The 57,171-nt window shown below is 70.9% G+C and carries 51 protein-coding genes (1 of these 51 only partly in view); 17 read left to right on the top strand and 34 right to left on the bottom strand.

Annotated elements, in window-relative coordinates:
- From ACFFQA_RS18805 to ACFFQA_RS18790, 4 genes are all read left to right on the top strand, one after another.
- Positions 1-200 carry the end of an FMN-dependent NADH-azoreductase gene (locus tag ACFFQA_RS18805; protein WP_377853532.1) on the top strand. It extends 433 nt beyond the left edge of the window, so only the last 200 of its 633 coding nucleotides appear in the window; the start codon falls outside the window, past its left edge; its stop codon occupies positions 198-200.
- Positions 197-508: a DMT family transporter gene (locus ACFFQA_RS18800; protein WP_377853529.1), complete on the top strand. Its 312-nt coding sequence runs from the start codon at positions 197-199 to the stop codon at positions 506-508. Before ACFFQA_RS18805 ends, ACFFQA_RS18800 begins: the two co-directional genes overlap by 4 nt.
- Positions 509-1,024: 516 nt before the next feature.
- Positions 1,025-2,185, top strand: coding sequence for a sensor histidine kinase (locus tag ACFFQA_RS18795; protein WP_377853526.1), 1,161 nt, complete (start codon positions 1,025-1,027; stop codon positions 2,183-2,185).
- A complete protein-coding gene (locus ACFFQA_RS18790; RefSeq protein ID WP_377853524.1) occupies positions 2,182-2,826 on the top strand; it encodes a response regulator in 645 nt (214 codons plus the stop codon). Before ACFFQA_RS18795 ends, ACFFQA_RS18790 begins: the two co-directional genes overlap by 4 nt.
- A 6-nt stretch (positions 2,827-2,832) precedes the next feature.
- Here the strand turns inward: ACFFQA_RS18790 and ACFFQA_RS18785 are convergent, their stop codons facing one another.
- The 8 genes from ACFFQA_RS18785 to ACFFQA_RS18750 form a co-directional block, all read right to left on the bottom strand.
- Positions 2,833-3,078 carry a PLD nuclease N-terminal domain-containing protein gene (locus ACFFQA_RS18785; RefSeq protein WP_377853521.1) on the bottom strand — a complete coding sequence of 82 codons (246 nt, stop codon included), beginning with the start codon at positions 3,076-3,078 and terminating at the stop codon, positions 2,833-2,835.
- Entirely contained in the window at positions 3,075-4,193 is a 1,119-nt protein-coding gene (locus ACFFQA_RS18780) for a VanZ family protein (protein WP_377853519.1), read from the bottom strand. The genes ACFFQA_RS18785 and ACFFQA_RS18780 overlap by 4 nt, the downstream gene beginning before the upstream one ends.
- A gap of 156 nt (positions 4,194-4,349) precedes the next feature.
- Positions 4,350-4,931, bottom strand: coding sequence for a carboxymuconolactone decarboxylase family protein (locus ACFFQA_RS18775; protein ID WP_377853516.1), 582 nt, complete (start codon positions 4,929-4,931; stop codon positions 4,350-4,352).
- Positions 4,932-5,004: 73 nt separating this feature from the next.
- Entirely contained in the window at positions 5,005-6,009 is a 1,005-nt protein-coding gene (locus ACFFQA_RS18770; protein ID WP_377853513.1) for a bile acid:sodium symporter, read from the bottom strand.
- On the bottom strand, positions 6,006-6,422 hold the full coding sequence (locus ACFFQA_RS18765) for a MerR family transcriptional regulator (RefSeq protein WP_377853510.1): 417 nt from the start codon (positions 6,420-6,422) through the stop codon (positions 6,006-6,008). Before ACFFQA_RS18765 ends, ACFFQA_RS18770 begins: the two co-directional genes overlap by 4 nt.
- 22 nt (positions 6,423-6,444) lie before the next feature.
- Entirely contained in the window at positions 6,445-7,128 is a 684-nt protein-coding gene (locus ACFFQA_RS18760; protein ID WP_377853507.1) for a thioredoxin family protein, read from the bottom strand.
- Positions 7,129-7,302: 174 nt separating this feature from the next.
- Positions 7,303-8,490, bottom strand: a complete 1,188-nt coding sequence (locus ACFFQA_RS18755; protein WP_377853505.1) for a DUF5005 domain-containing protein — start codon at positions 8,488-8,490, stop codon at positions 7,303-7,305.
- Positions 8,491-8,666: 176 nt separating this feature from the next.
- A complete protein-coding gene (locus tag ACFFQA_RS18750) occupies positions 8,667-8,885 on the bottom strand; it encodes an SDR family oxidoreductase (RefSeq protein WP_377853503.1) in 219 nt (72 codons plus the stop codon).
- Between the two features lie 511 nt (positions 8,886-9,396).
- On the opposite strand from ACFFQA_RS18750, the gene ACFFQA_RS18745 reads away from it, so the two are divergent.
- Positions 9,397-9,828 (top strand): Hsp20/alpha crystallin family protein, encoded by a 432-nt coding sequence (locus tag ACFFQA_RS18745; protein WP_377853501.1) that lies wholly within the window; start codon positions 9,397-9,399, stop codon positions 9,826-9,828.
- 121 nt (positions 9,829-9,949) lie between these two features.
- Here ACFFQA_RS18745 and ACFFQA_RS18740 read toward each other — a convergent pair whose 3' ends face one another.
- Genes ACFFQA_RS18740 through ACFFQA_RS18730 form a run of 3 tightly spaced genes read right to left on the bottom strand, consistent with a single transcriptional unit; the run spans position 9,950 to position 12,762 of the window.
- A complete protein-coding gene (locus ACFFQA_RS18740; RefSeq protein WP_377853499.1) occupies positions 9,950-10,783 on the bottom strand; it encodes a hypothetical protein in 834 nt (277 codons plus the stop codon).
- A 16-nt stretch (positions 10,784-10,799) separates the two neighbouring features.
- A complete protein-coding gene (locus tag ACFFQA_RS18735; protein ID WP_377853497.1) occupies positions 10,800-11,006 on the bottom strand; it encodes a hypothetical protein in 207 nt (68 codons plus the stop codon).
- Entirely contained in the window at positions 10,999-12,762 is a 1,764-nt protein-coding gene (locus ACFFQA_RS18730; RefSeq protein WP_377853495.1) for a SulP family inorganic anion transporter, read from the bottom strand. Before ACFFQA_RS18730 ends, ACFFQA_RS18735 begins: the two co-directional genes overlap by 8 nt.
- Positions 12,763-12,962: 200 nt before the next feature.
- Between ACFFQA_RS18730 and ACFFQA_RS18725 the strand changes: the two genes are divergently transcribed.
- Positions 12,963-13,361, top strand: coding sequence for an ArsR/SmtB family transcription factor (locus ACFFQA_RS18725; RefSeq protein ID WP_377853493.1), 399 nt, complete (start codon positions 12,963-12,965; stop codon positions 13,359-13,361).
- Positions 13,362-13,484: 123 nt separating this feature from the next.
- Positions 13,485-14,366, top strand: a complete 882-nt coding sequence (locus ACFFQA_RS18720) for an LLM class flavin-dependent oxidoreductase (RefSeq protein ID WP_377853491.1) — start codon at positions 13,485-13,487, stop codon at positions 14,364-14,366.
- Here the strand turns inward: ACFFQA_RS18720 and ACFFQA_RS18715 are convergent.
- The gene (locus tag ACFFQA_RS18715) at positions 14,348-16,024 is read right to left on the bottom strand and encodes a serine/threonine-protein kinase (RefSeq protein WP_377853490.1); all 1,677 of its coding nucleotides are present in this window, start codon (positions 16,022-16,024) and stop codon (positions 14,348-14,350) included. The genes ACFFQA_RS18720 and ACFFQA_RS18715 overlap by 19 nt on opposite strands.
- A gap of 85 nt (positions 16,025-16,109) precedes the next feature.
- Entirely contained in the window at positions 16,110-16,904 is a 795-nt protein-coding gene (locus tag ACFFQA_RS18710) for a PE-PPE domain-containing protein (protein WP_377853488.1), read from the bottom strand.
- A gap of 95 nt (positions 16,905-16,999) precedes the next feature.
- Between ACFFQA_RS18710 and ACFFQA_RS18705 the strand changes: the two genes are divergently transcribed.
- The 3 genes from ACFFQA_RS18705 (at position 17,000) to ACFFQA_RS18695 (ending at position 21,145) form a co-directional block, all read left to right on the top strand.
- On the top strand, positions 17,000-19,450 hold the full coding sequence (locus ACFFQA_RS18705; protein WP_377853487.1) for an ATP-binding protein: 2,451 nt from the start codon (positions 17,000-17,002) through the stop codon (positions 19,448-19,450).
- A 550-nt stretch (positions 19,451-20,000) separates the two neighbouring features.
- The gene (locus tag ACFFQA_RS18700) at positions 20,001-20,561 is read left to right on the top strand and encodes an RNA polymerase sigma factor (protein WP_377853485.1); all 561 of its coding nucleotides are present in this window, start codon (positions 20,001-20,003) and stop codon (positions 20,559-20,561) included.
- A 113-nt stretch (positions 20,562-20,674) separates the two neighbouring features.
- Positions 20,675-21,145, top strand: coding sequence for a peroxiredoxin family protein (locus tag ACFFQA_RS18695; RefSeq protein WP_377853483.1), 471 nt, complete (start codon positions 20,675-20,677; stop codon positions 21,143-21,145).
- Positions 21,146-21,868: 723 nt separating this feature from the next.
- Here the strand turns inward: ACFFQA_RS18695 and ACFFQA_RS18690 are convergent.
- From ACFFQA_RS18690 to hpnC, 8 genes are read right to left on the bottom strand one after another with little or no spacing between them, the layout of a single operon-like run.
- Positions 21,869-23,626 carry a 1-deoxy-D-xylulose-5-phosphate synthase gene (locus ACFFQA_RS18690; RefSeq protein WP_377853481.1) on the bottom strand — a complete coding sequence of 586 codons (1,758 nt, stop codon included), beginning with the start codon at positions 23,624-23,626 and terminating at the stop codon, positions 21,869-21,871.
- Between the two features lie 7 nt (positions 23,627-23,633).
- The gene (gene hpnH / locus ACFFQA_RS18685) at positions 23,634-24,638 is read right to left on the bottom strand and encodes an adenosyl-hopene transferase HpnH (RefSeq protein ID WP_377853479.1); all 1,005 of its coding nucleotides are present in this window, start codon (positions 24,636-24,638) and stop codon (positions 23,634-23,636) included.
- A 2-nt stretch (positions 24,639-24,640) separates the two neighbouring features.
- A complete protein-coding gene (locus ACFFQA_RS18680; protein ID WP_377853477.1) occupies positions 24,641-25,453 on the bottom strand; it encodes a phosphorylase family protein in 813 nt (270 codons plus the stop codon).
- Entirely contained in the window at positions 25,450-27,333 is a 1,884-nt protein-coding gene (shc, locus tag ACFFQA_RS18675; protein ID WP_377853475.1) for a squalene--hopene cyclase, read from the bottom strand. Before shc ends, ACFFQA_RS18680 begins: the two co-directional genes overlap by 4 nt.
- Positions 27,334-28,344, bottom strand: a complete 1,011-nt coding sequence (locus ACFFQA_RS18670) for a polyprenyl synthetase family protein (RefSeq protein ID WP_377853473.1) — start codon at positions 28,342-28,344, stop codon at positions 27,334-27,336.
- On the bottom strand, positions 28,341-29,690 hold the full coding sequence (hpnE, locus tag ACFFQA_RS18665) for a hydroxysqualene dehydroxylase HpnE (protein ID WP_377853471.1): 1,350 nt from the start codon (positions 29,688-29,690) through the stop codon (positions 28,341-28,343). Before hpnE ends, ACFFQA_RS18670 begins: the two co-directional genes overlap by 4 nt.
- Positions 29,687-30,565: a presqualene diphosphate synthase HpnD gene (gene hpnD, locus ACFFQA_RS18660; protein ID WP_377853469.1), complete on the bottom strand. Its 879-nt coding sequence runs from the start codon at positions 30,563-30,565 to the stop codon at positions 29,687-29,689. Before hpnD ends, hpnE begins: the two co-directional genes overlap by 4 nt.
- A complete protein-coding gene (gene hpnC, locus ACFFQA_RS18655) occupies positions 30,562-31,428 on the bottom strand; it encodes a squalene synthase HpnC (RefSeq protein ID WP_377853467.1) in 867 nt (288 codons plus the stop codon). Before hpnC ends, hpnD begins: the two co-directional genes overlap by 4 nt.
- 113 nt (positions 31,429-31,541) lie before the next feature.
- Here hpnC and ACFFQA_RS18650 point away from each other — a divergent pair, with 113 nt between their 5' ends.
- Entirely contained in the window at positions 31,542-32,750 is a 1,209-nt protein-coding gene (locus tag ACFFQA_RS18650; protein WP_377853466.1) for a helix-turn-helix domain-containing protein, read from the top strand.
- Here ACFFQA_RS18650 and ACFFQA_RS18645 read toward each other — a convergent pair.
- The 3 genes from ACFFQA_RS18645 to ACFFQA_RS18635 form a co-directional block, all read right to left on the bottom strand.
- Positions 32,714-33,472 (bottom strand): SDR family NAD(P)-dependent oxidoreductase, encoded by a 759-nt coding sequence (locus tag ACFFQA_RS18645; RefSeq protein ID WP_377853464.1) that lies wholly within the window; start codon positions 33,470-33,472, stop codon positions 32,714-32,716. The genes ACFFQA_RS18650 and ACFFQA_RS18645 overlap by 37 nt on opposite strands.
- Positions 33,473-33,477: 5 nt before the next feature.
- Positions 33,478-34,140, bottom strand: a complete 663-nt coding sequence (locus tag ACFFQA_RS18640; protein WP_377853463.1) for a VC0807 family protein — start codon at positions 34,138-34,140, stop codon at positions 33,478-33,480.
- Positions 34,141-34,351: 211 nt separating this feature from the next.
- The gene (locus tag ACFFQA_RS18635; RefSeq protein WP_377853461.1) at positions 34,352-35,425 is read right to left on the bottom strand and encodes an AI-2E family transporter; all 1,074 of its coding nucleotides are present in this window, start codon (positions 35,423-35,425) and stop codon (positions 34,352-34,354) included.
- Positions 35,426-35,560: 135 nt separating this feature from the next.
- Here ACFFQA_RS18635 and ACFFQA_RS38045 point away from each other — a divergent pair, with 135 nt between their 5' ends.
- Entirely contained in the window at positions 35,561-35,704 is a 144-nt protein-coding gene (locus tag ACFFQA_RS38045) for a hypothetical protein (RefSeq protein ID WP_446681685.1), read from the top strand.
- A gap of 169 nt (positions 35,705-35,873) precedes the next feature.
- Here the strand turns inward: ACFFQA_RS38045 and ACFFQA_RS18625 are convergent, their stop codons facing one another.
- Positions 35,874-36,791 carry a DMT family transporter gene (locus ACFFQA_RS18625; RefSeq protein WP_377853459.1) on the bottom strand — a complete coding sequence of 306 codons (918 nt, stop codon included), beginning with the start codon at positions 36,789-36,791 and terminating at the stop codon, positions 35,874-35,876.
- Positions 36,788-39,118 (bottom strand): WS/DGAT domain-containing protein, encoded by a 2,331-nt coding sequence (locus ACFFQA_RS18620; protein WP_377853457.1) that lies wholly within the window; start codon positions 39,116-39,118, stop codon positions 36,788-36,790. The genes ACFFQA_RS18625 and ACFFQA_RS18620 overlap by 4 nt, the downstream gene beginning before the upstream one ends.
- Positions 39,119-40,057: 939 nt before the next feature.
- Here ACFFQA_RS18620 and ACFFQA_RS18615 point away from each other — a divergent pair.
- Both ACFFQA_RS18615 and ACFFQA_RS18610 read left to right on the top strand, forming a co-directional pair.
- Complete coding sequence (locus ACFFQA_RS18615) at positions 40,058-40,606, top strand: GNAT family N-acetyltransferase (protein ID WP_377853454.1); 549 nt, start codon at positions 40,058-40,060, stop codon at positions 40,604-40,606.
- A 135-nt stretch (positions 40,607-40,741) separates the two neighbouring features.
- Entirely contained in the window at positions 40,742-41,218 is a 477-nt protein-coding gene (locus ACFFQA_RS18610; protein WP_377853452.1) for a YfbM family protein, read from the top strand.
- A 238-nt stretch (positions 41,219-41,456) separates the two neighbouring features.
- On the opposite strand, the gene ligA is transcribed toward ACFFQA_RS18610, so the two are convergent.
- The gene (ligA, locus tag ACFFQA_RS18605) at positions 41,457-43,448 is read right to left on the bottom strand and encodes an NAD-dependent DNA ligase LigA (protein WP_377853451.1); all 1,992 of its coding nucleotides are present in this window, start codon (positions 43,446-43,448) and stop codon (positions 41,457-41,459) included.
- 135 nt (positions 43,449-43,583) lie between these two features.
- On the bottom strand, positions 43,584-44,114 hold the full coding sequence (locus ACFFQA_RS18600) for a pyridoxamine 5'-phosphate oxidase family protein (protein ID WP_377853449.1): 531 nt from the start codon (positions 44,112-44,114) through the stop codon (positions 43,584-43,586).
- Positions 44,115-44,334: 220 nt separating this feature from the next.
- On the opposite strand from ACFFQA_RS18600, the gene ACFFQA_RS18595 reads away from it, so the two are divergent.
- Together ACFFQA_RS18595 and ACFFQA_RS18590 are read left to right on the top strand one after the other, a co-directional pair.
- Entirely contained in the window at positions 44,335-44,865 is a 531-nt protein-coding gene (locus tag ACFFQA_RS18595) for a GNAT family N-acetyltransferase (RefSeq protein WP_377853448.1), read from the top strand.
- A gap of 490 nt (positions 44,866-45,355) precedes the next feature.
- Positions 45,356-46,231, top strand: coding sequence for a DUF1259 domain-containing protein (locus ACFFQA_RS18590; protein ID WP_377853446.1), 876 nt, complete (start codon positions 45,356-45,358; stop codon positions 46,229-46,231).
- A gap of 146 nt (positions 46,232-46,377) precedes the next feature.
- Here ACFFQA_RS18590 and ACFFQA_RS18585 read toward each other — a convergent pair whose 3' ends face one another.
- From ACFFQA_RS18585 to ACFFQA_RS18560, 6 genes are all read right to left on the bottom strand, one after another.
- Positions 46,378-47,595, bottom strand: coding sequence for a cytochrome P450 (locus ACFFQA_RS18585; RefSeq protein ID WP_377853445.1), 1,218 nt, complete (start codon positions 47,593-47,595; stop codon positions 46,378-46,380).
- A 37-nt stretch (positions 47,596-47,632) separates the two neighbouring features.
- Positions 47,633-50,689 (bottom strand): amino acid adenylation domain-containing protein, encoded by a 3,057-nt coding sequence (locus tag ACFFQA_RS18580; protein ID WP_377853443.1) that lies wholly within the window; start codon positions 50,687-50,689, stop codon positions 47,633-47,635.
- A 15-nt stretch (positions 50,690-50,704) separates the two neighbouring features.
- Positions 50,705-51,148, bottom strand: a complete 444-nt coding sequence (locus tag ACFFQA_RS18575; protein ID WP_377853441.1) for a pyridoxamine 5'-phosphate oxidase family protein — start codon at positions 51,146-51,148, stop codon at positions 50,705-50,707.
- A gap of 474 nt (positions 51,149-51,622) precedes the next feature.
- A complete protein-coding gene (locus ACFFQA_RS18570; protein ID WP_377853439.1) occupies positions 51,623-53,194 on the bottom strand; it encodes an ABC transporter permease in 1,572 nt (523 codons plus the stop codon).
- On the bottom strand, positions 53,191-54,081 hold the full coding sequence (locus tag ACFFQA_RS18565; RefSeq protein ID WP_377853438.1) for an ABC transporter ATP-binding protein: 891 nt from the start codon (positions 54,079-54,081) through the stop codon (positions 53,191-53,193). The genes ACFFQA_RS18570 and ACFFQA_RS18565 overlap by 4 nt, the downstream gene beginning before the upstream one ends.
- Positions 54,078-54,704: a TetR/AcrR family transcriptional regulator gene (locus ACFFQA_RS18560; protein WP_377853436.1), complete on the bottom strand. Its 627-nt coding sequence runs from the start codon at positions 54,702-54,704 to the stop codon at positions 54,078-54,080. Before ACFFQA_RS18560 ends, ACFFQA_RS18565 begins: the two co-directional genes overlap by 4 nt.
- A gap of 1,207 nt (positions 54,705-55,911) precedes the next feature.
- On the opposite strand from ACFFQA_RS18560, the gene ACFFQA_RS18555 reads away from it, so the two are divergent.
- Positions 55,912-57,030: an epoxide hydrolase family protein gene (locus ACFFQA_RS18555; RefSeq protein ID WP_377853434.1), complete on the top strand. Its 1,119-nt coding sequence runs from the start codon at positions 55,912-55,914 to the stop codon at positions 57,028-57,030.
- The last annotated feature ends 141 nt before the right edge of the window (positions 57,031-57,171 follow it).

Below are 57,171 nucleotides of genomic sequence, written 5' to 3'. Positions count from 1 at the left end.
ACGGACCTGGCACCCCCAAGGAGCGGGTCGACCACCAAGAGCGCTACCTGCGGGACTTCTTCCAGGGGCACTTCGCTGTCGAGGACGTCAGGTTCATCCACGTCGAACTGGCCAACGCGGTGATCGACCCCGCGCTCGCCCACCTGAAGGACAGGCACGAGGAGTCCTACCGGACAGCGAGAGCGGAGGCGCTGCGGTGAGCTGGTTCGTGCTCGTCCTCGCGGGGCTCGTCGAGGTGGCCTGGTCCCAGAGCATCAAGCCCACCCAGAACTTCACCAAGCCCGTCCCGACGCTGATCTGCTTCGTGCTGATGGTGGCGGCGGTGTGGTTGTTGTCGGTGGCGATGAACTCGGTGCCGACCGGCACGGCCTACGCCGTCTTCACCGGCATCGGTGCCGTCGGCGCGATCACGCTGGGTGTCGTCCTGGACGGCGATGCCGTCTCGCCCGGCCGCCTCGCCGCGCTCGCCTTGATCGTCGGCGGAATCGTGCTGGCGAAGCTGACCTGAGCGCTTGGCGTACCCGGCTCGCCCCGCGCCGCTACCTCGACGCCGCGGTCTTCCTCGCCTCGCGCTGCCTCGTATCGCGTTTTGTAGCCTTAATGCGATTTGGGAGCGCTCTTTTGCGCAATAAGGCTACAAAACGCGAAAACTCGACCACGCCAGCCAGTGCACGCGGGCACGGGGGTACGGGGCGGGGGTATGGGGCGGCGGCATCGCGGGGCGCCGGGACGAGTTGCAGGACTGGCACTGGTGTCAGCCGGTGCAGTGGAAACGGTCGGGCTTGACGCAGGCGCGCCACGTTTAGTGCTAGCGCTTGTAGCCCTCGGTCCAGCCGAGCGCATCAGCTGTCCGGTGTGGACAGTGCGCACGGGGCGCGTCTGGTGTCGTGACCACCGCGATCGGCGGCTGCTCAAGGAGATGCGGTCGTTCCGGACCTGGCAAGCCGAGCCACGGCGTTGTCCACTACGGTGCAGCGCAGAGGGTGTTGCCCGAGACACCGACTGCCAAGGAAGTCTGAGAGTCATGACCGGCAAGCGCATGGAGATCGGCCGTGCGGATCGTGGCGAGCGGTGGCTCACCTGGTGGGAAGGCCGGATCACCCTGCTCCTGCTCGATGTCGCGGTGATGTCCGGGCTGCTCTTCTTCGATCTGTTCGGAGACCGTTCCGCGCAGCGCAATCCTTGGTACCCGGTCGCCGTGGGCGCGCTCGCGCTGGCTGCGCTGGTGCGCCGCAGGTTCCCCTTCGCCCTGCTGGCCGTGTCCCTGGCGGGCTTGTTCTGTGGCCTGACCCTGATGCCGTTGTTCGTGGCGGCGTACTCGGTCGCAGCGCGGTTCGGCGTGAGCCTGGTGTCCCTGGGTGCGGTGGTGCTGGCCTGTGGCACGGTGTCGGCGTGGCGAATCGGTGTCGGGGACTTCGACCTGAGCTCCACGCCAATCGTGTACTCCATGTTCGTCATCGGACCCACACTCGGCGGCTTGTGGATGCACCAGCGCGCAACGCTGCTCGCCGTCCTGCGGGAGCGCGCCGAGGAAGCCGAGCGCACCCGCACGCTGCTCGCAGAGCAGGCCGTCACCGCCGAGCGCCACCGCATCGCGCGGGAGATGCACGACGTGGTCGCCCACCGGGTCACCGCGATCGCGCTCCAGGCCGGAGCGCTGTCGGTCAACGCCACCGACGAGCGCACCGAACAGAGCGCGGAGGCGATCCGGCAGGTCAGCGTCACGGCGCTGGACGAGCTGCGCGACATCCTGAAGGTGCTCCGCGAGGACGGCGGCGCGCAGCTCACCGGGTTCGTGGGCAAGGACATGCTGGCCTCGGTGCGGAAGCTGGTCGAGGAAGCCGCCGTGACCGGGGCCAGGGTCGAGCTCGACCTGCCCGGCTCCGTGCCGACGGTGTCCGCACAGGTCGGCCGCGCGGTCTACCGGGTGGTGCAGGAGTCGCTGACCAACGCCGGGAAGCACGCCCCGCACGCCGCGGTCTCGGTCACCGTCACCGCGACCGGCACCGAGCTCGCCGTCGAGGTGACCAACCACCTCACACCGAGCAGGGCCGAGGTCCCCGGCTCCGGCTACGGAATCATCGGCATGAGGGAACGTGTCGAACTGGCCTCCGGTGAGCTGCGCGCGGGACGGACTGGCAGTGTGTTCCGGGTGCTGGCACGGTTTCCGCTGGAGGCGTCGTGAGTGTGAAGGTGGTGCTGCTGGAGGACGACGAGCTCGTCCGCAGCGGTATCCGGATGATCTTGGAGTCCACTGAGGACATCGAGGTCGTCGCGGAGAGCGCCGACGGTGCTCTTGCCGTCGAGCTGACCGACCGGTTCCGGCCCCACGTGGTGCTCACCGACATCGAGATGCCGAAGGTCGACGGCATCGAGGTCGCCAGGCTGCTCTCCCAACGGGACCCGGCGCCCGCGGTGGTCATGCTCACCACCTTCGACGTGGACGCCTACGTCTACGCCGCGCTGCGGCACGGGGCGGCGGGGTTCCTGCTCAAGGACAGCTCACCGAAGACGTTGATCGAGGCCGTCCGGGTGGTGGCCAAGGGGGAGGCGATGATCTCCCCGCGCATCACCAAACGCCTGCTGTCCCGCTTCGCCGAGGGCGCGGCGGAAGAGGCGGCCCGCTCCCGCCTGGACGCGCTCACCCCCCGGGAGCGCGAGGTGGCCCTCCACATCGGACAGGGGCTGAGCAACGCCGAGATCGCGTCCCTGCTCTACCTCAGCGACTCCACCGTGAAGGTCCACATCGGACGGATCAAGACGAAGCTGGGTGCGGCCAACCGCACCCAGGTCGCCATCGTCGTGCACGAGTCCAGGCTGGGCTGAGCGCACTCAGAGCCGCGCCTGGGCGATCCTCCTGCCGATCACGAACCACAGCAGCGGTCCGAGGAACGGCGCGCTGAACGACAACACCACCCACAACAGCTTGATCACACCGCTCTCATCGCTGCGCAGAATGCCGACCAGCGCGGCGACGAAGAACGCCATGGCGGCGAGGACGCCCATCGCGAGCACCGCGGCGAGACTGAGGCCCAGTACCTGGGTCGAGCCGCCGACGAGGTTGTCGAAGAAGGTCATCGGGAAGCCTCCTGTGGTTGCTCGACGGACCTGGCGTCGACAACGACCAGCCCGGAGACCAGTCCGGACAAGCCAGGGTGGGAACGCGGACGCCACGCGCACACCAGCGCACCGAGCAGCAGAAGCTGAGCGAGGATGTCGGCCATCGGGACGTTCTGGCCCAGACTGCTGAACGCGAAGTAGCCGAAGGAACCGAACATCAGCGCGACCACGATCCGCGCCCCCGGTGCAGATCCGTCGGCTCCGATGCGGCGCAGACGAACCGCGCGCTGCCCGGTGGTCGCACCGCCCGCGAGGGCGGGGACGGCGAGCAACACCACAGCGGGAAGCCAGGTGCTCAGCACAGTGAGCAGCGACTGCCCCCAGGAGAGCTGGTTGAGCCAGACGTCGAACCCGAAGTGCGCCACCAGGTTCGCGGTGACGCCGAGCGCCCCGCCCAGCACGGTGACCGACACCAGGTCCACCAGCATCCCCAGCAGCCGCCGCGCGGTGGTGACCGGACGCGGCTCCTCTGCCGACACCGTGGTCTTGGGGCCGTCCAGGAACCGCAGCAGCGGCGCGAGCAACACACCGAACGCCGCGCCCACCGTGTTGGCGATGAGGTCGTCGACGTCGAAGATCCGGTACGGGCACTCGAAGGCGAACCAGTTCCCGGTCAGCTGCGTGAGCTCGATGAGCAGCGACACCCCGAACCCGGCGAGCACCACCCAGCCGACACCGCGTCGCAGGTAGTGCGTCAGGTAGGCGCCCAGCGGCACGAACAGGGCCACGTTGAACACCACCTGCTGCAACGCCGGATTGACCAGCAACCCGCGAAGCCCCGGTGCCTGCTGCTCCTTGGCGATATCGGCGAGGAAGCGCAGCGGGTCCAGCTGGGGCTGGGCCAGTGCTTGATGCGCCGAGCACCACGCCGCGTCGATGCTGGGCAGCGGCAGCAGCGTGTAGGTGACCAGGGCCAGGCCGTAGACCAGGAAGCCGAACGCGAGAATGGTCGGCCCCCAGCCGAGCTCCCCGCGCCTGCGGTAGCTCCGGAAGACGAACGGCACGAGCAGCACGAAGGCCAGGACCATCCCGCCGAGGACAGCGGCCACGGCGGGAAACACCTTGAGGGACAACACGTTCTCCGTTCGGCTGCGGCAGGTGCCCAGGATTCTCCGACCGGGGGCCGACGTCATCCGACCTGACGGCACGGCAGGTAGCACCAAAGTCGTACCTGTCTCGCCCGACCGGGCGGCCGCAGGAACGGCAGGCCACTCGTGGAAGCGCGCGGGCTACTCGCCGTCCGAGGCGACCAGTGTGAGCGCGTTGAGCGCGGCGGGGAAGCCCGCGTAGATCGCGAGGTGCAGGATCGCCTCCACCGCCGCCCGACCCTCGCCTGCCGCACGCAGCGCCCACGCGTGCTCACGGACTTGGGGCGCCACGCCGCCGAGGGCAGTGTGCGCGGAGAGCAGCACGAGATGCCGGTCAGTGCCGTCCAGAGCCGGGCCGTCGCCGTCGAGTTCTGCGGCGGCCGCCTCCGCCACGGAGGTCACGGTTGGCGAGCCGAGAGTGGCAGCCACCAGGTGGAGGGTGTCCCGGAGCTGGCGCACCGAGCAGCCGACGTTGCGGGCGGCGGTGAGGTGGAAGCGCAGCTGGGCGGCGGCGAAGCCCAGCGCGGTCAGCGCGCTGACCGTGATGAGCTGGCGTTGGGGGAGGGACAGGCCGGGTCGTTGGTAGACGCCGCCGTAGACGAACGCGACAGCCTCGGCGCCGAAGTCTTCGGCATTGACGCGGCGGAACAGCTCCAGCACGGCGGGCCGGTCCACGCCGCCCAGCTGGCGGAGCACGCCCAGGCCTCGATCGTAGTCACCCATGGGTGCGATCCTGCCGGACCGACGGGTGCACCGACACTATCTGTCCACAGTAGACGCAGTGTGTCGTCGAGACCTAGCGGTGAGCCGGTTCGGGGAGAAGCGTGGGTACCAGGCGGATGTAGACGACCATGCCGAGGACTTCGACCAGGGTTTGCGTGACGATCACCGCGGGGACGACGGCGAAGGCGTCGGGCAGGGCGAGCGCGAGGGGGAGGACGACGAGGGAGTTGCGGGTCGCCCCGGTGAACACGATCGCCCGCCCGTCGCGCGCGTTCAGCCGGAACAGCCGGGCGACGACGACCCCGAGGACGGCCATGACGACCAGGAAGCCGACGTAGAACGGGACCACGGCGAGAACGGCTCGGAGGTCGTCGCCGAGCTTGGGGAGCTGGGAGGCGGTGACGACGGCCAGGGTAGCGATCATGAGCGGGACCATCGTCGCGTTCGCCGCGGTCGTGAACGTCGCCCCGGCGGGCCGGCGCGCTGCCCAGGCCTGGGTGAGCCAGGCGAGGCCGAGCGGGATCACGATCAACACGAGGAAGGCGTGCACGAACGGGCCAGCCTCGACGATCGCCGCGAGGTCGCGGCCCAGGAACAACCACAGGAACACCGGCAGCAGCAGCATCTGCGCGAGGAGCAGCAGCGGGGTCGCCGCCAGCAGCCGTTGACCGCTGGCACCGGCGAGGCCGCTGAAGACGATCACGTAGTCCACGCACGGGGTGAGCAGCACCAGCAGCACCCCGACCCGGACCGCCTGGCCGTCGGGCAACGACCGGAACACGGCCGCGATGAGCAGTGGCACCACGACGAAGTTCACGGTCATCACGGCGCCGAGGAACCGGCCGGCCCGCAGGGACCGCCACAGCTGCCGCGCGGGGACCTGGAGGAAGGTCACGTAGAGCAGGGCGGCCAGCACCGGGTTGATCACGGGCTCGACCTCGGCGCCCACCGGCGGCGCGAGCAGCCCGGCCGCCGCGCCGAGGACGATCGCCGCGAGGTAGAGCGGGATCTGGTGGTGCTCCAGGCGTGCGGCCAGCCGGCTCACCCGTGCCGGCAGCCGGGGCTCCTGTGTCGTCACGTCGGGCGGTCCTCGGTCTCGGTCAGGTCGGTGGACGACAGCGGGCAGTCCGGGCAGGTGCAGTGGGTGAGACTGGCACAGCGCGCGTCGAGGACCTGGACCAGCCCCTGCCGGATGCGGGTGAGGTCCCGCAGGCGTTGGTCCACCTCGGCGAGTTTCGCCCGCGCCCGCTGCCGCAGGTCCGGCGTGGGGTGGCGGCGTCGGCCGGCGTCGAGGAGCTCTGCGACCTCCTCCAAGGTGAACCCGAGCCGCTGCGCGGACTTGATCACCCGCAGCAGCGCCACCGCGTTCTCGTCGTAGTCGCGGTACCCGCCAGGCGACCGCCGCGGTCGCGGGAGCAGGCCGCGGCGCTCGTAGTAGCGCAGCGTCTGCACGTTCACTCCGGCCGCCGCCGCCAGCTCGCCCGACCTCATCGCCACCACTCCGTTCTCCGCATCAGGCCGCGGCGCGCGCCGCCTGAGCCTGGGCCGTCAACCCGTCCAGCACCACGGCCCTGTCGGCGGGCACCCGCACATCGACGATGACCTCACTGCCTTCGCGAGCCACCGCGAAGGCGAAGAACGAGCAGCACGCTGCCTCCTTCGCCGTCAGCTCCCGAGCCAGCCCGGCCACGCGATCCGCCGCCTCGCCCCCGTCAAGGCGCAGTCTCAACCATCCCGGCTCCTCGCGCCGCACACCGCTCAGAGAACGGAACAGCACATCGAACTCCGCCAGCCGCAACGGCTGCTCTGCCGTCGGCAACGTGCACGCGTCCGTCGGTACCCACGACTCCGCGGCTGACGCTGCCAGCACGGTCCCTGCCGCGGCGGCGGTCTCGAACAGGTTCCGCAGCACCGGTTCTGGCTGCGCGCCCACCACCTGCGCCACTTGCTCGTCGCCGTTGAGCACGATCAACGTCGGTGTCGAGGACACCGCGAACCGCGCCACCAGGCTGGGAGCGCGGTCGGCGTTGACCTTCACGAAGCGCACCGTCTCCGCGAACTCGCCCGCGAGCCCTTCCACCGTGGCGGCGATGCGACGGCAGTTGCCGCACCAGGTCGCGTAGAACTCCAGGACCACCGGCACCGGCGATGCCTCGACCTGCTGCGCGAATGTTGTTTCGGTGACCTCCACCGACATGCTGCCCACCCCTTCCTGCGGCAAGCGATCCGCTGCCTCAACGCTAAGGCTGTACCTCGGTACAACCTTCAACGAGATGCCCGTCACATCTCCGATGAACGCGCAGACCACAAACGGGATCGGCAAGCGCCGCGCGTGGTTGCCGTTCGAGGCGGTGCAGGCCGGACGTCAGCCTCATCGAGCCCGGTTGAAGGTCATCGGGACGTCGATGAACCGTGGCCGGTAGATGGTCGTATCCCGGTAGTTGTCGGCGTCGGCGGTCGAGTTCACGTTGTAGGAGATCACCAGTTGGCGGTCCGAGCTCAAGGTCGGGTGGACGTGGGCGTTGTAGCTCCACACCGTTGTGCTGCTGTGGCTGCTGGCCGGGCTGCGGTAGCGGGTGCCGAGCGGCCCCTCCGGCGTCTGGTACAGCACTGTCCTCCCGGTGAACGGACCATCCGGCGAGCAGCTGGTGTACGCGACGATCTGGTTGGCGAAGGGAGTGGAGGTGTCGTGGGTGACCAGCACGTAGGTGTCACCGTGCTTGGTGACGCTGTACTCGTTGGACACGCCCTCCAGCAGTGGTGCGGAGTCGTGCTCGTCGGCGGACCACCCGGTGGCGGTGCGGAACTCCCAGCGGCCGCGCAGGTCGGTGCCGGTGACACGCGCCAGCACAAGGCTCTTGGTGGTGCTGTCCCGCACTCCGTAGACGTAGGTGTAGCTGCCGTCGGCCAGCAACCACGACCCGCGCTCCACACGGTCCACTGCGGACGGAAGGTCGTCGGTGCCGAGCAGGCGCAGCTCGGGCAGCGAGTACCTGGCGGCGATGTTCTTCCGCCATTGCACGTCACCGAGCGGATCGTCGCTGGCCGGAGGCAGGTGCCACTGGGTGTACAGCACCGTCAGCACATCGCCGGTCACCGCGCCACCACCGACCCAGTACCAGTCCGTCCGCGGATTCGAACGCGGCGGGCGCAGCAGCGCCTCCGGCGCGTCCGGGGCGTCCGAGTTGTACAAAGTGGACAGTGAGTCGCCCTGCTGGACGACGAACGAGTTGTGGATGAACGGCGACCCCGGTGAGCGGGAGTGGTCGCTGTTCACCGGACCGAGGAAGGTGTCCGAGAACATCCACACCAACCGCCCGTCCGGCAACCGCACCGAGTAGGTGCTGTCCGCCCCGGACCAGTGGCGTCCCTTCTGGTCGTCGCCGTAGGCGGCGAACTGCCCGGTGAGCGCGGCGTTCGGCGTGGCCGTTTCGAACAGGGGACGCGCACACACTTCCTCGGGCTGTCCTCCGCTCGCCGTTTCGACGATGGCCAGCGGAGCGCCCACGCTCACGATCACACCGGCGATTCCGCCCAGTGCCAACGAGAACCGGCCCACTGCCGACTCCTCTCATGACGGACATCCCAGCGCTCCAAGGAATCCGAGCGCCCTGCCGAAGCTCGATCACCACCCTAGTGCGGCGGTGCCGTTCGCACTGGACACCAACGCGGAACGTGCCGCGCAAAGCTCGTGCTGACGTGCGTCGGTTCATCGCTCTGCTCGATGAAGACGGCTCACTCACTGAGCGGTCCACCCACCGTCGACGGCGATGAGCGCTCCGGTGCCGCCTCGGAGCAGAGGAACGCTACGGCTTCAGCCACTTCCCTGGGGTGTCCGATGCGGCCGATCGGGTGGGCGCTGCCGAAGGATGCGAGCATCTCCCGCCCGTTGTCGACGACGCCCTTGGACGCGGCGTAGGCGGTCTGGGTCTGGCCTGTACGTGGTAACCCCACCCCACCCGTCCTTGGCGCCCCACCCCATCCGCCTTTGGCGCCCCACCCCGCGTGCCCCTCATTTCGCGTTTTGTCACCTTGATGCGAAATGGGAGCGCTCTTTTGCGCAATATGCCTACAAAACGCGAAAAGCCCGGCCACGCCAGCCAGCTGACGCGCGCACGGGGGCACCGGCGGCGCGGGGGTGCCGGCGGAGCGGGGGCACGGGGGGGCACGGGGGGTACCGGCGGCGCGGGGGTGCCGGCGGTGCGGGGGTGCCGGCGGTGCGGGGGCGCCGGCGGTGCGGGGGCGCGGTCATGTCGAAGCGACGAGCCGGACACGGGACGGCAAGCGGTTAAGGCCCGAGCCGGCGGTTACCCCGACGGTGATGAGCCTCGCTCGGCTCGTCCCCGATGTGGGCAACGTTGAACAGACGAGCGGGAACGAGGGGCGAGTCACCTGTTGTCCGCATCGGGAGGTGTGGGGCAGCCGCACCGAGAACCACCACCGACAACCCAGGAGGCAGCACGCCATGCTGATGCGCACCGACCCCTTCCGCCAACTTGAGCGGATGACCCAGAACCTCTTCGGCGGCGAAGGAACCCTCTCGCGGCCCGCAGCCATGCCGATGGACGCCTACCGCAAGGGCGACGAGTTCGTCATCAGCTTCGACCTGCCGGGCATCCCGGCCGACTCGATCGACCTCAACGTCGAGCGCAACATGCTCACCGTGCGCGCCCAGCGCGCCGCCGAAACCGACGACCAGATCCAGTGGCAGATCGCAGAACGCCCCCGTGGGGTGTTCTCCCGCCAGATCTTCCTCGGCGAGTCCCTCGACAGCGAACGCATCCAGGCCACCTATGACGCCGGGGTCCTGACCGTCCGCGTCCCGGTCGCCGAGACGGCCCAGCCCCGCAAGATCACCGTGAGCGGCGGCGACCAGCCCCAGCAGATCGACGCCTGACCGCGCCACCCGGTCGACATCAGGCTTCCGCGCCGCCCCGGTCGTGACGGCCTCCATGTCGACCGGGTCCATCAGGCGTTCGGCCCAGGCCCGGGGCGGTCTCCACGCGGAGCACCGGTGGCTACTCGGCCAGGTGATCGGTGCTCGTGGGGTGGGGACGATGTGCCGGTTGGGAAAAAGCCCCGGCCGCGGCGGCGGCGACCTGGTCGGCCAGGGCGTTGTCCGGTTCCTGGGGTAGCTGCTCCTCGGGTGGGGTGGCCATCACCAGGGCGAGCGCGCATGCGTGGCGGACAGCGACATCCAGCCTCGCGCCGGGCACTCGGGCGAGCGCCCGGAGCAAGCCAGGCAGTGCCACCAGCGCGTCGCGCCCGTCCTCGGGAGTGATCACGACGGCCTCCGGGGGCATCGCGGCGTTCTCGGTTCCCGAGCACGTGCCGAGCAGATCGATGACCACGTCCGCGCCCACCGCGATGCGCCGCAAGGGAAAGCTGACAGCGTCCTCCTGGTTCCAGGCGGTGATGTCGCCGACCCCGGCCGCCAACAACACGGGGAACAGCACCGGCAAGGTGTCCGCGCCCGCGACCACGACACGACCCGCCTGCGGCGCACGGCCGTGCTGGACCAGGGCGGTCAGCACCCTGGCGGTGAGCGCGATCGCGGTGGTGTCCTGATCGGTGAGGACGGGCACGTCCACCAGGTCCCGCACCGTGCGCGCGTGTTCGGGTCGCGCGTTCGCGACGACGACAGCACCGGCACCAGCGAGGGCGTCTTCCCCGCTGGTGTGGAGGTGGTGCAGATAGCCGAGGGGGAACGGGACAACGCGGGCGGACAGCCCCGCGATGTCTTCGATGACGGCCACGATGCCCCGCGTTGCCTCACAGGCGGTGGGGTCGCCGCCGCCGAGGCTGTCGGGGACCACCACCGCGATGGTCTCGGGTCGCGCGGATTCGGTCATGAGACGTGCTCCACCGTCAGTCCTCAAGAGTCGCGGAGTCGAGCACGGCCGGGTCCACCCAGCCGCCGGTGTTGACGCCGTGCCGGGCCGCCATGTCGAGCAGGTCCCGGATGCGGGCGCTGTGGAGGTGGGCCTCGTAGTCGTGGCCGGCTTCCTGAGCCGCTGCCAACGCCTTCAGCCGCTCGTCGACCTGGCTGCGCAAGGTCGCTTCGAACTCACTCATCGTTCCCCGCTCTCGGGTGCTCGGCCAACGCATGATCTTCACGACGCGGGTCGCCTCCTGAGGGGACCGCTGTCCCGTCAGCGGGGAGCAGGCCTGAGCCACGCAGGTGCTCACGGGCGAAGGCGACGGCCTCGGGGGTGGCCGGGTGGACCCGCCCGAGATCACGAAGCCTGGCGAGGACGTCCACGGCGTCCAGGGCGCGTTCGTGACCGCTGCGGACCCCGGAGACCAGGACCACCTTTCCCCGGTGCTCCAAGCGTTTGATGGCGTCGCGCAGGGCCAGGGCGCCGGTTCCGTCGACAGCGGTCACCCGGGACATCCGCAGAATCACCACCCGCGCGTCGGCCACGTCTGTCAACTGCAGCAGGAAGCGGTGGGCAGCCGCGAACAGCAGCGGCCCGTCGAGCCGGTAGGCCACGACGTGCTGGGCCAGCAGAGCCCGCTCCTCCTGACCGTGGTCGCCCTCGTCGAGGGCGACCACCGCCACCCGCGCGGAGCGGGCGACCGCGCGCAACGCCAGTCCACCCGCCACCAGGATGCCCACGATGACCGCGGTGACCAGGTCCAGTGCGAGCGTGGCAACGGTGGTGAGCGTCAGCACGAGCGCGTCCCCGCGCCCCGCTCGGGCCAGCGCGCGCACCGACCCGATCTCGACCATCCGGATGGCCGTCGCCAGCAGGACGCCCGCCAGCGCGGCCAGCGGGATGCGCGCCACCAGTGGCGCAGCGGCAAAGGCGATACCGGCGAGCACGACCGCGTGGGTGAGTGCTGCCAGCCGGGAGGTCGCACCTGAGCGGACGTTGACCGCCGTGCGGGCGATGGCGGCCGTGGCCGGGACGCCTCCGAACAGCGGCGTGACGATGTTGGCCAGCCCTTGGCCGAAGAGCTCGCGGTCGGGGTCGTGCCGCTGGTTGACGCTCATCGCGTCGGCGACCGTGGCCGACAGCAGGCTTTCCAACGCTGCCAACGCGGCGACGGCGACCGCCGCCGGTACCAGCGCACCGAGGTCGTCCAGGCGCAGGAAGGCCACCTCTGGACTGGGCAAGCCCGCGGGCAGGGCGCCGATCCGGGCGACGGGGAGCGACCACGCCTCTGACGCCGCCGTGGCGAGTGCGACCGCGACCAGGGAGAACGGGATCGCGGGCCGCCACCGCGCTCCCAACAGCACCACCACGGCCACCCCGACGGCCAGGCAGACGGCGGGCCATGCGGGTTGGGCGAGGAAGTCAGCGACCGCGCGGGCGGCGACCAGCGGCACGTGCTCCCCGGCCGGGGTCCGCACGCCCAGGGCGGCGGGCACTTGCTGCAACGCGATCACACCCGCGATCCCCAGGGTGAAGCCCTCGATGACCGGTGCGGGCACATAGCGGGCGTAGCGTCCCGCGCCCGCGGCGGACAGCAGCAGAAGAAGCACCCCGGCGAGCAATCCGACGGTGAGCACCCCATCCGCGCCGTGGGTGTGCGCGATCGGCACCAGCACCACGGTCATCGCCCCGGTCGGCCCGGAAACCTGCAGGTTCGAGCCGCCGAACACCGCGGCGACCGCGCCCGCGACGATGGCGGTCACCAGACCCGCCGTGGCACCGAGTCCCGACGAGACGCCAAAGCCCAACGCCAGCGGGAGGGCGACCACCGCCACCGTCGCACCCGCCACCAGGTCCTGGGGGCGGGCCGGGCGCCAGTCGGCACGCGCGGGCAGCAGACCGGCGAGCCTGCGTGCCCACCCGCCGCTCCCGTGGTGATCGGACCCGTTCACCAACGCCTCCCTCGCAGCCACCCCGTGAACATATACTTCTGTTAAATTGCAAAAAACTGCAACTCTGCAAGTCGGTGGTGCTGCTCACACCGCGCGCGAAGGGCGGCAGCAGTCCCGGAGCAGATGGGCGAGTCCCCTGACGACAGCGTCGTCAGAGTCCAGAGGAGCAGCGGCGACATCGACAGTGGAGGATGGGCGCCATGACAGGGTCGCGAGTCCAGCGAACGGATGACGGCACGCGCGGAGAGGCCGCACCCACCCGTAGGCCGCTCTACCAGCTCAAAGCGGAGTTCTTCAAAACCCTGGGGCACCCGGTGCGCATCCGCGTGCTCGAACTGCTCAGCCAACGTGAGCACTCGGTCGCCGAGATGCTCCCGGAAGTCGGCGTCGAACCGGCCAACCTGTCCCAGCAGCTGGCCGTGCTGCGCCGCGCGGGCCTTGTCACCAACCGCAAGACCGGCTCAACGGTCCACTACACCCTCACCAGTCCCGAAGTGGCGGAGCTCCTCGCGGTCGCCAGGAAGATCCTCGGCGGAGTTCTGGCAGGCCAAGCGGAACTCCTCGCCGACCTCAGCGCCTCCGCCCCGAACACCGAGTAGCTCGTCGGTCGACCCCGACCAGCCGTTTCCGCCGCTGCGCGGGGTGAGAAGCACGAGGATCGCGAGCACCTCCCGCCCGCTTGTCCGGTTGCCCTGCTCGCAGTGCCGGAAGATCCTGCGGAGATGCGCTATTCGGTCAACATCCCGAACTTCGGTGACTTCGCCGATCCCAGGGCGGTCGCGAGGGTGGCTTCAGCGGCCGAGCAGGCGGGCTGGGACGCGTTGTTCCTCTGGGACCACGTGGTGCACGACAAGCACCAGCGCAGGGGAAAGCCTTTCGGCGACCCGTGGATGCTGTTGACGGTGGCGGCGTTGGCGACCTCTCGGCTCCGGCTGGGCACGTTGGTCACCCCGGTCGCCCGGCGGCGGCCGGAGCAGCTCGCCCGCCAGGTCGCCACCCTGGACTCCCTCAGCGCCGGGCGGGTGATCTTCGGCGCGGGCCTCGGCGGTCCGATCGAGGACGAGTTCGGCAGCTTCGGGGAGCCCACCGACCCGGTCGTGTTGGCCGAACGCCTCGACGAGGGCCTGGACCTGCTGGACCGCTACTGGTCGGGCGAGGCCGTGAACCACCACGGACGGCACCACCAGGTCCGCGACGTCACCTTGCTGCCCGCCACGGTGCAACGCCCGCGCCCGCCGGTCTGGATCGGCGGTTTCTGGCCGCACCGCAGGCCGATGCGCCGAGCCGCGCGCTGGGATGGCGTGGTCCCCTTGTTCACCACCGCAGGGCACGGGCGGGTTCCGTCCGCCGACGACGTCCGTGACCTTGTCGCCTACATCCGCGAGCACCGTGCGGACCGCGCGGGCGAGCCGTTCGAGGTCGTCCTCGGCGGCGTCAGCCCGAGCGACCCCGGCAAGGCGCGCGACCTGATCGCGCCCCTCGCCGAGGCCGGGGCCACCTGGTGGGACGAGCGGCAACTCCAGACCAGCGACGACCTGGACCGGCTCACGCCGGTGCTGCGGCGCGTCGACCAGGGCCCGCCCGGTCAGCGGTTGCCGGAGTAGTTGCTCGGACCGGCCGACTGGACGGCCTCTTTCGCGGCCGCGTCCAGCCAGGGCTTGGCACTGCTGTCGTGCGTCAGGTTGATGTAGAACGCCGACGACTTGATCAGGTACCGGTGGGTCTGGCGCCGCCAGCCGCTCTGCTGGGCGCGGCTGGTGTCCTTGTTGTTGTCACAGATCTCGGAGCCAGGACCGCTGCGGGGACAGATGATTCCCCACGACCCGGACCCGGCGCTGTTGTAGGCGGTCTCCGCGGTCGACTCGTCCGGCATCGGCACTACCCACACCATCACCAGGATCTGCTGGGAGTTGTCCACGTACGTCCCGGCGACGGCGTTGCCGCAACGGGAACGGAGCAGGAAGTTCCTGACCTGCTGGTCCATGTACTGGGTGACGCACTCGCGGACACCGCTGCTCTTCCGGTTGTAGTGCACGTTCTTGGAGTCGCGGAACGAGCTCGGCAACAGCGCCGCGACGCTCAACGGCGTCTTGTCGCTGGACTCCCTGTCGAGGTCGGCCGGGTTGAACGTCGTCGTGGTCGGCCTGGGCCGGGTCGACGTCGTGGTCCTGGCGGTCGTGGTGGTCGTTCTGGTCGTGGTGGGCGGCTTGCGCGTGGTGCTGGACGGGGTTGCCCGCGTCGTGGTGGGGGATGAGAAAGCCTGTTCCACCAACGGTCCCAGCTCACCGTTGACCGCGACCAACCCGATGATCACCGCGACGAACGCCCCCATCGCCCACAGGCCGCGGACGCGCGCCACGGGCGGAGGGGACTTCGGCTGCTGGGGCGTCTGCTCGACCTTCGTGGCCGGTTTGGACTCCTTCTCGAACTTCTTCGTCGGTTCCCGCGCCGCGTGGAGGAGTGCGCGCGCCTCGGCGAGGGGCGGGCGGTTGCCGGGGTTCTTGTCCAGCAGCCTGGTGATCAGCGTCGCGAGGCTTCCGGTGCTCGTCAGCGGGGGTGCCTCGTCGAGCAGGACCGCGGTGAGCGTCGCCGTCGGGGTCTCGCGGCGGAACGGCGACACGCCCTCCACCGCCTGGAAAAGCGTCACCCCAAGGGAGTACAGGTCGCCCTCGGCTCCTCCGTCCGCGCCGTTCAACCGCTCGGGCGCCATGTACTCCACCGAGCCGATCAGCATTCCGGTCGCGGTGAGCGCGGTGTCGGTGTGGTGCACGGCGATGCCGAAGTCGGCGAGCAGCGCGTCGCCGTTGTCGGCCAGCAACACGTTGGCGGGCTTGACGTCGCGGTGCACGACCCCGGCGTCGTGAGCCGCCTCAAGGGCGTTGAGCAGGTCGGCGGCGATCCTGGTCACCTGCTCGGCGGGCAGCGGACCCGGCTTGAGGTGCTCCTCCAGGGACTTCCCGGCGACCAGGCCCATGACGATCCAGGGCACGTCGTGCTCGATGACGACGTCGTGGACGGCGACGATGTTCGGGTGGTCGCGCAGCCGCGCGGCGTTGCGGGCCTCACGCGTGGCGCGGGCAAGCCGCTCGGCCTGCTCGGTGTCGGACAGGGCCGGGGGCAGCCACAGCTCCTTGACGGCGACGTCGATGTGCAGCATCTCGTCGCGGGCCTCCCAGACCCGCCCGAACCCTCCGGCCCCGACGCGCCTGACGAGCCGGTAGCGGCCGTCGACCACCTGGCCCGGCTGCGCCTCGTGTGTCATTACCACCACCTTTGTGCTTGTGGGACAGGGAAAAGCCGCGAGGGCGGGAGCGCGCACGCTGGCCGCGCTCCCGCCGACGCGGTGGTCAGGCGACGGGGTGCGGCGGCCGGCAGTTCTGCCGCGGCAGCTCGTGCGAACCGTTGATGTAGACACCGTCGGCGAGGGAGTCCGCCATGATCGGGCGCTCCTGGTAGCACCAGTGCTGCGCGAAGTACCCGCCCGGCGCCTCCAGGGTGTTGAAGTGGCAGACGCCGTCCGTCTGGATGCAGTACCGGATGAACGGGATGCCGCCGAAGTCCGTCCGGCCACGGCCGGGCGAGACGTACCCGCCGAACGGGACGCCGACGCCGGCCGGGATGACGGCTCCGATGCCCACTCCGGGCGGCCCGACGGGCGCCATCGGGTCGGCGTAGATCTTGGCCTCGAAGCGGGACTTGTCCACCCCGAGCCTGCCGTCGGCGATGTCGTTGAGCACGTGGTTCGCCACGATCGCGCCCTGCGAGTAGCCGACGATGATGAACCGCCCGCCCCGGTCGGCGTTGAAGCTGTCGATCACGACGCGCTTGGCGGCCTCGTGACCCTGCCGGACGCTGACGTCCATCGGGGTCTGGTTGCAGTTGGGCAGCCCGGTGCCACCGGCCGGGTAGTGCACGGTCTTGCGGACACCGCCGCGCAGCCACGCGTCGTTGTAGACGGTCGCGTCGCCGTCGCACGTGCCGCCGATGAGGATGTAGTAGCGCGTCTCGTCGGCCTGCTGGGCGTTGGCGCTCACCGGCACCGCACCCAGCAAGGTCGTGACCAGCGCCGTCAGCGCGATGCCGACGCCCCCGAGGCGTTTGGCCTTCTTCACGATGATGAGGTCCTTTCGCTTTGTTGCCACCGGGTCCCTGCTCGTCCCGGCATGCGGCAGCACACCACCTCGTGATCACCGCGGTGGGTAGACTCTGGAAACTCTGGAATCTACGACCGAGCCCCGTGAGCGAGGGGGACCTTCACGTGCTCGTGCCGGATGCCGCCGACCGCCCGTCGGCGTCCGCCCCCGTCGTCACGCCCGTCGACCTGGGCCGTGAGCTGAAGTCCTGGCTGCGGCGCGGGGAGAACCGCCGGATCAAGGTCGCCGCGCTCGCGAAGCGGCTGGAGGTCTCGCAGAGCACGCTCTACGCCTACCTTGCCGGGACCACGCTGCCCCCGAGCCACGTGCTCGACGACCTGCTGTGCGCGCTGGGCCTGCCCGCCACCGAGCACCGCCGCCTGGTGACCGCGCGCGACGCGCTCCAGCGCAGGCGGACCGCGAGCGAGCCCGCCCCGCGCGCGTCGACCGCGCGCGAGCACCCGGTTCCCCGCGAGCTGCCCGCCGATCCCGGACCGCTGACCGGCCGCTCGGCCGAGCTCGGCGCGCTGGACCGGGTGCTGTCGAGCGGTGGCGCGCTCGCCGTGATCTCCGGTCCCGCCGGTGTCGGCAAGACCGCGCTGGCCGTGCACTGGGGCCACCGCGTCGCCGAGGAGTTCCGCGACGGGTGCCTGTACACCGACCTGCTCGGCTACGCGCCCTACGAGCCGCGAGACCCGGGCGATGTGCTCGCGGGATTCCTGCGCGGCCTCGGCCTGGCCGACGCCGACATCCCGGTCGACGGCGATGAGCGCGCGGCCAGGTTCCGCAGTGTGCTGGCGCAGCGGCGCGTGCTGGTTGTGATCGACAACGCCCGCGACGCCGGTCAGGTCCGGCCGTTGCTGCCGGGCAGCCGCGGTTCCTTCGTCGTGGTGACCAGCCGGACCGACCTGCCCGCGTTGCAGCTGAGGCCGGGTGCGCACCCCGTCGGCCTGGCCCCGCTCGTCCAGCGGGACGGCGTGGACCTCCTGCGGCTGCACATGATCGGCAGGGACAGCCCGCCGGAGGACGCCGTCCTGGCGCTCACCGAGCGTTGTGGCGGACTTCCGTTGGCGCTGCGCATCGTGGCCGCGTTGGCGTCCACCCGGCGGCAGCAGCCGTTGGCGGAGCTGGTGGCCGAGCTGATCGACGGGAGCCTGGGCCAGCTCGACGTCGGCGAGCCGGACGGTTCGGTCCGCGCGGTGTTCTCCTGGTCCGAGCGGTGCCTGGAGCCGCGCACCGGCGAGGTGTTCCGGTTGTTCGGCGTGCACCCCGCGCGGGACGTCGACGAGTTCTCCGCCGCCGCACTGCTCGGCGTGGACCCCGAAGCGGCCGTGGAAGCGCTCGACGGGTTGGCAGATGCCCACCTGCTCGCGCGGTGGTCCAACGGCCGGTTCGGCATGCACGACCTGCTGCGCGAGTACGCGGGCGAGCGGGCCGAAGCGACGATCGCGGAGGCGGTTCGCCGGGCCGCCGTCACACGGCTGCTCGACTACTACGTCACCGCGGGCGCCAAGGCGATCGAGGTCCTGCACCCGCCGGGCGCCAAGATCGAACCCAGCTGGCTGGTCGAGGTCGCCGTGCCGCCGCTGCGAACCCCGGCCGAGGCCAAGAGCTGGCTGGACGCCGAGTGGCAGAACCTCATCGCCGCGGTCGCCTTCAGCGCGCGGAACGGGTGGCCGCGGCACACCCTCCGCCTCGCGGCGGTGCTGCGGCGGCGGCTGGTCGACACGCACGCGCCAGGGGACGCGCTTGCCGTTCACGAGCATGCGCTCGACGCCAGCAGGCTCATCGGCGACCGGGCCGCCGAGGGCACCACGTTGCACCACATGGGAATGGCGCACACGCGGCTCGGCCGTCTCCGGGAGGCGCAGGAGATGTTGCGGCGTGCCATCGAGATCTGCCGCGAGGCCGGTGACAGCTACGGCGAGGCGGGCTCGCTGAACCACCTGGGCATCCTCTACGAACGGCTCGGCCGCTACGCCGAGGCGGTCGAGTGTTACGAGGCCGCGCTCCCCCTGGCTCGGGAGCAGCGGTTCCCGCACGGCGAGGCCGCGCTGCACACCAACCTCGGGTTCGCGCGCGGACGGCTCGGCGAGCACGAGCAGGCGATGCGGGACTGCATGGCGGCGGTGACCATGCACGAGGAGTTGGGCGACCCCGGCAGCATCGCCGGAGCGCTGGGCAACCTCGGCGAGGTGTACCGGCTCACCGGGCGCTACGCCGAAGCCCTCGACCACTACGACCAGGCGCTGACCAAGGCGCGCGAGGTGGACGCGGTCGGGGTGGAGACCGAGGTGCTGCGGTACATCGGGGAGACGCACTTCGCGGCGGGCAACGGTGCCGGGGCGCTCGCCGCCTACGAAGCGGCGCTGACCGCGGCGCGGATCACGGGGGACCGGTACGAGGAGGCACACGCGCTGGACGGACTGGGGCGAGCGCACAACGCCGAGGGCGAGGACGCACTGGCCCGTGAGGCTTGGCGGGAAGCGCTTGCGCTGTACCGGGAACTGGGTCTGCCGGACGCGCAGCGAGTCGGGGCGCTGATCAGCTCATAGCTCTCGCCTTGGCCACTGCCAGCAACGCGGTTCGTTGAGTCGGTACCAGGTCCGCGGCGGGAGAGGTCGGCCTCGCGCCCCGAAACCGCACTTTGACCGGGCCAACCCAGCTACCCGCCTCGCGCCGCTAGGTGGTCTCCTGCACATGGCAACACCACCTCACCACCCCCTGATCACCTCACCACCCCCTGCACCACCCCCCTGGCGCCCTCACCCCCCTGGCGCCCGCACCCACCTGCCGCCCTCACCCCCTGCCCCTCGTTTCGCGTTTTGTCACCTTGATGCGAAATGGGAGCGCTCTTTTGCGCATCAAGGTGACAAAACGCGAGAAGCCCGGCCACGCCAGCTGGCTCACGGGGGCACGGGGGCACGGGGGGAGGGGGACGCGGGGGGAGGGGGACGGGGTGGCGGCGCCTCGGGGGGTCGGGACGACTTGCAGGACGGGCCCTGGCCCCAGCGTGATGCGGATCTGTCGCGGGGCTGAATCCTTCGACCCACGCACCGACTCTTATAGGGGCCGGGACACACTCGGCGCTGGAGGAGGTTGCCCGTGAAGGCTGAGGCCGGTTGGCCGTCGGAGTCTCTGATCATCGCCGCACAGGGCGGGGACCCGGGCGCCATCGCTGCCCTGGTTTCGGGTTCGCACCCGCACGTGCAGCGCTTCGCGTTCTCGCTGTGCGCCTCGCCGGAGGACGCGGAGGACTCCGCGCAGGAAGCGCTGATCATCCTGTACCGCAAGATCGGCACACTGCGGGCCTCCGCCGCGCTCGCGTCGTGGATGTTCCGGATCGTGCGCAACGAATGCGTGCGCCGAGCCCGTCGGGCGTTGCGCGGCGACGACCCGGTGCTTCCCGGCACGGCGGGCTCCGCGGAGGACGACGTCATCCAACGGCTGGAGGCGCAACGGGTGGCCTCGGTGATCGCTGACTTGCCCGCCGACCAGCGTCGCGTCCTGATCATGCGGGACATCCAGGGCTATTCAGGTCGGGCGGTCGCTGACGCGCTCGGCCTGAGCACGCCCGCGATGAAGTCCCGACTGCACCGGGCCCGGGCGACGGTCCGCCAACTGCTGCTGCACGACCCGAGCGTTCCCCAGCAGCACGATCGATAGCCGTCCGCGGTGTCCTGCCTCGCGACCCGCTCCATTCCCGAACTTCTGTCCTTGCACGTGCGCCAACCGAGTCGCTCGGTGCTCGGGCAGTCACACCTCACGAGGAGCCCCTGATGCTCGCAACCGGATCCACCGTCCCTGACATCGCACTGGAGGACACCGCCGGACGTGCCGTCCGCCTCGGGGACTACCGCGGCACGGACAACGTGCTGCTCTACTTCATGCGCTCGACCACCTGTCCGGTCTGCAACAGCCACGTGAAGGACCTCGCTGGGCGTGCCGCCGATCTGGCGGCGGCCAACGTGCGCGTCCTGGTCGCGGTCCCCGAAGGCCGGGCCGAAGCCGCGGCCTGGCAAGCAAAGCGTGAGCTCCCGTTCCAGGTGGTCACGGGTCAGCGCGGCACGCCGCACGAGGCCGTCGGGCTGACGAAGAAGGTGTTCGGTGCCATGCAGCAGTCCGGCAGCCTGCTGATCGACCGGGACGGAGTCATCCGCCACGCCCACGCGGCGACCATGCCCACCAACAGCTACGACAGGAAAGGCATCACCAAGGCCGTCAACGACTTGCCGCGCCTTCCCTCATAGCGTGGGGGCATCGCCTGTGAGGAGGGGCGATGACCGAGATACGACGGTGCGGTGCGCATCGTCCGGGAGGCCGGTCGCGCAGGTGGCCCGGGAACCGGGTGGCGCCCTGGCCAACTGGGTGAGGAGGGATCGCCGTGCCCGTGGTGAGGGGCGCTGAGCGAGGACGGTGCCCTCTGGGGCTGCGAGGCGATGGGCGGGCAGTGAAGGTGGCCCGGCTCATCGCTACCCAGAGGGTCGAACGCGCTGTCCCACACGCCACAGTTGCAACCGCGGCTGGAGTACTAGCGCCTGTCCTGCAAGTCGCCCCGACACCCCGATGCCCCAAGGCGCCGCCGCCCCCGCGCTCCCCCGTGCCCCCGTGCACGCGTGAGCCAGCTGGCGTGGCCGGGCTTCTCGCGTTTTGTCACCTTGATGCGCAAAAGAGCGCTCCCATTTCGCATCAAGGTGACAAAACGCGAAAGGAGGGGCAGGTGGGTGAGGGCGCCAGGGCGCCAGGGGGGTGGGGTGGAGGGCGCCAGGGGGTGGTGGGGGCTGGGGGGGGCACTTGGTGGGCTCGGTGCGGTGGTGGCTGTGGGAAAGAACTCTGGCCCCGCCCTTCCGCGCCGAACTCGGCAACGACGAGCAGACCGAAGGCGCGGGAGTGAGTCACCGGCTGTGGTCGAGCACGTCCAGGTCGGGTGCGCAAGACCAGCCCAGGGCGGCGGTCCCGGATCCGCGCCACGGTCATCCAGAGCGTCGCAGGGGGCGGCTGGCGCAGTGGGCGCGGACGAAGGCGGCGATCCCGGCAGCGTCGAGTCCTTGGCTGGCGAGCAGGTCTCCGCGCGTTCCGTGGGGTAGGAAGCGCTGAGGCAGCGCGATGCCGTGCACGGGCACAGTGCAACCGGCGGCGCGCAGGGCTTGGTTCAGCGCTTGGCTGTAGCCGCCTGCGCAGCCGTTGTCCTCCACGGTGAGCACCAGGCGGAACGCCTCAGCTGCGGCGACCAGAGCCGGATCGACGGGCAACAGCCAGCGCGGGTCGACCACGGTGACGTCCTCGCCGGTCATGCGCAGCCGCGCCGCGGCGTCGAGGCCCGCTGCCACGCACGCTCCGCTGACCACCATCAGCACGCCTCCCGGACGGCCGCCGCACAGCAGGTCCGCGCCGCCGATCCGGCCGCGCGCGGGCAGCTCCGGCCCGGCGTGGCCCTTGGGAAAGCGCAGGGCGGTCGGCCCGGAATGGGACACTGCCTCGCGCAGCAACGCGCGCAGCTGTGGCTCGTCGCGAGGTGCCGCCACCCTGATCCCTGGTACCAGGCCGAGCAGCGACAGGTCCCACATCCCGTGGTGCGAGGCACCGTCGTTGCCGGTGATGCCGGCGCGGTCGAGGACGAACGTGACGGGCAGCCCGTGCAGGGCGACGTCCATGAGGACCTGGTCAAACGCGCGGTTGAGGAACGTCGAGTACAGGCACACGACCGGGTGCAGTCCACCGAGAGCCAGACCCGCCGCCGAGGTCACGGCGTGCTGCTCGGCGATGCCCACGTCGAACACCCGCTCCGGGAACACGCGCGCGAGTTCGTGCAGCCCGGTCGGGTGCAGCATGGCGGCGGTCACCGCGACGACATCCGGTCGCTGCCGGGCGATGTCGACGAGCTCCTCGGCCGTGATCGACGTCCAGGGCCGTCCGCCCGCATCACCGCTTCCGGGCGGGGAGAGCGCGTGCAGGTGGTCGACCTCGTCGTCTTCGGCGGCGGGGTAGCCACGGCCCTTCTGGGTGATGCAGTGCACGACGACTGGTGCGCGCAGTGCGCGGGCGGTGCGGAGGCTTCGCTCCAACGCGGCCGTGTCGTGCCCGTCGACCGGGCCCAGGTAGGCCAGCCCGAGTGCGTCGAACAACGCCGGTGTGCCGCCGTCGCGCGCCACGGCCAGGTGCGCTGCCACCGAGCCTGTCGTGGGCGAGTACGAGCGGCCGTTGTCGTTCAGGACGATGACCAGGGGCCGGTGCGGTGCGGCGCCGATGTTGTTGAGCGCTTCCCAGCACATGCCACCGGTGAGCGCGCCGTCACCGACCACCGCCACGGCGGCGCGGTCGTGCTCGCCGCGCAGCGCGAACGCTTTCGCCAATCCGTCCACATAGGACAGTGCGGTGGACGCGTGCGAGTTCTCCACGAGGTCGTGCTCGCTCTCGGCCCGGCTCGGGTAGCCGGACAAGCCGTCGGCCTGACGCAGCCGGGCGAAGGCGTCGCGCCGGCCGGTGAGCATCTTGTGCACGTAGGACTGGTGGCCGGTGTCCCACACGATCGCGTCCCGCGGTGAGCTGAACACGCGGTGCAGTGCGATCGTCAGCTCGACCACGCCCAGGTTCGGGCCGAGGTGCCCGCCGGTGCGGGTGACGTTGCTGATCAGCTCCTCGCGGATCTCGGCCGCCAGCGCGGGCAACGCGGTGGCGGGAAGCTCCCGCAGCCGTTCGAGCGAGGTGACGGTGTCCAGGTGCGAGGACATGCGCCGCTCACCCGCCGACGGCCGCGCGCAGCGTCTGCCGCAGCGAGCTCGCCGTGGCGATCACCGCGGTGGGTTCGTAGCCGCAGTGCGCCATGCAGTTGGCGCACCGGGGGTCGCGCCCGCGCCCGAAGCGCGACCAGTCGGTGTCCTCCAGCAGTTCCCGATAGGTGGCCGCGTAGCCGTCGTCGAGCAGGTAGCAGGGGCGTTGCCAGCCTTTGAGCGAGTAGGACGGGATGCCCCACGCGGTGCACCGGAAATCGACCTTGCCGGCGAGGAAGTCGAGGAACAGGGGGCTGTGGTTGAGCCGCCAGCGTTCGCGCCGCCCGTCGGCGAACGCCGTGGCGAACAGCCCGCGGGTCGCCTCCACGCCGAGCCAGTGGTCCTGGTCCGGTGCCTTGCCGTAGGCGAAAGCCGGTGAGATCTGCATGTTCTCCACGCCGAGCTCGTCGTTGAGGTAGTCGAGCACGTCGATGACGTCGCCGGGGGTGTCGGTGTCGAAGAACGTGGTGTTGGTCATGACCCGGAACCCGGCCGCCTGCGCTTGCCGGATCGCGGCCACCGCGTCGTCGAACACCCCCTGCTTGCACACCGACGCGTCGTGCCTCTCGCGCAGCCCGTCGATGTGCACCATCCAGGCGAAGTCGCGGTGCGGGGCGAACCGGTGCAGGTGCTTGGGGAGCAGCACGGCGTTGGTGCACAGGAACACGATCTTCCGGCGGGCCAACAGCCGTCGCACGATCTCGTCGACCTGCGGGTGCATCAGCGGTTCGCCGCCCGCGATGGAGACCATCGGCGCGCCGCACTCCTCGGCCGCGGCGACCGCCTGCTCGACCGGCATCCGCTGCTTGAGCAGCGCGGCCGGGTGCTGGATCTTGCCGCAGCCCGCGCAGGACAGGTTGCACGCGAACAACGGCTCCAGTTCGAGCAGCAGGGCGAACTTCTCCCGTCGCAGCAGCTTCTGCTTGAACAGGAACGCGCCAAGGCGCATGGACTGGCGCAGTGGCATGGCCATGATCAGCTCACCTCCGTTGTCGGCGTGGTCGGGTCGAGCCCGGACAGCGCGTGGATGACCTCCTCGACCGGCTCCGGCGGGACGGACGCGTCCGCGACGACCCCGATCCGCCGGGCTCCTGCGAGCCAGCGCAGGTCGACCCCGGTGACGTCCTCGACGAGATGTGCCCGCGCTCCGTCCCATCGTGAGACATCCACCAGATGACGGGAGTCGGATCCGACCACCAGCACCAGGTCCGCGCCCCGGGAGACGCCGCGGAGGATCTCTCGGCGCCCGATGGCCGCCGCCCACCACTCGAAGGCGGGCACCGCGACTCGCAGCGCCCGGAGCGCGCGCACACCACGGCCCACCGTTCCGAGCGCCCACAGCGCGTGATCCTCAGTATCCACAATGGACCGAACTACGGCGACGGGGCCGCTGGTCGCCGCCGCCAAGGTGGCTGACTCCAGGTCGACGGCCAGCGCGCCCGTGCTCGCCAACCGCTTGCGCCGGTCACCGGTGGCGATACGGTCGGTCGTCCCAATGTGTCCATAGTGGACGGTCAAGCCCAGGTGGCGCAGCGCGCGGGCAAGCAGGGGAGCGGACGGGAGCTCCACCCGGTGCCCATCGGCGGTGACGGTGCCCGCGACCACGAGGTCACCGGGCCGCACCTGGGGAGCGAGACCGCCGCCCACCCCTGCGATCAGCACTGGACCGTCGGTACGCGGCAACGTGGCCGCGCGGCCGATTCCGGTGCGCACCAGGCTCAGGGACCGCGCGGCAGGACGGACCGCGGCCCGTTCCACCCGCAGCGGCGTGGCCAGGATCGCGTTCATCGCAAGTACCTCCCCAGCGCGCTGATCGGGAACACCTGGCGGTACAGGTGGTAGGAGATGTAGAAGTCGCCGGGGAACCCGGTGCCGGTGTGGTACGGCTCCTCCCAGTGGCCGTCATCGTGCTGGGTGGCGCACAGCCAGGCGACGCCGCGTCGCACCGCGCTTGAGTCCTCACCCGCGGCCAGCAGCGCCAGCAACGCCCACGCGGTCTGTGACGGTGTGGACTCGCCACGACCGACCCAGGCCGGGGCGCGGTACGAGCGCAGGTCTTCTCCCCAGCCGCCGTCGTCGTTCTGGTGGTTCTCAAGCCAGCGCACCGCGGCGCGAATGCATGGCTTCCGCGCGGGCACACCGGCGGCGATCAGCGCCGGTACCACCGCGCCGGTGCCGTAGATGTGGTTGGCGCCCCAGCGGCCGAACCAGCTGCCGCCTGCCTCCTGCGCTTTCAGCAGCCACCGCACGCCACGGCGGCATTCCGGGGAGTCCGCCTTGCCCTCCGCCGCCAGCATCTCCACGACGTGCGCGGTGACGTCGGCGGACGGTGGGTCGATCACCTCGCCGAAATCGCAGAAGGGCAGCGCCCGGGGCAGTGCGCGGGTGTTGTCGGCGTCGAAGGCGGCCCAGCCGCCATCGGCGGACCGCATGCCCAGCACCCAGGCGATGCCGCGGTCGAGCGCCGCGCGCAACCGGTGCGGATCGGTGTGGTCGACCCGGCGCAGCGCCAGCAGCACCTCGGCGGTGTCGTCGATGTCGGGGTAGGTGTCGTTGGCGAACTCGAACGCCCAGCCACCCGGCGCCTGCGCGGGCCTGCGCACCGCCCAGTCCCCGCGCACCGTGATCTCCTCGCCGAGCAGCCAGTCCGCCGCCCGGCGCAGCGCCTCGTCGTCGGCAGGTGCGCCGGCGTCGCGCAGGGCGACCATGGCCAGCGCGGTGTCCCAGACCGGCGACTGGCATGCCTCCAGCCTGCGCACCCAACCGTCCGGGGTGCGCTCGCGGACGGTGAACCCGTCCAGCCCGGCGATCCCGGCCTTGAGCGAGGGGTGGTCCAGCGGGTAGCCGAGCAGGTGCAGCGCGAGCAGCGAGTAGACCCAGGGGGGCTGGATGCCGCCCCATGACCCGTCGGCCTCCTGGCGGGCCAGAATCCACTCGGCGGCGCGGCGCAACGCCAGTCGGCGCAGGGGGCGCAGCGGACGCCGGGCGTAGCGGGCGAGCACCCGGTCCAGCCGCTGGAAGAAGCCGCTCCAGGTCCACGGCGCGGCGAACGGCTCCGGCGGCGCGCCGGTGCGCAGCTCGTCAACGCCGAAGGGCAGCGGGCGCACCGGCCGCACGGTGCCGACCACGGTCAGCGGCACGACGGTCTGCCGCGCCCAGCAGGCGAAGTCGTAGATGTTGAGCGGGAACCAGCGCGGGAGGAAGATCATCTCCGGTGGCAGCTCGGGCAGCGACTCCCACGGCCACAGCCCGAACAGCGCCAGCCAGATCCGGGTGAACACCCGGGTGTGCTCCAGACCGCCGTGGGTCCGCACGAACAGCTGCGCGCGGGTCATGTGCTCGGCGTCGGCGGGGTCGCCGGCCAGCCGCAGCGCCACCCACGCCTCGACGGTGGTGGACAGCTCTCCTGGGCCGCCGGGGTAGGTGGCCCAGCTGCCGTCGTCCCGCTGCTGGGACCGGATCCAGCGGGCCGTCTCCTGGGTCTGCTGGTGCTGGCGGATGCCCAGGAACTCGCGCAGCAGCAGGTCCTCGGCGTCCATGGTGACGTTGCTGGCCAGCTCGCCCTTCCAGTAGCCGTCCGGGTGCTGCCGCCCGCGCAGGTCGGCCACCGCCGCCGCCAGCGCCTGGGAGGCGGTCCGGGCGCGGGGTTGCTCGACGGCCGATGCCATTCAGTGCTCCCTGTCCACGACGAAGCGGGCGATGTCGATCAGTTCGGCCCGTGGCGCCGCGGGGATGGCCGCGGTGCGCAGAGCCTGCTCGGCGGCGGCGACCCGGCGGCGTGCCTCGGCGGCCGCCCAGTCCCGGCCGCCGGCGGCCGCCACCAGCGCGGCGCCGCGGCGCAGCCCGTCCACGCCGGTGTCCCTGGCGTCGGCCAGCCAGTCGGCCAGCGCGTTGCCAGCGGGGGTGCCGCTGTTCACCGCGTGGCACACCGGCAGGGACTTCTTCCGCGAGCGCAGGTCGGAGAACACCGGCTTGCCCGTGGTGGCGGGGTCCCCCCAGATGCCGAGCAGGTCGTCGACGAGCTGGTAGGCGAGGCCGAGCTGCGCGCCGTATTCGGCCAGCGCGGTCACCACCGGGCCGGGCGCGTCGGACAGCACGGCTCCGATGGCGGCGCTGGTCGACAGCAGCGCCCCGGTCTTGGCCGCGCACATGTCCAGGCACTCGGCCGGCGTCACGTCGTCGCGGCGTTCGAACTCCAGGTCCAGCATCTGCCCGCGGACCAGCTGCCGGGTGGTCGCGGCGAGCAGCGTGCCTGCCCGCGCCGCCTGCGGCGTGCCTGCCTCGGTCAGGATCTCCTGCGCCAGCGCGAGCAGCGCGTCACCGACCAGGATCGCCGTCGCCGGGCCCCACACCGACCACACCGTGGGCCGGTGCCGCCGGGTGCGGTCGCCGTCCATCAGGTCGTCGTGCACCAGGGAGAAGCTGTGCACCAGCTCCACGGCCACGGCACCGGGCAGCCCGGCCCCGTCCGGGGCGCCGGCGGCCGCGGCCGACGCCATCGCCAGGCCGGGCCGGACCGCCTTGCCCTCGTCGCTCGGCGGGCCGCCGTGGAGACCGGTGAAGCCGAAGTGGTAGGCGGCGACTGGTCGGATGTCCCGGTCCAGCCTGCCGAGGGCGTCGAGCAGTGCGGAACGCACGGTCCGCCGGCTGCGGTGCAGCACGTCCAGCGTCGTGGTCACGCCACCACCTCCTCCGCTGCCCGATGCCGGTGTTCGAGCAGGGCGTGGGCGGCGGTGTCGCCGCTGCGGACCGCGCCCTCCATCGTGTCCGGCCAGCCGGTGGCGGTCCACGCGCCTGCCAGGTACAGCCCGGCGGCCCCGGTGACCGGCCCGGGCCGCAGCGCGGCCGTGCCGGGAGCCGGGCGGAACGTGGCGTGCCTCTCCCGGGTGACGAAGAAGTCCGCCACGTGGGCCTGGGGAAGGCCGGGCAGCAGGCGGCCCAACTCGGGCAGCAACGCCATCCGCAGCGCCGCCACGGGCCGGTCGATCTCCTCGTCGGCCGCGGACAGCGACAGCGCCAGGTACTGGCCGTTGGCGAGCCCGGACTGCCGGGTCCGGTCGAAGACCCACTGCACTGGACTGCCGACACCGGCGACGAACGGGTGGGGGAGGACGGGCCGATCGAGCACCACGTGCACGTTCACGATCGGACTCGACCCCAGCGCCGCCGACCAGCCGGGAGGCCGGGCGACCGCGCCCGGGGGCAGCAGCCGCTCAGCCGCGGACGGCGGGACCGCCAGGACCACCTGATCGGCAGTGCCCGTGTCCCGGTCGGTGACGATCCGCCAGCCCCGGCCCAGCGGTTCGATCGCCCGTACCCGGGAACCGAGGCGGACCCGCGCCCCGGCCTCGGCCAGCCGCGTGCGGGCGGCGTCGCCGTGCAGACGGCCCAGCGGGACCTGGGGCCAGCCGATGTCGGCGGCCGTCGGGTCCGACAGCAGGCCCTGCTGGAACATCGCGGCCGCCTGCGCCAGCGAGGCGTACTCGGCGTGGACGTTCAGCGCAGGCACCGCGATCAGCTCCCACAGTGCCGTGATCGCCCGGGGGCTCTGTCCGTGCCGGGCCAGCCAGGCGGCGAAGGACTCCCGGTCCGCGCCGGGGTCGCCGGGATCGACTCGGCGCAGGGCCAGAGCGGCGCGAGCGAACCGCACTCGGTCGGGCAGCGGCAGGGACCGGTAGCGCAGCAGTGACCCGGCCAGGTGCAGCGGGGCGGGCGCGATGCCGCGCCGCAGCCACGACTCGCCGCGCAGGCCGGGGGCGCGGACCGGGATCGCCAGCCGGTCTTGCAGCACCACCGAATCCGCCATGCCGAGCCGGTCGAGCAGTGCGCGGTAGGCGGTGCAGCACCGCAAGAACACGTGCTGCCCGTTGTCCACCCACAGATCGCCGCGGCGGAACGAGTAGGTGAGCCCGCCCAGCCAAGGGCGTGCTTCGAACAGCCGCACCGAGCAGCCGGCCGCGGCGCAGCGCAGCGCGGCGGCGATGCCCGCGAGACCGCCACCGATCACCGTCACCCGCCCGCTCACCGTGCCACCCCCAGCAACGCCCGGCCCGCGATGGCGGCCTTGTGGCGGGTGGACAGCGACAGCCGTTGGTCGAAGACCAGTGTCGGATCGGCGGCGATCCGATCGAGCAGCCCCCGGTAGATCCCGGACATCGTGCCGCAGCAGGCGGCGCTGCGCCGGTCGAGCAGGGGCAGCAGCCGTTGTCCACGGCCGAACCACCACCGCGCCCGCTCTGCCAGCTCGGACACCAGCGCCGCCAGCCGGTGCTCGGGGTCGATCAGCCGCCCGCGCTCGTCCAGCGCCAAGCGCACCCCGAACCGGTCCAGGTCCTCCTGTGGCAGGTACACCCGGCCGACGGTGAGGTCCTCGCGGATGTCGCGCAGGATGTTCACCTGTTGCAGCGCGATTCCCAGTGCGTCGGCAAGGCGAGGGGCCTCCGGATCGGGCCGGCAGCCGAACACCCCGAGGCACAGCCTGCCGATCGACCCCGCCACCCGGCGGCAGTACCGGACCAGCTCGCCGAAGTCGGCGTAGCGCCGCTCGGTGAGGTCCATCTCGACGTCCAACGCCACTCCGTCGACGAGCTCGGTGAACGCGGGAAGCGGGATCGGGTAGCGGCGTGCGGCGTCGGCGACGGCGATCAGCACCGGATCGGCCGCAGTGTCCATTTCGGACAGAGCGCGGCGGGCCGCGTCGAGCGCCGCCCGCTTCTCGGCCGGCGGAGCCGGTTCGTCGCCGATGTCGTCGATCCTGCGGGCCAGCGCGTACACCGCGCACAACGCGACCCGCTTGTCCTTGGGCAGCAGGGAGATGCCGTAGTAGAAGTTGCGGGCCGCGGACCGGGTGATCGCGGTGCAGTGCCAGTAGGCCCGGCTGGTGTCGGCGTCGGTGATCATCCCGCGCCCCGTTCGCCACTGCGGCACAGCAGGACGACGAGGTGCCGCAGCAGGTCTCGGCGCCGACCTCGGACCAGGCGGGACACCACGTCGCCGTCCGCGCGGCGCACCGCGTCGATCGCGGCACGGCCGCCAGCCACGTACCCGGCGACGGCGATCCGCGCCCACCCCCGCAAGCGGCCCACCAGCGGTGCCCCGGATTCCAACAGCGCCGAGGTGCGCCGCACCTCGAACAGGATCAGCCCGCGCAGCGCGGGCGAGGCCGGGCTCCTGCCGAGCTCGGGTTCGGCCACGCCGAACGCCGCGAGGTCGGCCTGCGGCAGGTACACCCGCCCGGCGCCGTAGTCCTCGGCCACGTCCTGCCAGTGCTCGATGAGCTGCAACGCGGTGCACACCCGGTCGGACAACGCGACCGCACCCGGTGCCCGCACGCCGAACACCGCCAGCACCAGCCTGCCGATCGGATCGGCCGACAGCGCGCAGTAGCCCAGCAGGTCGGCATGGGTCGAGTAACGCGTGACGCGCTGGTCCCGCAGGTTGGCCTGAACCAGCTGGTGGAACGGCACGGGGTCGAGTCCCCGCCTGCGTGCCACCGGGACCAGAGCGCGCAGCACGGGATGCTTCGGCGCCGAGCCCTCCCAGACGCGACCGAGGTCATCGGCGAACGCCGTCAGCCGCGCCTCGCGATCGCCCGGTGCCTCGTCGCCCAGGTCGTCGATCGTCCTGGCCACCTCGTAGATCGCGATCAGGTCGAGCCGCAGCCGTCGCGGCAGCAGGCGCATCGCCACCGGGAAGTTCTCCGCGTGTCGCTGACGGCGCAGCGCGCGGCCGGTACCCGGGGCGGAAGCAGCGGATCGAGTCATCGCCGACAGCGTGCAGCAGCCCGGCCGAGGATTTCTGCTCGCGGATGGTTAGTTCAACGCCGCCCGGTTATCACAGGAGCGCAAGCGATCCTGACGTCCGGGAGGGCACGTCTGTGCATCGACACTCCGACTTCGCCGGTCTGGCCGACCTCGCTCCGGCCCTCGTCGCGCGCGTGCCCACGACCCTGCGAGAGGTCGGGGGACTGCTTGAGGAGGAGCACCCGGACTACGCCCGGTTCCTCACCGAGCAGTTCGACGAGATCGTCGCCGGTGCGAAGCTGTTCATGATGCGGCTGGTCAGCCCGGCGGGCCAGGACCGCGCCGAGCTCTCGTCCGGGGTGGAGCAGGCGGCGTTCGAGGAGATCGGCAGGCAGCACTGCCGTGAGGGCCGCGAGGTGACCAGCCTGCTGTCGGCCTACCGGATCGGCGCGCGGGTGGCCTGGCAGCACGCCACCGAGGCGGCGCTGGCGCACGGTGTTCCCGCCGCCGCCCTGGCCTCGCTCGGATCGACGCTGTTCGCGGCGGTCGACCAGCTCTCCGCCGCGTCGCTGCGCGGTTTTCTCCGGGAGCACACCTCGACGGTGTCGACGCGGGAACGCTTGCGCGAGGAGCTCGCGGAGCTGCTGCTGTCCGGCCGCGCGGACATCGCCGACGTCCGGGCGGCATCGGCGCGGGCGCACTGGCCCGTGCCACGGGAGACCACGATCGTGCTGGCCGACCCGGACAGCGATGTCGCCCGTGCCCTGCTGGGCTTCGACGGCAACGCGTGCCTGCGGGTGCGGCAGGAGGACGCACTGGTCGTGATCGTGCCCGACCCGAACGGTCCGGGACGGCGCGGTCGGCTCAGCGCCGCACTGCGCGGTGCTGGCACCGTGGTGGGTCCCGTCGTTCCGGTTGACGGGCTGGCGACCAGCCTGTCGGTGGCCCGGACCGCCGCGCGTCTGCGCCGTGCCGGAGTGCTGACCGATGATCCCCTGTTCACCGACGAGCACCTGGACGCGCTGATCGTGCACCAGGACGACCGGCTGCTCACCGTCCTGCGGCAACGCCACCTCGCCCCGCTGGCCGGTCTTCCCGGGCATGCCCGGCAGCGGCTGGAGGACACCCTGCGCAGCTGGCTGCGCAACCTGGGCGACCGCAGGGCGATCGCCCAGGAGCTGCACATCCACCCGCAGACCGTGTGCTACCGGCTGCGCCAGCTGCGGGACCGGTTCGGTGACGCGCTCGCCGACCCACGCGTCCGGCAGTCGCTCATGCTGGCGCTGGCGTGGGAGCCCGACGCCGCTCACGAGCCCCCGAACCGGGCCGCGAGCCAGCGGTAGGCGGAAGGCGCCACAACCCGGAGCGCGGCCGGGACCGCCAGCCAGCCGGGCACGTGCCGTTCGGCCCGGCCTGTGACGATCATCCGCTCGATCACCGCCGCGACGGTCTCCGGTGCGACGGGCCGTGGCAGGGAGCGGCGGTACGGGCGGCCGCGACGTGCGAAGAACGGCGTGGCGACGACACCCGGAACGACCACGCTCACCCCGAGCCCGGTACCGGCGAGCTCGAACCGCAGGCTCTCGGCGAACCCGTCCACGCCCGCCTTGCTCGCGGCGTACACCGCTTCCTCGGCGACGCCGGTGCGCGCGGCGATCGAGCCGACGTAGACCAGCCGGCCGTGCCCACGCGCCAGCATGCCCGGCAGCAGCGCCCGGGTCAGCTCGATGGGCGAGACCAGGTTGACCGCGACCACCTCGCCGACCTGGGCGCCGGTCATCGCGGGCAGCGGGCCGCACCAGCCGCGGCCCGCGTTGCTGACCAGCACGTCGACCTGCCCCGCCACCTCCACCGCCGCACGGGCGAGCGCCCGGGCACCGGCCGGGCCCGACAGGTCGACGGTCAGCGCTGTGCCACCGGTCGCGGCCGCCACCGCGGTGAGCCGGTCCGCGTCCCGCCCGTGCAGGACCAGCCGCGCGCCCGCGCCCGCCAGCCGGTGTGCGGTGGCCGCTCCGATCCCGGACGACGCTCCGGTGACGAGGACGACGCTGCCTGCGATCCGCATGGCGCTCAGGACGTCCCCGCCGGTCGTGCGCCCAGCCGCAGCACGATGCCCTCCCGGCGCAGGCAGTGGCGGAACCAGAGCAGCGACGCCAGCGCGGCGAGCGTGACGAAGGTGTACGACCCCGCGGTGCTGACCACGAGGAAGTCCCCGAGCGTCGCCTCGATCAGCACGATCAGCGTGCCCGCTCCGTTGACGGCGAACACCAGGGCCCACAGCAGCGACACCTGCTGGAAGAACCGCCGCACCCGTGGATGGCCGGACAACGTGTCGGGGAAGGCGCAGAAGTCGCTCGCGAGCCTGGCGAGGAACGGCCGCCGCAGCGGTGCCGAGGCGAGCAGCGCGGCCGCGAGGAGGAAGTTCTGCAGGGTCGGCTGGAGGAAGTACAGCAGCGTGCTCCCGGTGAGCAAACCGGCAATGGTCCGGCCCACCAGCACCGCGGTGGTGATGACCAGCACCGCGGGGACCGGTGTGCGCCGCACCAGTCGCCAGCCCACCGCCGCCACCGACCAGGACAGTGCGGCCACCATCGCGCCGGAGACACCGGTGAGGGCGAACAGGAGGTAGAACAGGCCCGCCGGTACCAGCACGGCCTCCAGCAGGTGGCGGCCCGACTGCCAGGCCAGTGCTCGCAGGGACGGGAGGTGGACGGTCAGCTGTGGTCGCGTCACGCGCGTCGGTCTTCCTCGTTCCGGAGGCCGGGACCCGCGCGTTCGCTTCGCGGCGGACCGGTTCTCGGTGTGCTCTCCCTCCAGCCTACTGGCAGCCGGGCGCGGCGGCGGGTTGCGCGCACACGCGTATTTTGGCCTCACACAAAGGAATTCCTGGGTTGGTCCTTCCGTCCCGCAGGTGACCGCGCCGCTTCTGGTTGCGGAACCGCGCTCACCCGTCACCGTCGCCAGTGGATTCGGAGCCCTGGTCCGCGCCAGCCGAACTCGGCCGCGCGTCACGGTTGCGGTGCTCGATGACCGCGCGCACCACCGAACGGGTCGCGGCCACTGCGGGCACCGCGAACAAAGCGCCGACCACGCCACCTTCCGCGCCGCCGATCACCACGGCCAGCAGCACCACGATCGGATGCAGCCGGACGACATTGCCGGACAGCACCGGGTGCAGCACGTGGCCCTCCAGTTGCTGCACGCCCACAACGACGGCCAGAACCAGCAGGGCGGTCATGGGCCCGTTGCTGACCAGCGCCACCGCGACGGACAGCGTGCCGGAGATGAACGCGCCGGCGTAGGGCACGAACCCGCCGAGGAAGACCAAGGCCGCCAAGGCGAATGAGAGGGGGACACCCAGCGCCACGAGGCCGATGCCGATCGTCACCGCGTCGATGAACGCGATCAGCGCGGTCACTCGCACGTACAGCGACAGGCTGTGGAAGGCGCGGTGGCCGGCGTCGTCGAGGAGCTCCCGGGTCGCCGGACGCCAAGGAGTCAACAGGAATCCCCAGATGCGTGGACCGTCCGCGAGCATCAGCACGAGCAGGACCAGGGCGATCAGCGCCCCGGCCGCGAAGCGGCCAATGGTGGTGACGGCGTCGACGGTGCCGCTCACCACTCCCTGTTGGTGCTCGCTCAACCAGCGTTCCACTTGGTCGATCACGTTGCCGCCGACGGGCAGCCCTCCGCGTTCCAGCCACTGCCGCAGCCGGCCGAGACTGGCGACGGCCTGTCTGCCCAACTCGTCCGCGTTGCTGACCACGGTGTACACGACGAACGTCACCAGCCCGCCGACCAGGATGAGCCCGCCGATCACGGCGAGCGTCACCGCGATGCCCCGGGGGAGGTGACGTCGGCACAACCAACCCACGACCGGGTTGAGCACCGAAGCCAGCAGAAGGGCGACGATGAGCGGGATGAGGACGAAGCTCAGGTGTCGAACGGTGTCGCGCAGCGCCCACAAGGCGAGAAACACGACGAGCAGTTGGGCGGCGACGATTGCGCCGCGCCGCAAGGTTTCTGCAGTCAGGAACCGATGCCGGTCCGGTGCGGGGGTAGTCGGCACCAAGCCCGGCTACCCCCGGTGAAGTCCTGGAAACGGTGTGCCGTGCGAAGGGACGCCCCGTGTTCGGTTGGCGGGTCAGGGGAAATGCTGCGCGTGCACCTGCTCGGGATGACCCAGGTGAGGTTGTTCACCGTGATCGGTGTCGCGCTCTCGAAGCCGACGGTCCAGGGCGAGACGGCCAGCCACACACCGCCCAGGAACACCAAGCCGTCGACGGCCCGTGCCTGAGCAATCTCGGAGACCACTCCCACAGATCGGGATGCCCCTTGAGAGCTGCTGAGGTTGTCCTCGGATCGTTCAACTCCACGTGTCGCGGATTCCGCGATCTGGGCCTAAGCAACCGGATTGCCGTTGTGAGCGCGTCACAACCGTTCCCCGCCGCGAACGCACGGACGGGTCAGGTCCTGCGGGGGCCGGAGCGAGTGGCCTCCGCCTGCTCCGCCGCGAGCGCGGCCTGTGGCGCGAACTTGCTGAGCATCGCGATTCCCCCGACGAGCGCCGCCAGGGCGAGGACCTGGCCGATGACGGCGCCGGGTCCGTCGCTGAGCCGTTCGCCCAGCCACAGCACGCCGATGCCCAGGCTCACCAGGGGGTCCAGCGTGACGATCACGGCAAGCGCCGGGGCGATGGCCACTTCGACCCGGAAGGCGTTCTGGTTGAACACGAACCCGGCGATGCCGCACAGGGCGACCAGGTATATGTGCCAACTGCCCAGCAGCGCACCCAGGCCGCGCTGGAGGTCTGCGGTGGCGAGCTTGGCCAGGCCGGCCGCGACGCCGTAGAGCACACCGGTGGCGGTGGCCATGGCGAGCGCCCTGACCTGTCCGGAGCCGCAGGTCGCCACGGTGAGGCAGGCGGTGAGGGCCAGTCCGAGACCGACGGCCAGCCACGGGATGTCCGCCGGCACCAGTTCCCCCGGACCGGCGGTGGGCCGGCTCACGGGGAAGAACGTGGCGAGTCCCGCGACGCACAGACCCGAGCCGAGCAGAACCTCCTTGCTCGGCCGCTGCCTGCGCAGGGCCGCGCTGCTGATCACCGCGAAGAGCAGGGACAGCACCAGCAGCGGCTGCACGAACACCAGGGGAGCGGTGCTCAGCGCCACCCACTGCATCGCGATGCCCAGCCCGTTGGTGAGCAACGACGCCAGCCACAACGGCTGCCGCAGCAGGTGCAGGATCATGCCCAGCCGCATCGCGCCCCGCTCCGGCTCGCGCCGGGCCGCTCGGTGCTGCAGGGCGCCGGTCAGCCCGAAGGACGCGGCGGCGAGCACCGCGGCGGGCACCGCGATCCAGAGATCGGTGGCCGAACCGGTCACGGCGCACCACCGGTGTCCTCGGCGAGGTGGGCGAAGGCGGACCGGATGCCCTCGGCGAGCCGTTCGGCCAGCGGAGCGAGCTCGGTTGTCGTGGTGAGGCACAACAGCACCGAGTCGTCCCACATCATCGCGCCCCAGGCCAGCCCCGTCCCGGGTGCGAGCGCCAGCACCGGGTAGACCTCCGCCAGCCGCGTCCCGTGCCAGCGAACCTCCCGCCGCGGGCCGGGCAGCACCGTGCCCAGGCCGTTGAACCACCGGCCGTGGTACATGCCGCGGATGGCCGTCGCCCGTACCCTGGAGGGCAGCGCCCCGAGAGCGCGCACCACCGCGTGAGCCGCCTGCGGAACGCCCGCACGCACCCGGGCGCGCAGCGCGTCCGCCACCAGTCCGGCCCTGGTCGCGGTCTCCATCTCGTCCAGTGGCAGGTCCACCGGCACCGCTCCGGTCCGGTTGCCGGCCAGCCGCAGGGTGCTGGTCCCGCGCAGGGACCACGGGACCATCAGCCGGAACCGGCTGCCCGCAACGGGCCGCACGACCCGCCGCAGGCTCTCGGCGAACAACGCCGGGAGGAGTTCGCCGGGCGTGAGCCCGAGGGCACGTCCGACCGATCGGAGCTGGCCGGCCGGGAGCCGCATCAGCGCGTGGTGCCTGCCGGAGGTGGGCGACGGGGAGTCGAACGGCGTCAGCGGTGCCCGTCCCGCGCGGGCGAGCAGCCACAACCCGCGCAGCACCCGCATCGGTCTGCGACGTGCCCGGCGGCCGGGCACCGGAGGTCGGGGCCGGGCGGACCACGCCCGCCCTGCCGCGCCATCCGTGGCGGAGAGCAGCGCCTGGAGCGCGATGACCCCGTCGCCCAGCACGTGGTGCAGCTTGACCAGCAACGCGGTCCGTCCTCCGGGCAGCCCGGTGATCAGCCGTGCCGCGCTCAGTTGGCGCGCGGGGTCGAGCGGCTCGGAGAAGAACTCGTCCATCGCCGCCGTCAGGTTCACCTCACCGGTCCCGCCGACGACATCGACCAGCTGCCCGGGATCGTGGACGCCCGCCGACAGCGACCAGGTGTCACGCGGATCGCGGTGCAGTGTGCCGGTCGCCCCGGGGACACCGGCCAGGAACTCGGCCACCTGCTGCCGGGACGGTGGCGGCCCGACGTCGAAGACCACCGCGGTGCCGACGTGCTGCCCCGTGGTCTCCGAGTCCACGTGCACGAAGAGAGTGTCGGTCGCCGGCAGCGGATGCGGGGGCGGCGAGTCGGCGAGCCGGCGCAGCCCGTCCTCCAGCCGATGCGCGTCCAGGTGCCGGAGTACCGCCCGTTCGCACTCGCGCACGGCTGCCGGATCGGTGCCCAGCCGCTGGAAGGCCGAGGCGAGCTCGCCCGGCTCAGCGCACACCCGGGCCAACCCGGCCCGTGCCATCAGCTCCGCGTTCGCCCGGCCGTGGCCGGCGATCGGCTCGTGCATCAGCACGAACCGGCCGGAGGCGAGCGCCTCCAGCGCGGTCGCCCCACCGGCGTTGGTGACCACGACGTCGGCCGCGGTCATCAGCTCCGCCATGTCGTCGGTCCAGCCGAGCACCCGCACCCGCTGGTCGCAGGCGAACCGCGCTTCCAGCTCCCGCCGCAGCACCTCGTTGTGGCCGGCCACCACCACGACGACCGCCTCCGGAACACCGGTGACCAGCTCGATCACGCTCCCACCCGCCCGGCCGAAGCCCAGCGAACCGCACGAGACCAGAGCGACCGGGCCGGTCAGCGGCAGGTTGAGGCGGCGCCGCGCGGCGGCCCGGTCACCGGGGCGGAACCGCTGTGGGACCGGCGGCGCGGACACGGCGACCACCGCACCGGGCACCGCCGCCACCGCCGGTGCCACCGCGACCTCGTGCATGACCAGGTTCAGGTCCAGGCCGGCGTGCACCCATGACGGGTGCGGGGCGAAGTCCGAGACCCACGCCCCGATCGGCACCGGGAGCCCGCGGTGCGCCCGCAGCCACTCCAGCCCGCTGCTGCCCATCGGATAGGTGGAAATGATCAGATCCGGGCCGATGCGCTCGATGACACCGGCGAGCCGGCGGCCGCTCCAGGAACCGATGACCCGTTTGGCCGCCAGGGCGAACCAGCGGTGCCGCCACAGCTGGCGGTAGAAGAAGTCGTACACCCCAGGCAGGCGGCGCACGCTGAGCTCGTAGATCCCGCGGAACAGCGGGCCGACGCCGGGCCCCATCTCGTGCAGGACGTCGGTCCAGGACACGGCCACGCCGGGCCACAGCCGCAGCAGCGCCGCCCGCAACGCCCGGCCGGTGGCGTCGTGCCCGGCCCCCATGTCGGCCGACACGATCAGCGCTCGCCGCGGCCCTCGTTGCCCGCTCCCGCCTTCCGGACTGGATTGTCCACAGTGGAATAATCGGTGTCCTGGCCCGTTCCGGTGTGTCATGCGCGAGCCCATACCCACGTGGTCCGTGGACAAACAGGACGCCGGGAGCACACCATGCTTGGTGCGGTGGACGTCCGCGCGACAGACGCGCTTGGCCCGCCGCGCTGGTTTCCGCTGGTGGCGTAATGGATTCCCGGCACGTGGCCGCAGACCTACCGTGGCAGCACGACCTCACGGATCACGGGCACGGCCGCTGGCGTGCCGTGGGGGAGCGGACCACGTGATTCCGACGCCACCCCGTCCCCCCTCCCCCCCTCCCCCCCGTGCACGCGTAGGCCAGCTGGCGTGGTCGAGTTTTCGCGTTTTGTAGGCTTATTGCGCGAAAGAGCGCTCTCATTTCGCATTATGCCTACAAAACGCGCAACGGGGGGCGCGGGGGTGAGGGCGCCCGGGGGTGGTGAGGTGGTGTTGCCACGGGTAGGACGCGGTCTAGCGGATGTCTGCGGTTGGCGGAGCCCCTTGGGGGAGCAGTCCGACCAGTCGAGGGACGATGCGCATCAGGTCACAGTGCTGCGTAGCGCGTCGCCGTTCTGCTTGACACGGCCCTCCGCTGAGGACGCGAACTCAGATGCCACCTTTGGCCCATACGGCCGTGCGGTGGCTGTTGTTTCGATGAGCGCCGTGCACAGCCAATCGGTTGCGGCCACGCGTTTCCCGGCCGTGGGTGACTAGGTCAACGACCCCGTCCGGAAGGGATGTCGTTCAGGCGTTGGCCGCGAGTGCTCCGAGGTGTTCACCCCTCATGAGCTGGGGTTGTCGACCAGGAACAACCTGTCCGCCCGGAGCGTCTGTGGGCCGTCCGAGGCTCCTGCCCAGTGAGCGTGCGATACGTTGCCAGCCATGACAGAGCTCGGGCCCGTCGCTTGGCCGCCTGCCCCGATCAAGACCGAGCGGCTCGTGCTCCGCGAGTCCGAGGCCCGGGACCGCGCGGCGTTCATCGAGCTGTTCGCCTCGCCAGAGGTGGGCGCCTACACCGGTGGTCCTCGACCGCGTGATGAGCTGGAGCGCGCGGTGCCCGAGGTGCCCGGGCGGCGCCCTGGCTTCTTCGTGATCGAGCTCGACGGAGCGGTGATCGGCATGATCACGTTCGATCGGCGCGACGCGCGGCGTCCGGGTCCCGTCCGTCCGGACGCCGGGGAGGCCTGGCTCGGCTACATGTTCCTGCCGCAGGCGTGGGGACGCGGATACGCCTTCGAGGCGTGCGCGGCGGCGCTCGGCTGGTTCACCGACGCGCTTCCCGGCGAGCTGGTGGTGCTCTGCACCCAGACTGCCAACGACCGCTCGATGCGCCTCGCGGCGAAGCTGGGGTTCACCGAGGTGGAGAGGTTCGAGGCGTACGGCGCCGAGCAGTGGTTCGGCGAGTGGTCCTCGGTCACGCCGTCCTGTTGAGCTCGTGCCCGACAGCGCACGGGGATGGGCAATGTCAGCCGCGCTGCGCGCTGCTCAACCAGCTTGGAAATGCTTCAGCGCCACTCGTTACCGTGTGGTCACCACTCGTCCCCGCCGAGCATGAGGTGAGCACACATGGGCATGACCCTGGGCTACGTCGAAGTGACCCCCCAGCAGTTGGCCGATGTCGCTCACGACGGCGAGAAGGCCGAGGAGCTGTACGACGAGATCAGCGCTGACGAAACCGCTCTCGACGGGTTCGTCGAGAAGGCTTGGGACGGCATCCAGTACCTGCTCGACGCCGCCGGGGTCAACGTGGAGCTGCGCATGGACGGTGAACCCATCGACTACGACGGTGATGAGTTCACCGGCTTCAACCCGGACATGGTCCGTGGCATCGCCCGAAGCTTGAACGATGCCCCGTTCGAACGGCTCGCCCCGCACTACAACCCCATCGACATGATGGAACGGCAGATCTATCCCCGGTGCTGGGATGACGACCCCGACCAGTCAGAGCTGGAGTACCTCCGCTGGAACTACGCCACCCTGCGGACGTTCTTCGACACCGTCGCCCGCAACGGCAACGCCGCGATCGGCTGCTTCTCCTTCTAGCGGCTGTCGGCCCTGACCGCCGCCCGCCACGGGGGCGAGTCCTCCGAGCCGGCCGTCGGTCAGGACACACCCGGTGGCGCTGAGGTGCTCTTCGCCGCTCAGCATCATCCCGGCGGCTTCGGCAGCCTCCCCCACGCTATGGGTGGGCGGCCCGCAACCGCGAGCGCGACGGGTCCGTCCCGCGCGTCCCGGTCGCGGACCTTCCGTACCGCCTGCGGCGGTTCGGCCCCGCCCTCGGTCAGACGACGTTGGCTGCGATCAGCTGCCGCCAGATCTCACCCTGGTCGACGACCTCGACGCCGAGCTTCTCCGCCTTGGTGAGCTTGCTCTCGCCGACCCCGGCGCCGGTGATGAGCAGGTCGGTGTTCGCCGAGACCGACGACGCGGTCGTCGCGCCCGCCTTCTCGCACAGCCGCTGGAAGGTCGGTCGGGCGACCTTCTCGCCGGAGCGCGGGTCGCTGATCGCGCCGGTGATCACCACCGTCTTGCCTTCCAGCGGCGCCCCGGCCGCGACGACCGGCGGCAGGTCCTCCTCGCGGACATCCAGCGAGACGCCGGCCTCCCGCAGCCGCCGGAGCTCGGGGCGCAGCCGGTCGAGGTGCTCGATCAGCGAGGCGGCGACCTTCGGCCCGATGTCCTCAACGGCAACGAGACCGTCGACACCGGTCTCGGCGACCTCCTCCAGGGAGCCGAAGCCCGCGCGGCACAGCCGTGCGGCGGTGCCGTCGGAGGCCATCGGGATCGCGAGCCCGATCAGCGCCCGGCGCAGGCCGACCTGGCGGCTCGCGTCGATCGACTCGATCATGCGGCTGGCCGAGGTCTCGCCGATGCGGTCGAACTCCAGCAGCTGTTCCCTGGTCAGCTTGTAGAAGTCCGACGGGCGTTCCAGGATCCCCGCATCGGCGAGGCGTTCGATCCACACCTGTCCGATGGCGTCGATGTCGGCGGCGGCCCGTGAGGCCCAGTGGATCAACCGTCGTACGGTCTGCGCGGGGCAGGCCATGTTGGTGCAGAACAGTTCCCTGCTGTTGCCCTGTTCGGTGAGCGGCTGTTCGCACGACGGGCAGGCGGTGGGCGGCACGATCTCCCGCTCCGCGCCCGTGCGCTTGGACGCGTCGAGCACTCCGGCGACGAACGGGATCACATCGCCCGCGCGGCGCACCAGCACGGTGTCACCGATCTTGATGCCGCGGGCGCGGATCACCTCCTGGTTGGCCAGCGTCGCGCGGGTGACCGTCGTGCCACCCACGAACACCGGCTCCAGCCAGGCGACCGGGGCGATCTTGCCCGTCTTGCCGACGTCCCAGACCACGTCGGCCAGCACCGTGGTCTTCTCCTCGGCGGCGAACTTGAACGCCAGCGCGCCACGCGGTGAGCTCGACCGGGTCCCGGCGGCGGCGTAGGCATCGCGGTCGGCCAGCCGCAGCACGGCGCCGTCGAGGTCGTAGTCCAGGTCGTTGCGCTGCTGCTCGATCTCCGTGATCACCTTCTGCGCGGCGTCCGCGTCCGCGCAGTGGCGCATGGCCGCCGTGGTGAACCCGATCGTCCGCAGGGCGCGGTCGAGGTCGGCATCGGTGCTGTCGGGGTCGGTGTCCAGTTCGAAGGCGAAGAACCGCAGGCGCCGCTCGGCGACGGTGGCCGGGTCCTTGGCCCGCAGGGTGCCCGCGGCGGCGTTGCGCGGGTTGATCAGCGGCTTGTCCGGGTGCGCCGTGTTGTAGGCGGTGAAGGTGGAGCGCAGCATGACCGCCTCGCCGCGCACCTCGACCCGTCCCGGCGCGTCGATCCGGTCCGGCACCCCGTCGGTCAACGCCCGCACCAGCGTGGTCACGTCGTCGCCGGTCGTCCCGTCCCCGCGAGTGACCGCTCGTGCCAGCCTGCCGTTGTCGTAGACCAGTGCCAGTGACAGGCCGTCGAGCTTCGGCATGACCACCACCGGCTGCCCGGGGAAGCGGTCGAAGAACGCCGCGACCTGTTCGGGCTTGGTCGCTTTCTCCAGCGACAGCATCGGACGCGAGTGCCGGACCGGGGCGTGCAGCACCGTGGGCGCGCCGACCTGGTCCAGCGGGTTCGGATCGGGCGCCAGTTCCGGGTTCGCCTCGATCAAGCCGCGCAACTCGTCCTCGATCGCGTCGTACTCGGCGTCGGAGACCAGCGGCGCACCCCGGTAGTAGGCGTCGCGCAGCGCCACGACCCGGTTCGCGAGTTCCTGAACGCGTTCCTCAACCTTCACAGCACGCGACGCTACCTGCACCCACCGACACTCACGCGAAAGGTCGTGCACAGGGAATGCCTCGTCCATGATGGACGGACGGGCTACCGGTGGACGACCTCCATCCACAGTGGATGAGTTGGGCCGTGCCGCGGATCAGGACTGCGACCCCGTGGTGAGCTTGGCGAAGTCAGGTGCGAAGACGGTCATCCAATGCGGGTGGAGCCGGTAGAAGACCACGTCGGTGTCCCACTCGAAGGCGTTCTCGCCGTAGAAGTCCTGGAAGTAGGCGAGCAGGTCCGGCCAGTCCGCCGCTGGCTCGCCGTCCTCGGGATTGAGGACCTCCACCGTGCCGTGCGTGAACACGCCCAGGTCCTCACCTCGCATGTGCGCGACGCTGACAGCGGGCCGAGCGGCGAGGTGGCGGGCCTTCGCCGCGCCGCGCGCCGTGCCGAAGTGCCACCTGCCGCGCAGGAAGTGCCCGTCCGCGCCGCTGATCCTCGGTTCGCCCTTGGCCGTCACGGTGGACAGGGCGAGGGTGCACATGCCGGTGAGCACCTCGGTGAGCTGTTCCGCGGTCAGTGTCCTGTCCGCGTTGATGATCGAGCGCAGGTGTGCGGTGGAGCGGCTGAGGGAGCGGTCGAGCAGTGCCTGGAGTTCCTGGAGATCTTCCGGCGTTTCGCGCATGGAGGTCCTTGTCTGTCCGTGGGGGCCGGTCCACGTGCGCCATGACGCGGACCGGTGGAACCATCGTCGCCCCAAAACCTGACACCTTGTGTCATGGTTCCATCGCCGTGACGTCCGTGCTGCTTCTCGACCCGCGCGAGTGGGACGCAACCGCTCGGTGCGAGGACTCGGTCCGGTTAGGATGATCGCCTTTGCCGCGGATGCTCGGAGGGGTACGCCAATGCTGCGCGAGGCCGTGAGGGCCGACGTGCCGGGGATCGCCGCGCTCATGCGGCAATCGGTGCGTGAGGTGTTCCCCCTGTTCCACGACGAGCGCGAAACGGCCGCCGCCGCTCGCTACCTCACCGAGCCCGACACCGTGCTGATCGACGACGGGACCTACTTCGTCCACGAGGCGGACGGGCAGATCGTCGCCTGCGGCGGCTGGAGCAGACGGGACAAGCTCTACACCGGTTCCGGTGCTGCGCCATCCGACGACCGCATGCTGGACCCGGCCACAGAACCGGCACGGGTGCGCGCGATGTTCGTGCGCGGCGACTGGACCCGCCGCGGTCTGGGGCGCGCGATCCTCGCCAGGTGCGAGCAGGCGGCCCGGGCCGAGGGCTTCCAGGCCCTGGTCCTGATGGCCACCCTGCCGGGCGAGCAGCTCTACCGCTCCTTCGGTTTCCGCGAGCTGAGCCGCACCCGCGTGCCACTGCCCAACGGCGTCGTCCTCGACGGTGTGTCGATGGAGTACCCCTTGTCCCACTGACGGCCGGGCGGAACGGCGCGGTCGGGCTGTCGCCGGTTCCCGGTGACCGCGGGCTCGCGGACCCCCCGCCCCCCTCTGCCCGCCCCCTCTGCCCGCCCCCGTGCCCTCGTGCCCTCGTGCCCTCGTGCCCCCGTGCGCGCGTGGACTGGCTGACGTGGTCGGGGTTTTCGCGTTTTGTCACCTTGATGCGCGGAAGAGCGCTCTCATTTCGCATTAAGCCTACAAAACGCGAAATGAGGGGCACGTGGGTGAGGAGGCCCGGGGGTGGTGAGGAGGCCAGGGGGGTGGTGAGGAGGCCAGGGGGTGGTGAGGTGGTGTTGCCACGTGCAGGACACGACCTTGGCGACGGAACCGGATCTGAACCAGGGCGTGATGTGCTCGCGCGGTTGACGAGCCGACGAAGGCGATGGTCGTGGCGACACGACCATCGCCTTCGTCGGCACATTCGCCGCTGCTGGTCGGCTGCGGCACTACCACGGAGGGAACCAAGATGGCCCGCAGCACCGACGAGCACGGTCGGCTGATCGAGCCGGTGAACACCACCGAGGCGGACTGGGCAGGCGTGGCCGAAGCGCTCAGCCGCGCGGGCGCGCTCGCGGGCGAGACCGTGTACCGGGTGGGGTTCCCGCGCCGGGATCTGGCTGTCACGTCGAAGGGCGTGCAGATCAAGGCCGGGTTCGCGCTTGGTTCGTACGCGGCTTTCGCGCGTTACCGGGACGGTAAGACGATGGTGATGGGTGACTTGGTGGTCGCTGAGGAGGAGTTGCAGCGGCTGACGGATGCTTTGCAGAGCAACGGGATCGATCAGACCGGGGTGCACAAGCACTTGTTGGCGCACGAACCGCCGGTGTGGTGGTGCCACATCCACGCCGTGGGCGCGGATCCGGTGGCGATCGCGCGCGGGATCAGGGCCGCGCTGGATGTCACCGCGACCCCGCCACCTGCCGCTCCGGCACCACCCGCACCGCTGGATCTGGACACCGCTGGTATCGACGCCGCCTTGGGCGCCAAGGGCTCCAACGACGGCGGCATCTACAAGTTTTCCTTCGCCCGCGCCGAAACCGTGACCTCCCACCAGCGAGTGCTGTTGCCAGCGATGGGGGTGAGCACCGCGCTGAACTTCCAGCCCGTCGGTGACGGGAGGGCAGCGATCAACGGCGACTTCGTCATGACCGCGGACGAGGTCCAGCACGTGATCCAAGCGTTGCGGGCCGGCGGGATCGAGATCATCGAATTGCACAACCACGCGCTGGACGACCATCCACGGTTGTTCTACATGCACTTCTGGGCCGTCGACGACGCCGTCACACTCGCCAACGCGCTGCGCCAGGCTGTCGAGGCGCACAACGTCCAACCCGCGAGCTGACCGATGTGCCTCTGAGTCCACACCGGACTCCCCACGCGTGAACCCGTTGGAGGGCAAGCGTTATCCGCCGCTGAGCGTCGGCTGCGCCCCCGCGAGGGAGGCGCAGCGACAGCGGTCCCGACCGAGTCGGGGAGAAGGCGTTGCGTCTACCAGCTGACCGGCATGGTCAGTGGTGACTTGCTCGGCGACTCGTCATCCCACGTCGGGTCCTGGCCCTCCGCCAGCCGCAGGTAGGGGAAACGGTCGAGCAGCGCCTCCAGAGCGGTGGTGAGCTCGGCACGGGCCAGGTGCGAGCCGAAGCAGTTGTGTTCCCCACGCCCGAACACGAGGTGCGGGTTGGGGGATCGCCGCAGATCCAGCTGGTCGGGGTCAGCGAACACGGTTTCGTCGCGGTTGGCGGCCGCGAGCACTGGCAGCACCGCGTCTCCCGCGCGGATCGTCTGCCCGTGCAAGGAGATGTCCTCGGTTGCCAGCAGGACCACAACACCGTTCATCACCGGGATGTAGCGAACGAGCTCCTCCACCGCTGAGGGCATGAGCGCGCGGTCGTCCCGCAGAGCGATGTACTGGCTGGGCTCAGAGAGCAGCGTGAGCACGGAGTTGGCCAGGAACATGGTGGTGGTCCGGTACCCGGCGACGACCATCGAGAGCAAGAACGCGATCACGGAGTCTTGGGTGAGCTCGCCTCGGTCGCAGGCACTGACCACGTGGGTGAGCACGTCGTCGGCGGGCTCTCGTCGTTTCCTGGCGATGAGCGAGGTGACGTACTCCCGCAGTTGGCGGTTGACCTCGCGCGCCTCCTCCAGCGTGCCGATCGAGCTGAGCGCCCCCAGGGCGGTGTCGGCGATCGGCAGGAAGTACTCGCGCTCCGCGTAGGGGATGCCGACCAGGTCGCAGACCACCAGCAGCGGGAACGGCTCGGCGAAGCCGGAGATCAGCTCACCCGGCTGGCCGTCCTTGGCGAAGTCGTCCAGCAGCCCGGCGGCCAGCTCGCGCATCCGCGGCTGGTAACGCCGCACGGACCTGGCGCTGAACGCCTCGGCGAGGACCCTGCGCAGTGCCCGGTGCTGCGCCCCGTCCATCTCCATCATGGTGACCAGGCCGGGGCCGCTGTCGGCGTGTTCGCCCTCGCGCACCGGCCATTCGGTGATGCTGGGGCGGACCAGCCGCGGATCGCCGATGAGCGCTCGGACATCGGCGTACCTCGTGACGTACCAGATGGTGACGTCGCTCATGTCCGCGTCCATCGCGAGCTTGGCCATCGGGCAGCTCCTGCGCAGCCGGACGTACTCCTCGGGCGGCCCCATGGTGCCCGGCGGGGGGAAGGGCATCTCGATGATCGGAACCAGCGGTGTCTCGGTCACGGCGGTCCTCCTGCCTGTGGTGACGATGCGGTCGGGGTCATGCCCGTGGCGGCTGCGGGCGTTCGAGGTACCCGGTGGTGTAGAAGTACTCGAGGTAGTGGTCCAGCAGCGCGGCGTCGACAGGTGGGCACTGCAGACCGCTCCCGGCGAGGTCGTCGTCGAGGTTGGCGCGTCCCAAGGTGGGGAAGATGCCGTCGAAGTACATCTCCTTGACCGAGATCTCCGCCTGGTTGCCGCGGTCGACGCACAGCGACACGAACGGCGCGGTCGGGCTGGTGGGGTGCTCGGCGACGTGCCTGACCAGTTCGTCGACCCAGTCCTTGTAGGACATTTCCCTGATCTGGTGACCGGCAACGCGCATCCGGTCGAGCATGTCGCGCAGGCTTGCCGGGCGGGGGTTGGTCAGGTGGTAGGTCCGCCGCGTCGTCGGGTGCTGGGTCGCGATGTGCACGACCACGTCCGCGAGGTGGTCCACCGGGACGAAGTCCATGGGCAGCGGGATGTCCGGCGCCAGACCGGTCTCCGCGATGGTCTTGAACAGCGAGCAGATCGCGGTCTCGGTGTTGCAGGCGCCGGTGGCCCGGTCGCCGGTGATCTCGTAGGGCCGGTAGACCGCGACGGGCAGGCCCTGGTTCGCGGCGTCCCGCAGCACCTGCTCGGCGACCCACTTGCTCTCGGCGTACCCCATGGTCAGCCGGTCGGCGTGCTCCAGCGGCCGATCTTCCTCGACGTGCCGCACACCCGCGGTGCCGAACCCGGCCACCACCGCGATGGTGGACAGGAAGTGCACCGGCACACCGCGTGCCGCCGCCAGCCGCACGATCTGCCTCGTACCCTCCACGTTGGCTGCCCGCAGCGCGTCGTACGGGTACAGGAAGTTGACCTGCGCCGCCGAGTGGAACACCAGGTCGAGACTGTTCGCCAGGTCCTGGGCGTGGCCGGGCTCCAGCCCGAGACCGGGACGCGCGAGGTCGCTGGGAAAGCACACGACCCGGTCGGCGTCCTCGGTCCGGGTGAGGCCGAAACGGGCCAGGTTGCCCATGACCCGCTGCCGAGCGTGCGCGCGGTCGCGGCTGCGAACCGGACAGTGCACGCGCGCGTCGGTGGTGCGCAGCAGCCGGTCGAGCAGGAAGGCACCGACGAACCCGGACGCACCCGTGAGCAGGACGTCCCGCGGCCGCTGCCACCTCGGTGCTGGACCTCGTTGCCTCGGCAGGAGAAAGCCCAGCTTGCCCTCGGCGTGGAAGTCCACTGTGGTCGGAGCTGAGAAACTGCCGCGCGTGCGCACGCTGGCGACCGCGGCGGTGAAACCCTCCAGCGTGGGGGTCCGCAGCATGCTGCGGACCAGCGCGCTCCCGTGCTGGGCGTCGATGTGCAGTGCGGCGAGGGTGCGGGTCACCACCTCGGCCGCCAGCAGCGAGTCACCACCGATGGCGTAGAAGTCGTCCCCGGGCGCCGGGCGTACCCGGAGCACCGTCTGCCAGATGTCGGCCAGGGGGTCCCCGGAGCCGCCCTCCTCCTGGGGCGGTGCCGGGTCCACCGTCGCGCCCGCCACCTGCCGCAGCCGTTGCCGGTCGATCTTGCCGCCGACGGTCACCGGGAACGTGGCGACTTCTGTCAGACGCGCGGGAACGGACGCTGCTGGCAGCCACGCGGCGAGCTCCCCGCGGACGTGGTCGAGTGGAACTCGCCGTCCCGGCCTTGCCGGGGTGACATACGCGGTCAACGTGCCCTGGTCGTTCTCGACAACGGCTTCGCCGACCTCGTCGTGCGCCCGAAGCCGCGCCTCGATCTCATCGAGCTCGATCCGGTGCCCGCGCACCTTGACCTGCCGGTCCATCCTGCCTCGGTACTCGAACTCACCGTTCGCGCGCCGGACCGCGCGGTCACCGGTGCGGTACAGCCGCGAGCCGGGTTCGAACGGGCTGTCGAGGAACTTCGCGGAGGTCAGTTCGGGGTCGCCCAGGTAGCCCAACGCCAGACCGTCCCCGCCGACGAGCAGGTCGCCCTCCTCGTCGACGTCGGCGAGTGTGCCGTCCTCCCGCACGACGTGGCAGGTGGAGTTCTCCAGCGGACGGCCGATCGGCACGGTCGTCGCGTCCAGCGGCAGGGACCGCACGAGGTGTGCCGTGGACACCACGGTGTTCTCGGTCGGGCCGTAGAAGTTGACCACCGTCGTGTCAGGACAGGCCGCCAGCACGGCATGGGTCAACGCCGGGTCCATCGCCTCGCCTCCGGCGGAGGCGAACCGCAGCGTCCGCAGCGCCTGCGGCCTGGTGCGAGCGACGTGGTGGAACACCCCCGTGGTGAGGTAGGCGACCGCGACCCGATGCGCCACCAGGTGGTTCTCCAGTGCGGCCGGATCGAGCAGTGTCTCCCGGTCGACCACGACCAGGCAGGCGCCGCTGAGCAAGGCGGACCAGATCTCGATGGTGGAGGCGTCCGAGGAGAGGCCGTAGCCGTGCAGCACCCGCTCGCCTGGACGAGGCCGCTGGGTGACCAGGTCCGACCAGGCCAGCCGGGTCACACCTCGGTGCGGGATGGCGACCGGTTTAGGGCGGCCGGTCGAGCCGGAGGTGAACATGACGTAGGCGCAGTCCGTCGCGGCCACCTCGACCCGGTCCACCTCCACCCGGTCGGGGTGGGCGGGCGCCTGCGCCGGCAGGTCGATGCGTGTGCGGACCCGCCGGACGCGGGAAGGGCTGCCGGGCAGGCTCACCACGGTGTGCACGTCGGCCTCCTCGACCATCGCCTGGAGCCGATGAGGTGGCGTGGTGTCGTCGAGGGGAACGTAGGCGGCGCCCGCTTTGAGGATGCCGAGGAACGCGACCAAGGCATCAAGACATCTGCTTCCCGAGACCCCGACGGTGTCTCCGCGCCGGATTCCTGCCTTCCGGAGACGCGTGGCCAACGCGTCCGAACGAACCTTGAGCTCGCCATAGCTCAGGCGCTGTTCCCCGTACACGCCCGCAGTAGCACGCGGTCGCAGCGACGCCTGGATGTCGAACAGGTCGTGGAGGCACTGGTTGCGCGGGTACGGCGCGACAGCGGGATGCCCAATTGTTGCTTTGTTGGCAATCGCGTCGAGTGACATCGTTGAGCGCTCCTGTCACGTGCTGAACTCTGCGGCGAATAGGGCGAAGTCGGCGGTCCGCCATCTCGCCGGGCGCATGTGAATCAGGATGTCGTCGGTCAGTTGGTGGCTGTTGGCTGCCAAGTACGCCGCTGCCGTGTCCGGGGCCAGGTACCGGTGGGCCATCGCCTCGCGTTCGGCCTTCCCGACCGGATCGTCAACGGCCGTCACCGGGCCTTCGACGCTGACATAGCGGTACGGGGTCGACTCGGTCTGCGCGCACAGGCTGAAACGCCCGGCATCGAGGATGAGCCTGGCCTTCACCGAATCCCGCGCGGTTTGCACCGTGACCTCGCCACCGGGCTGGTAGCTGTACCAGACCGGGACCAGCAGCGGTGCGCGCTCACCGCGCGGGTCGACCACCCCCAGGACTCCCACGTGCGCGCCTGCCAGAAAGCTCTCCCGCTTCTCGACGGGCATTGCAAGATCCACGCCAGTCACCCCTCGTCCACTAGCCGCAAGCAGTTCAAGAAGGATTTCCACTGGAGCGTCCAGCTCTGGCGCACCGGGCCGACCGCCCCTTCGGCGGCGAAGTGGCAATGCTCGACTCGCCAGTGAAATCCACTGAATGCCTCGGGGTAAATCGACCAGCTAGAGGCATTCGCGATAATGTGTCCACCCTGATGGCATCCTATGGCATGGGTTGGCCATTATGGCAAGTCAGCGTAAGGGTGTAAATATTTGAACGGTCACACATGAACAATGTCTCTTCGGTTCATTTCCGGTACTTTTCTCGTGAATTTCCCGGTGAAACGGAGACTATGTCGGAGGTGGCTTGTGATAATCCGGGTGAGTGATAGTTCGGGGCATGTGCCTTCATGCCGTGGGCGTACTCAGGCCACGTTGGCGCGGCTGAATGGCCCCGCGCCCGGCTCCGCCCGAGCGAGGACGGCTTCAGGTGGAAGGCGCCAGGTCGCGGCGGGACAGCAACGCCAGCCCGGCTGTCGTCAAGGCCCCCGCCACCACCGTCAGCCCGAGCAGCGGCGCCATCGGTGACGAGACGGCGCTCAGCTGCATCGCGGGTACGTGAACGAACGGCGAGAGCTCCAGGACGAACCCGCTGGCCAGCTTGAACTCCGCCAGCAGGTCCACGAGCAGGAAGAGGCCGAGCACGGTCCAGCTCACGGCGGTCGCCTGCCGGGGCAGCACGCCGAACAGCAGCGTCGCGATCCCGACCACGATCCACACGGCGGGGAGGTAAGCCAGCGTGGCCGCGGCGACGCGGGTCATGTTCCCGTCGTAGCTGAGTCCCGCCGCGCCGCCCAGCACGGTCAGGAACAGCGCGGGGCCCGCGATGGCGAACACCAGGTGGCTCAGCCCCCAGCGCAGCCGGCCGACCGGGGTGGACAGCAGCAGCTCCGCCCGGCCGGCCGCCTCCTCACCACGGGCCCGCAGCGCCGACACGAGCGCGGCGGCGGCGACGAGCTGGCTGAGCACGTACATCATGAAGGCGAAGAACACATCGGAGATGCGGGCGCCAGCGCCACCGACGGTCGCGGCCAGCTCTCGGAACTGCGGCGTGTCCAACTGGGCGTCCAGCCCGCGCGCCGCCACACCGAGCAGGGCGCCCAGCAGCCCGAAACCGATCGTGAAACCCGCGAGCGCGCCCCGGTGCAGGCGAGCGGCCAGGCCGAACGAGCCCGACAGCGCCCCGGTGGCGGTTCCTGGACGAGCGGGAACCAGGCCGCCGGCCACGTCACGTCGTGTGGACAACGCGAACGCGACTGCGGCCAGAGCGGCGACGAACACCGCGACCAACCCCAGAACCCACCACTGGTCGCCGCCGTAGGGCTTGGTCAGCCGGACCCAGCCGAACGGCGACAGCCACGCCAGCCATGCGATGCCGCCGGCGTCGGCCAGCGAACGCAGCGCGAACAGCAGGCCGCCGATGGCGATCGCGATCCCGCGTGCCGTACCGGACGCGGCGGTGAGCTGCGCGGCGACGGCGGCCACGGCCGCGAACGCCCAGCCGCCCGCTGCGGTGGAGAGCCCGAACAGCACGGAGGAGCTCGCGGGCAGACCGGTGGCGACAAGGGCGGGCACCGCCAGCAGGCCCAGCAGCAGGTTGGCGGCGAGCACGACCGCGAGTGCGGCGGCCAGGGGAGCGTGGCGGCCGACGACGCCCGAGGAGAGCAGCTCCCGCCTGCCGGTCTCCTCCTCGGCCCTGGTGTGCCTGATCATCAGCAGGATGCTGATCAGCCCGCCGATCAGCGCGAGGGACGAGCCGAGCGTCCAGGCGGTCAGGCCGCCCACGCTCGCGTCGTAGATGGGGCCGCGGGTGGCCAGCTGCGCTGGATTGCTCATGGAGGCCGCCGCGAAGGCGTCGCGGGCGGCTTGATCCGCGTACAGAACCCTGGTGGAGGAGGCGATTCCGGCGGGCATCGCCGCGCTGATCGCGATCCACACCAAGAGCAGCGCACGGTCCCTGCGCAGGATGAGCCGGATCAGCGTCCAGGTGCCGGTCATCGCGTGGCCCCCTCGTAGTGGCGCAGGAACAGCTCCTCCAGCGTCGGCGGCTGGGTGGTGAGCGTGCGCACGCCGGCCCTGGCCAGCTCGGCGAGCACCGGTGTGAGCGCGTCGCCGTCCACCTGGCAGCGCAGGCGGGTGCCGTCCACGGTGAGGTCGTGCACGCCGGGCAGCGCGGCCAGGCCGGGCGCGGGCTCGACCAGTTCGGCCTTCACCGAGGTGCGGGTGAGGTGACGCAGGTCGGCCAGGCTGCCGGACTCGACAGTGCGACCGGCGCGGATGATGCTCACGCGGTCGCACAACGCCTCCACCTCCGACAGGATGTGGCTGGACAGCAGCACGGTGCGGCCGCTGCGCTTCTCGTTCAGGACGCACTCGTTGAACAGCGTCTCCATCAGCGGGTCGAGGCCCGAGGTCGGCTCGTCGAGCACCAGCAGCTCCACGTCGGAGGCGAAAGCGGCCACCAGCGCCACCTTCTGCCGGTTGCCCTTGGAGTAGGTGCGGCACTTCTTGCGCGGGTCGAGCTCGAAGCGCTCCAGCAGCTCGGCGCGCCGTCGGGGGTCGAGGCCGCCGCGCACCCTGCCCAGCAGGTCGATGACCTCGCCGCCGGTCAGCGACGGCCACAGGGTGACGTCGCCGGGCACGTAGGCGAGCTTTCGGTGCAGCTCGGTGGCGTCGTGCCACGGATCGCCGCCGAGCAGCTCGACCCGGCCGCCGTCGGCGCGCACCTGGCCAAGCAGGACGCGGATCGCGGTGGTCTTGCCCGCGCCGTTGGGGCCGAGGAAGCCGTGCACCTCGCCCGTCTTGACCGTGAGGTCGAGCCCGTCCAGGGCCCTGGTCCGGCCGAAGGTCTTGACCAGGCCGTCCGTGCGCACCGCGGCGTTCACTGTTGCCCCTCGAACTTCTCCAGGCCCGTCCGCGCCTGCTCGAACAGCTCGCGGCCGAGGAACTCCGGTCTGATCAGGTCGAGCTGGGCATTGCCCACGCGCACCGCACCCTGCGGCGCGTAGAGGTCCGTGCCGAGCGCGCGTGAGACGTGCTCGTGCAGCACGGTGATGCCCAGCTTCATCGCCGTCAGCACAGTCGCGCGTGCGCGGTGGTCGGCCTCGGAGTGGTCGCCGCGGGCCAAGTTGTCCTCGGTCACGCTCACGAGCTCGTCGAACATGGCGGCGGCTCCGGGGGAGCCGTCCACCAGCGCCCGGCCGAGGTACTTCATCAGCGGCGGCGCGGTCCGCTGGACGGTCTCGATGAACTCCGGCGTCTCCAGGTTGCGATCGGTGACGCCCGAGCTGACCTGCTCGCGAACATAACTGAGGACATAGTCGTCGCAGGCCTGTCTCAGCTCCTCCTTGGTGCCGAAGTGGTGCTGCACCAGCCCGGGCGAGACTCCTGCCGCCGCGGCGATCCCCCGGATCGTGGTGGCCTTGACGCCCTGCTCGGCGAACAGGGCCATCGCGACGTCGCGGAGGCGGGCACGTGCCGTCAGGTCCTCTTCAGAGATCGGTCGCATGAGCCGACTGTACGACTGTATTGGCGGCAATACAACTGTATGGCCCGTGCGGTGGGCGCCGGTGTCACTGCGGCCGTCGGCTCAGGGAGATCTGGCGGCCCATGGCTTCGACGGTGAGACGATCACCGTCCTCCCAAGGTCGGTGGCCGCCAGGTACCCCCGGCAAGCGGTGGCCTACGTTCCCCTCCAGCACTGCCCTCCCGTCACAGTGGTCATCGCCTGGCCCGAACACTCCCGCAGCCGCGGCGTGGCCACACTGGTCCGCGCGGCAACCGCCGTCGCTCAGCGGCGAGACATGAGCCCGCCCACCGACATCGCCTGGACGTGACCGCGCGAGCCTGACGAGCGGCGGCTCATGGACCGCTTCCTGCGACCAGTCCAGCTTCACGCTGCCAGTTCGGTCCACAAAGGACGGCAGGTCTGCGAACTCGGGACAGCCGGACGAAGCTCGCTGCACGCTTCCACGGTTCGTGGAGGGGCCAGCGGGCGCGGCGGTTCAGCAGCGCTCGATGCACCACGCGTTCGTGATCATTTCGCGGTCCTGGAGCTGAGAGTGGTTGCTCAGGTTCGTGACCCCGGGCTTCACATCGATGTCCACGGCGTCTGAGCCATTTTGGTGGAACCCGCGGCGTTCGCGGAGGTGGCTCCCACCGCGCCAGCGAGCAGACCAACAGCGGTGAGAATGGCAGCGGCGCCGGCCCGGGTGCCCAGCGTTCGAATTGTCTTGTTCCCTTGTTCAATTCCCTGCAATACCAGCATTGCGCTGGAGTGGGCCGACCCTGACAGCGCCAAGATCGCGGCGCGGCTGGTTCAATATCATCGAGCCCGCAGTTCAGGCGCTGGTGAAACCGGTCACCGCGCCCGACGTGGTCGCAGCTGTTGCGATCATCGCGAGTATTCCGGCCGTGCCCCTTCTGAGGACTTGCGGGAGGTCGTGGGGAGCCAGCGGCGTTGTCGGATTTCACGGATCTCCTCGACCGTCAGCAGCGCTCCGTCACGGCCGAACCACGTCTGGTAATCACTTCTCCCGTGGCGCGCCGCGTGCGCGAGAATCGCACACGGAAAAACGGCAGTTGCCAGTGATATTTTCACCGAGGCCGGGTCTGACGTGGCATTTCAGCCCTGGTTGAAGGGGTGGTGTGCTCGCGAAAATAACGAATTCATCTATTGGATCCACTTTTCGGGTGTGGCGGTGAAAACTCCCGCCATGACCACTATCCAGCCGTTTACGATCAACGTCCCGCAGCACGAGGTCGACGACCTGCGGGACAGGCTCGCCAGGACGCGGTGGGCGAACGAGCTGCCCGCCGCCGAGGTCGCGGGCGTTGCGGCGACCGGTCCGGTCCGTGAGGGGTGGCAGTACGGCGTGCCGCTGTCCTACGTCCAGGATCTGGTCCGGCAGTGGCGCGAGGACTTCGACTGGCGCGCGCAGGAGCGGCGGCTCAACGAGTTTCCGCAGTTCACCACCGAGATCGACGGCCAGCTGATCCACTTCGTGCACCTGCGATCGTCCGATCCGGGTGCGACGCCGCTGATCCTCACCCATGGCTGGCCGAACACCTTCGTGGAGTACCTCGGTGTGGCACGGGAGCTGTCCGAGCACTTCCACCTGGTCATCCCGTCCATCCCCGGGCACGGCTTCTCCGGTCACACCGGCGAGCGCGGCTGGGACGCGGGCCGCGTGGCGCGGGCGTGGGCGGAGCTGATGCGCAGGCTGGGCTACCAGCGCTACGGGGTGCACGGCAACGACGCCGGGGCGATCATCGCGCCGCTGCTGGGCCGGGTGGCGGGGCCCGACGTGCTCGGCGTGCACGTGAACCAGATCTTCTCCTTCCCCTCCGGCGACCCGGCCGAGTTCGCCGAGCTGACTCCGGCCGAGCTGGAGTACCTGGGGTTCCTCCAGTCCTTTGTGGACTACGCCATCCACGACAAGGCGCAGAAGGCGCAACCGCAGACCCTGGCGCACGCGCTGGCCGACTCGCCCGCGGGACAGCTGGCGTGGATCGGGCAGCTGCTCGGCGACGCGCTGGCACCGGAGGACGTGCTCACCATCGCCTCGATCTACTGGTTCACCAACACCGGCGCCTCCTCGGCCCGCTTCTACTTCGAGAACGGCCGCATGGAGGGCTCCGCCGAGCCGACGACCTTCCCGATCGGGCTGTCCAGCTTCGCCAACGACTTCCGGCCGATCCGCCACTTCGCCGAGCGCGACCACAAGAACATCGTCTCCTGGGTCGAGCACGACCGCGGCGGGCACTGGGCCGCGCACGACGCCCCCGACCTCCTCGTCGAGGACATCCGCACCTTCTTCACCTCCGTCCGCTGAACCCGACCTTCCCCAAGGAGCTCCGCCATGACCACTTGGCCGATCCTCACCGAGTCCCACGAGGCACTGCGCACCGCCGTGAACGCTGTCACCGACTGGGAGGCCGCGACCCCGTGCTCGCAGTGGAACGCCACCCAGGTC

The organism is Allokutzneria oryzae (assembly GCF_042429765.1).
In the GTDB taxonomy this organism is placed as follows: Bacteria; Actinomycetota; Actinomycetes; order Mycobacteriales; family Pseudonocardiaceae; genus Allokutzneria; species Allokutzneria oryzae.
This window is presented reverse-complemented; position numbering and strand designations above follow the sequence as displayed.

Bases quoted from the DNA above. Each gene is read 5' to 3' on its own strand.
- ACFFQA_RS18795 (WP_377853526.1), top strand. From the start codon at position 1,025: ATGACCGGCAAGCGCATGGAGATCGGCCGTGCGGATCGTGGCGAGCGG.
- ACFFQA_RS18785 (WP_377853521.1), bottom strand. From the start codon at position 3,078: ATGACCTTCTTCGACAACCTCGTCGGCGGCTCGACCCAGGTACTGGGC.
- ACFFQA_RS18775 (WP_377853516.1), bottom strand. From the start codon at position 4,931: ATGGGTGACTACGATCGAGGCCTGGGCGTGCTCCGCCAGCTGGGCGGC.
- ACFFQA_RS18765 (WP_377853510.1), bottom strand. From the start codon at position 6,422: ATGAGGTCGGGCGAGCTGGCGGCGGCGGCCGGAGTGAACGTGCAGACG.
- ACFFQA_RS18760 (WP_377853507.1), bottom strand. From the start codon at position 7,128: ATGTCGGTGGAGGTCACCGAAACAACATTCGCGCAGCAGGTCGAGGCA.
- ACFFQA_RS18745 (WP_377853501.1), top strand. From the start codon at position 9,397: ATGCTGATGCGCACCGACCCCTTCCGCCAACTTGAGCGGATGACCCAG.
- ACFFQA_RS18740 (WP_377853499.1), bottom strand. From the start codon at position 10,783: ATGACCGAATCCGCGCGACCCGAGACCATCGCGGTGGTGGTCCCCGAC.
- ACFFQA_RS18735 (WP_377853497.1), bottom strand. From the start codon at position 11,006: ATGAGTGAGTTCGAAGCGACCTTGCGCAGCCAGGTCGACGAGCGGCTG.
- ACFFQA_RS18725 (WP_377853493.1), top strand. From the start codon at position 12,963: ATGACAGGGTCGCGAGTCCAGCGAACGGATGACGGCACGCGCGGAGAG.
- ACFFQA_RS18720 (WP_377853491.1), top strand. From the start codon at position 13,485: ATGCGCTATTCGGTCAACATCCCGAACTTCGGTGACTTCGCCGATCCC.
- ACFFQA_RS18715 (WP_377853490.1), bottom strand. From the start codon at position 16,024: ATGACACACGAGGCGCAGCCGGGCCAGGTGGTCGACGGCCGCTACCGG.
- ACFFQA_RS18695 (WP_377853483.1), top strand. From the start codon at position 20,675: ATGCTCGCAACCGGATCCACCGTCCCTGACATCGCACTGGAGGACACC.
- ACFFQA_RS18690 (WP_377853481.1), bottom strand. From the start codon at position 23,626: ATGTCCTCGCACCTGGACACCGTCACCTCGCTCGAACGGCTGCGGGAG.
- hpnH (WP_377853479.1), bottom strand. From the start codon at position 24,638: ATGGCCATGCCACTGCGCCAGTCCATGCGCCTTGGCGCGTTCCTGTTC.
- ACFFQA_RS18680 (WP_377853477.1), bottom strand. From the start codon at position 25,453: ATGAACGCGATCCTGGCCACGCCGCTGCGGGTGGAACGGGCCGCGGTC.
- shc (WP_377853475.1), bottom strand. From the start codon at position 27,333: ATGGCATCGGCCGTCGAGCAACCCCGCGCCCGGACCGCCTCCCAGGCG.
- hpnD (WP_377853469.1), bottom strand. From the start codon at position 30,565: ATGATCACCGACGCCGACACCAGCCGGGCCTACTGGCACTGCACCGCG.
- hpnC (WP_377853467.1), bottom strand. From the start codon at position 31,428: ATGACTCGATCCGCTGCTTCCGCCCCGGGTACCGGCCGCGCGCTGCGC.
- ACFFQA_RS18645 (WP_377853464.1), bottom strand. From the start codon at position 33,472: ATGCGGATCGCAGGCAGCGTCGTCCTCGTCACCGGAGCGTCGTCCGGG.
- ACFFQA_RS38045 (WP_446681685.1), top strand. From the start codon at position 35,561: ATGCTGCGCGTGCACCTGCTCGGGATGACCCAGGTGAGGTTGTTCACC.
- ACFFQA_RS18615 (WP_377853454.1), top strand. From the start codon at position 40,058: ATGACAGAGCTCGGGCCCGTCGCTTGGCCGCCTGCCCCGATCAAGACC.
- ACFFQA_RS18610 (WP_377853452.1), top strand. From the start codon at position 40,742: ATGGGCATGACCCTGGGCTACGTCGAAGTGACCCCCCAGCAGTTGGCC.
- ACFFQA_RS18600 (WP_377853449.1), bottom strand. From the start codon at position 44,114: ATGCGCGAAACGCCGGAAGATCTCCAGGAACTCCAGGCACTGCTCGAC.
- ACFFQA_RS18595 (WP_377853448.1), top strand. From the start codon at position 44,335: ATGCTGCGCGAGGCCGTGAGGGCCGACGTGCCGGGGATCGCCGCGCTC.
- ACFFQA_RS18590 (WP_377853446.1), top strand. From the start codon at position 45,356: ATGGCCCGCAGCACCGACGAGCACGGTCGGCTGATCGAGCCGGTGAAC.
- ACFFQA_RS18580 (WP_377853443.1), bottom strand. From the start codon at position 50,689: ATGTCACTCGACGCGATTGCCAACAAAGCAACAATTGGGCATCCCGCT.
- ACFFQA_RS18575 (WP_377853441.1), bottom strand. From the start codon at position 51,148: ATGCCCGTCGAGAAGCGGGAGAGCTTTCTGGCAGGCGCGCACGTGGGA.
- ACFFQA_RS18570 (WP_377853439.1), bottom strand. From the start codon at position 53,194: ATGACCGGCACCTGGACGCTGATCCGGCTCATCCTGCGCAGGGACCGT.
- ACFFQA_RS18560 (WP_377853436.1), bottom strand. From the start codon at position 54,704: ATGCGACCGATCTCTGAAGAGGACCTGACGGCACGTGCCCGCCTCCGC.
- ACFFQA_RS18555 (WP_377853434.1), top strand. From the start codon at position 55,912: ATGACCACTATCCAGCCGTTTACGATCAACGTCCCGCAGCACGAGGTC.